This is a genomic window from Mycolicibacterium wolinskyi (assembly GCF_002101965.1).
Taxonomy (GTDB): Bacteria; Actinomycetota; Actinomycetes; order Mycobacteriales; family Mycobacteriaceae; genus Mycobacterium; species Mycobacterium wolinskyi.
The window spans coordinates 54,664-112,032 of record NZ_LQQA01000006.1 but is presented as its reverse complement, the minus strand read 5'-3'; the positions used below and the strand labels follow the sequence as shown (position 1 = coordinate 112,032).

The window sequence follows — 57,369 nt, the reverse complement described above, 5'->3', positions numbered from 1 at the left end:
CGATCAGGTCCTGCAGGGTTTCGACGTCGTTCGGATCGACGACCTTGGGATCGATGCGCACGGCGACCACCTCGCCGCTGCCTTTCACGGTGACCTGAACCAGCCCGCCGCCGGCCTGGCCCTGCACCTCGGAGTTGGCCAGCGCCTCCTGCGCCTCCATGAGCTGTTGCTGCACCTGCTGCGCCTGCGCGAGGAGTGCCGACATATCGGGCGTGCCTCCGGGTTGCATGACAGTCCCCTTCACGTATTCGTTGCGACCTGGTCTCGACTTGGTTGCTCTCGCCCGTCGGTGGCGGTTTGGCCTTTCAGCCTAGTCGGCGCGCGGGCTACGGTGGCGGCCGTGCGAGTCCCAGCCTGCCTGCGTGTCGGCGCCGCGGTGGTATCGAGTGTGCTCATCGCCGTGACTGCGCCCGCCCTCGTGAACAGTCCACTGGCGAATGCCGCCCCGAACGTCGCCGGGATGATCGTGTTCCTCGATCCCGGGCACAACGGCGCCAACGACGCCTCGATCAGCAGACAGGTCCCGACGGGCCGCGGCGGCACCAAGAACTGCCAGGAGAGCGGCACCTCGACCGCGGACGGCTATCCCGAGCACACCTTCACCTGGGACACCACGCTGCGCGTCCGGGCCGCGCTGACCGCGCTCGGCGTCCGGACCGCGATGTCGCGCGGTAACGACAACGCCCTCGGCCCCTGTGTCGACGAGCGCGCCGCGATGGCCAACTCCTTGCGGCCGAATGCCGTCGTGTCGATCCACGCCGACGGCGGTCCGGCCAACGGCCGCGGCTTCCACGTGCTCTACTCGTCGCCGCCGCTCAACCAGGTGCAGGCCGGACCGTCCGTGCAGTTCGCGAAGACCATGCGCGACCAACTGTCGGCCTCGGGCATACCCCCGGCGACCTACATCGGCTCGGGCGGGCTGGATGCCCGCTCGGACATCGCCGGGCTCAACCTGGCTCAGTTCCCGTCCATCCTGGTCGAGTGCGGCAACATGAAGAACCCGGTCGACTCCGCGTTGATGAAGTCGCCGGAGGGCCGCCAGAAGTACGCCGACGCGATCGCCCGGGGCATCGTCGGTTACCTCGGCTCGCAGACCGCCGCCGCCCCGGCGCGCTAAGCGCCCTCGAGCTCCTTCTTGAGATTCGCCAGCACCTCATCCTGGATCTTGCGCAGCCCCAGCGGTGCGAACGTCTTCTCGAAGAAGCCCTTGACGCCGCCGGCTCCGGTCCAGCTGGTCTTCAGGTTGACCGTCGACCCGGTGCCCGCGGGCGCGACCGTCCAGTTCGACACGAGTGTCGAATTGGCGTCCTTCTCGATGACTGTGTGCCCGGCCACGTCGACGGTCGCCTTGACGTCGCGTACGCGGGACTTGGTGGCCTGCAGCTTCCAGGTGACGACGGTGCCTGCGCCCTGCCCGCCCTCGAGCACCTGATAGCCGCTGTAGTGCGAGGAAAGGATCTTCGGGCGCACGGTCTGGTAGTCGGCGATCGCTGCGAGCACCGCGGCCGGATCGGCGTTGATCAATACGGTACTGACCGCGCTGACCTGTCCCATGGGTGAAAACTCCTTGTGCGAGAGAATGCTACGGGGTATCAACCCGGGCATATTTGGGTTACTGCGGTCGCATCGGGTGCAACCGCCGACTAGCGTATATGTGTGTCTGTTGCTTCGACTGACGCACAAGCTGTCCACGCTGCGGGGGTAGAGCGGCTTCTCGATAGCTATCGCGCCATACCGCCCACCGCGACAGTGCGGCTTGCCAAACCGACGTCCAATCTGTTCCGGAAGCGGGCCAAAAGCACCGCAAAAGGCCTCGACACCTCGGGTTTGACCGGCGTGATCGGTGTCGACGCGGTAGCTCAGACCGCGGACGTGGCCGGCATGTGCACCTACGAGGATCTGGTTGCGGCAACGCTCCCGTACGGGCTGGCTCCGCTGGTGGTGCCCCAACTCAAGACCATCACGCTGGGCGGCGCGGTCACCGGGCTCGGCATCGAGTCGACGTCTTTCCGTAACGGCCTGCCGCACGAAAGTGTCCTGGAGATGGACATTCTGACGGGCTCAGGTGAAATCGTCACCGCGTCGCCGCACCAGAACACCGACCTGTTCCGCGCATTCCCGAATTCCTACGGAACGCTTGGCTATTCGCCGAGACTGCGGATCGAGCTCGAACCGGTAACCCCGTTTGTCGCATTGCGGCACTTGCGTTTTCACACACTCACCGACCTGATCTCGACGATGGACCGCATCATCGAGACGGGCGGGTTGAACGGTGAGCGCGTCGACTACCTCGACGGCGTGGTCTTCAGCGCCGCTGAGAGTTACCTGTGCGTTGGCTTCAAGACCAAAACCGCAGGGCCCGTCAGCGATTACACGGGTCAACAGATCTACTACCGGTCCATTCAGCATCCTGGCGGCAACGGTGCCGAGAAGCACGACCGCCTCACGATCCACGACTACCTGTGGCGGTGGGATACCGACTGGTTCTGGTGCTCGCGCGCATTCGGCGCACAACATCCGCTGATCCGGCGGTTCTGGCCGCGGCGCTACCGGCGCAGCAGTTTCTACTGGAAGCTGATCGGCTACGACCAGCGGTTCAACATCGCCGACCGCATCGAGAAACGACATGGGCGCCCACCGCGGGAACGGGTGGTGCAGGACATCGAGGTGCCCATCGAACGGTGTGTCGAATTCCTCGACTGGTTCTTGGAAAACGTGCCGATCGAGCCACTCTGGTTGTGTCCACTGCGCTTGCGCGACGACAGCAACCAGGGTGCGGCATGGCCGCTGTACCCGCTGCGCGCCCACCACACCTACGTCAACGTCGGCTTCTGGTCGTCGGTGCCCGTCGGCCCAGAGGAGGGTTACACGAACCGCCGCATCGAACGGAAGGTCGACGAACTCGAGGGGCATAAATCGCTGTACTCCGATGCTTTTTATTCCCGGGAGCAGTTCGACGATCTGTACGGCGGTGAGGCCTACAAGACCGTGAAGAAGATGTACGACCCCGATTCACGTCTCCTGGACCTGTATTCGAAGGCGGTGCAACGGCAATGACGACATTCAAAGAAAACGCGGCCCATGCTTCTGACCGGAAGCTGAGCCTGGCCGAGATTCTGGAGATTTTCGCCGCGGGCCAGTTGCCGCTGAAATTCACCGCGTACGACGGTAGTTCGGCCGGTCCCGACGATGCGACGCTCGGGCTGGACCTCAAGAGCCCGCGCGGCACGACGTATCTGGCCACCGCGCCAGGCGATCTGGGGCTCGCCCGTGCCTACATCTCCGGCGACCTGGATACCCACGGTGTGCATCCGGGCGACCCGTATCCGCTGTTGTGCGCACTGGCCGACAAGATGAACTTCAAACGCCCGCCCGCCCGGGTGCTGGCCAACATCGTGCGGTCCATCGGGTTCGAACACCTCGTGCCGATCGCCCCGCCGCCGCAGGAAGCACTGCCACGGTGGCGTCGGGTGGTGGAGGGTTTGCGGCACAGCAAAACCCGCGACGCCGAGGCGATCCACCACCACTACGACGTGTCGAACACCTTCTACGAGTGGGTGCTGGGCCCGTCGATGACCTACACGTGCGCGTGCTACCCCACCGCCGACGCCACGCTCGAGGAGGCGCAGGACAACAAGTACCGGCTCGTGTTCGACAAGCTGCGCCTGCAGCCCGGCGACCGCCTGCTCGACGTGGGCTGCGGCTGGGGCGGCATGGTGCGCTACGCGGCGCGGCACGGTGTCAAGGCGCTGGGTGTCACGCTGTCGCGTGAGCAGGCGACCTGGGCCCAGAAAGCCATCGCCGAGGAGGGTCTCGGCGAATTGGCCGAGGTGCGCCACGGCGACTACCGCGACATCGTCGAAACCGGTTTCGACGCGGTGTCCTCGATCGGTCTGACCGAGCACATCGGCGTCCACAACTACCCGTCGTACTTTGGTTTCCTGAAGTCGAAGATGCGCACGGGAGCCCTGCTGCTCAACCACTGCATCACCCGCCACGACAACCGGACCGGCGCGGCGGCCGGTGGATTCATCGACCGCTACGTGTTCCCCGACGGTGAGCTCACGGGTTCGGGCCGCATCATCACCGAGGTGCAGGATGTCGGCCTCGAAGTGCTGCACGAGGAGAACCTGCGCCACCACTACGCGATGACGCTGCGCGACTGGTGCGCGAATCTCGTCGAGCACTGGGACGAGGCGGTCGCCGAGGTGGGCTTGCCCACCGCGAAGGTGTGGGGCCTGTACATGGCCGGCTCACGGCTGGGCTTCGAGACGAATGTGGTTCAGCTGCACCAGGTCCTGGCGGTCAAGCTCGACGAGCACGGCCACGACGGCGGGCTGCCGCTGCGCCCGTGGTGGGAGCCGTAGACCGGGTCAGATCACCCGGACCGCACCACGAATGGTGCGCAGCACCGCGTCCAGTTCGGCGAGCGGCGGGTTGGCGAGCGCGATGCGCAACGCGTTCGGTGGGTTGGGCGCGACCGCGAAGGCGTCCGCGGTGGAGACCAGGACGCCGCTGTCGGCCAGCCGATGGGCGACGATGTCGGCCCTGATGTCGTCGGGCAGTGTCAGCCAGCCCCAGTAGGCGCTGGGATGTGCGTGGTAGCCGAGGTCGGTCAGCTCCCGTGCGGCGATGAGCTGGCGGCGGCGCGCGTCGGCGCGACGCTGCGCCTGCAGGCGTTCCACGGTGCCATCGGCGAGCAATCGGGTCGCGAGTGCGGTGACGATGCCGGATGTCCCCCAATGCGATGCGCGCAGAACGCGTTTCACCGCATCCCGCTGCCGGGCGGGGGGCGCGACGTAGCCGAAGCGCAGCCCGGTGGCCAGGTTCTTCGACAGGCTGCCGACGTGGAAGGTCCGCTCCGGGGCGAGTGTGTGCAGTGGTGGCGGCGCACCCGGTTCCAGAAAGGCGTACGTCGAGTCCTCGATGAGCAGGCAGTCATGGCGCCGTGCGATGTCGACGATCCGGGTTCGGGCGGCTTCGTCGAGCACGAAGCCGAGCGGGTTGTGCAGCGTCGGCACGAGGTAGATGGCGGCGACGGCGCGTGCCCGGCACAACGCGTCTAGATCATCGACGTCGGTACCGGCCGCCGTCACGCCCACCGGCACGAGCTCGACGCGCCGGGTGTCGGCGATGAGCTTCAGCCCCGGATATGTGAGCGCGTCCACCGCGATCGCCCGCCCCGCCGGTACGACGCCGGCGATGACGGCGTCGAGAGCGTGTTGCGCGCCCGACGTGACGACCACGTCGTCCCGGCCCGTGTCGACTCCCACGGTCCGCAGATACTCGGCGACCGTTGCGCGGTCGGCGCCGCGACCGCCGGGCGGATGCTGCGTGAGCAACGACGTGAGATCGCCTTCGGCGGCGAGTTCGCGCAGCGCGTGCCGGAGCTGGTCGTCCTGTCCCGGGGCAAGCGGCTGGTTGAAGGACAGGTCGGCGATCCGCGCGCCGATCGGAAGCCGGCGCGAATCGAGTCCGCCGAAGCCGCTGAGGTCACGCACGAATGTGCCGCGGCCCCGCTCGCCGACCACGAGGCCCGTCGATGCGAGCTCGCGGTAGACCTTGGTCGCGGTGGCCAGCGCAACCCCGTACTTCGCGGCCAGCTCACGATGTGTCGGCAGCCGGGTGCCCGCGGGGATCGTCCCGTCGCGAATGGCCGTCGCGAAGTCCTGCGCGATCAGTCGATACCGCTCGGCCCGCACCGCCACCCCTGTATCTAGGACAATTTGTTGATTGCATCATTTTGCCGTCCCTACAGTCCACCCTGTGACGACGACTGATACGACGCTGCCCGTGCTGGAGTACTTGCAAAGGCTGATCGCCGGGACGCTACGGGCCGACGACCGCACACATATGCGCTACCCGACCGCCATCTCCGAGCTTCTCGCGTTCGCGGTCGCCGACATCGGCCCGGGAACCGCGGCCATCCGCGTCGAGACCGATCCCGCCCGGCACGGCAATCAGCAGGGTTTCTCGTCGAGTTGGCCGACGCCGCGATCGGCACCGCCCATTCCACGCTCGTGCAGCCCGGCGAATCGTTCACGAGCATCGACATCAGGGCGACATTCCTGCGGCCGGTGTGGGCCGATGTCCTCGTCGCCACCGCGCGGCCCGCGCACTCCGGCCGGACCATCACCCACTACACGTGTGACATCGTCCGCGGGGACGGCAAGACGGCCGCAACCGTCACCAGCACCGTGATGACACTGCGCGGCGCGCAGGCCGCCGGGCGCTAGCTCTCGATCTTTCGCGCACCCAGTTCGTTCTGCAGCAGCTCGAGCGCAACCTCTTCCGGGTCGCGACGCGGCCCGGCCTCACTCTGCCCGGCCTCGGCGAGCATCTCTTCCTCGTCATCCACGGGCGGTTCGGGGTCCGGCGCCGGTTCCGGCTCGGGGATGGAACGGCCCGGCCGGCTGGGGATGCGTGGCGGGGGCTTGCTGGCGCGCGGCGGCGGGGCCGCGACGGGCTCCGCGGTGCCGACCTCACACCGGATCTGCCAGTCGACGCCGAGCGCATCCTTGAGCGCGTCCCGGATCACGTCGGCATTGCGCGACTCGGTGAGCCGCTTCGCCAGGGGCGGTGATTCATGCGACAGCACAAGGGTTTTGCCCTCGACAGCACGCACGATCGCCCCCGACAACATGACCTCGGTGGTGCGGCTGCGTTCGCGCACCTTCTCGCGCACCGTCGGCCACATCGAACGCACGGCGGCGGCGTTGGGTTCGCCGCCGGGGGTGGCTGACGCCTGCACCGGCTCGGGAGCCGGTTCTGGCACCGGTTCCGGCGTCGGTTCCGGTGGTGGCGGCGGCGTCGGCTCCGGCTCCGGCACGGGGTCGGGTTCGGGTATGGGCGCCGACACGGGTTCCGGCGCAGGCGGTGGTGGCGGTGGCGGCTGCGGAGCGGGCGGTGGGGCCGGTGCGGGTTCGGGGGCCTGCGTCTGGCTGCGCCGCGTGTAGGTCTTGACCGGCTCGGTGGACGGGGCGACGGCTTGCGCTTCGCCGGCCGGGATCGACATGTCGAGGCGGGTCTCGATGCGTTCGATGCGCTGCAGCAAGGCTGATTCGGTGTCGCTGGCCGACGGCAGCAGCAGCCGCGCACACACCACTTCGAGCAGCAACCTCGGCGCGGTCGCCCCGCGCATCTCCCCCAGCCCGGCGTGGACGACCTCGGCGTAGCGGGTCAACGTCCCCGAACCCAGCCGCGCCGCTTGATCCCGCATACGGTCCAGCACGTCGGCTGGGGCGTCGACCACACCGCGCGCCGCGGCGTCGGGCACGGCCTGCAGCACGATCAGGTCGCGGAAGCGCTCGAGGAGGTCGGTCGCGAAGCGCCGCGGGTCGTGCCCGGCGTCGATGACCGCTTCGACGGCGCCGAACAGCGCGGCCGCGTCGCCCGCGGCCAGGGCCTCGACGGCGTCGTCGATGAGCGCCATGTCGGTGGCGCCCAGCAGCGCGAGCGCGCGTTGGTAGGTGATGTGGTTGCCGGTGGCACCCTGTTCGGAACCCGCCAGCAGCTGATCGAGCACCGACAGCGTGTCACGCGGTGACCCGCCGCCGGCCCGGATGACCAGCGGGTACACCGCGTCGTCGACGTTGACGTTCTCCTCGGCGCAGATGCGCTCAAGCAACGGCCGCATGGTGCGCGGGGCCAGCAGCCGGAACGGGTAGTGATGCGTGCGCGACCGGATGGTCGGCAGCACCTTTTCCGGTTCGGTGGTGGCGAACACGAAGATCAGGTGCTCGGGCGGCTCCTCGACGATCTTGAGCAGCGCGTTGAAGCCGGCCGTGGTGACCATGTGCGCTTCGTCGATGATGAAGATGCGGTAGCGCGACTGTGCGGGGGTGAAGAACGCACGATCGCGCAATTCTCTGGTGTCGTCCACACCGCCGTGGCTGGCCGCGTCGAGCTCGGTGACGTCAAGATTGCCGGGACCGTTCGGCGCGAGGGCGACACACGAATCGCACACCCCACACGGCGTCGGCGTTGGGCCCTGCTCGCAGTTGAGCGACCGCGCGAGGATGCGTGCAGAAGACGTCTTACCGCAGCCACGCGGCCCGGAGAACAGGTAGGCGTGGTTGATGCGGCCCGCCGTGAGAGCAACCGACAGCGGCTCGGTGACATGCTCCTGCCCAACCACTTCCGCGAAGGTTGCCGGGCGATACTTGCGGTAGAGAGCCACGGGAGAAGGCTACCGACCGATGCCGACTAGTCGGATCCCAGCAGGTGCTCGGTCGCCGCGAGCAGTGCACATGTCGCCAGGCCGTCGATCGCCTCGCGCACATCGGGCAGCGACGGGAACGTCGGCGCGATGCGGATGTTCTTGTCCTCCGGGTCTTTCCGGTAGGGGAACGCCGAGCCGGCCTCGGTCACCGCGATGCCGGCGTCCTTGGCCAGTGCGACCGTGCGCTTGGCCGTGCCCGGCCACACATCGAGGCTCACGAAGTAGCCGCCCTTGGGATCGGTCCACGACGCGATCTTGGACTCCCCCAGCCGGTCCTCGAGGATCTCGGCCACCAGGGCGAACTTCGGCGCGATCAACTCGCGGTGGCGCTGCATCTGCAGGCGCACACCGTCGGCGTCGCCGAAGAACCGGAGGTGGCGCAGCTGGTTGACCTTGTCCGGGCCGATCGACTTCTTGCCCGCATGCTGCAGGTACCAAGCGATGTTGCCCAGCGAGCCGCCCAGGAAGCTCACGCCGGCACCCGCGAAGGTGATCTTCGACGTCGACGCGAACACGAGCGGCCGGTTCGGGTTGCCGGCCGCCTCGGCCAGCCCCAGCACGTCGACCTGGCGGACGAAATCGTGCGTCAACGTGTGGACGGCGTACGCGTTGTCCCACATCAACCGGAAATCGTTTGCCGCAGTACGCATCTGGACCAGGCGGCGGACGGATTCCCAGGAGAACGTGACCCCGGTCGGGTTGGAGTACACCGGCACGCACCACATGCCCTTGATCGCCGGGTCGGCGGCGACGAGTTCCTCGATGAGGTCGACGTCGGGGCCGTCCTCGCGCATCGGCACGGGGATCATCTCGATCCCGAACGACTCGGTGATCGCGAAGTGCCGGTCGTAGCCGGGTGCGGGGCAGAGGAACTTGACTATGGGCTCCTGGCTCCACGGCCGCGCTGAATCCACCCCACCGTGCAGCAGTGAGTACACCACGACGTCGTGCATCATCTCGAGGCTCGAGTTGTTGCCTGCGATCAGGTTCTGCACCGGGATGCCGAGCAGCTCGCCGAAGATCTCGCGGAGCTCGGGCAGGCCGTGCAGCCCGCCGTAGTTGCGCGTGTCGGTGCCGTCACGGTCACGGAAGTCCTCCCCGGGCAGGCTGAGCAGCGCATTCGACAGATCGAGCTGCGCGGGCGCGGGCTTGCCTCGGGTCAGGTCCAGGCTGAGCTTCTTTGCCTGTAGCTCGGCATAGTTGCGTTGCTGGAGCTCGTGCTGCGCGAGCAGATCGTCGCGGCCGAGGGACTGGAACGACACCGCGCGCCTTTCACCTGTTCGGATCCCCGGAGATCACCGGGCAAAAATAGGGGACCCCGCGCACCCGCCAGAGCCCATTGACCCTTGCTGCCTTCCGGCCCTGGGGGAGTTCACAGGATGGACGCCGCGCGGGGTCCATGGGTGAGTGTAGTACCTGCCCTGCCCCCGACTGGACGGGAGCGGTCCCGGCTTCGGTTACCATTGCCGACGGAGGATTCGCCTAGTGGCCTATGGCGCTCGCCTGGAACGCGGGTTGGGTTAATAGCCCTCAGGGGTTCAAATCCCCTATCCTCCGCACTCGGGTCCGGGGTGCGACCTGCTGATCACCAGCCCGGTCGCACCCCGGCCCATAGATACCCGAGGAGGAGTATGGGCCGCACCGTCGCGGTGATCTGGCACGCGTCGTTCTCAATCGTCGCTGCAGGCCTCTACTTCTTCTTCGTCATCCCGCGCTGGCCCGAGTTGATGGGCCAGACCTCGCCGACCGTCGGGCTCGTGCTGCGCATCGTCACCGGTGTGCTGATCGGTCTGGCCGCGCTTCCCGTGGTGTTCACGCTGCAGCGGACCCAGCGTCCCGAGTTCGGCACCCCTCAGCTCGCGCTGCGGCTGCGGTCTTGGTCGATCGTGCTGCACGTGCTGGCCGGCCTGCTGATCGTCGGCACCGCGATCTCCGAGATCTGGCTGTCGCTCGACACCGCCGGACCGTGGTTGTTCGGCATCTACGGCGCAGCCGCGGCCATGGCCCTGCTCGGTGTGTTCGGCTTCTACCTGGCGTTCGTCGCCGAGTTGCCCCCGCCGCCGCCGAAACCGCTCAAGGTTCGTGAGACGGGCAAGCGCCGCGGTCGCGGCAATACCGACGAGAAGACCGAGACCGAAGAAGAGCCGGCAGACGAAGCCGACAAGGACGAGGCCGAGAAGTCCGAGGCCGATGAGGTCGAGGACACCACCGACGCGGACGAGAGCGAGGAAAAGCCTGCCGAGGTGACGGCCGAAGAGACCGACACCCCCGCAGAGAAGACCGCTGAGACCGCCGACGACACGGCTGAGGACGATGGGACTGATGAGTCCAGTGCGTCCGATGAGGACAAGAACTCGAACGGCAAACTGCGCAATCGCCGGCCGTCGAACAAGGGCGGTAACTCCAGGTTGCGGTGGCGTTCCCGCGGCGGCGTCGCGGTCGAGGACTGACCCTGCGCGTCGACAGCGGGCGAACTCACAGCCAAGATGGGTTCATGGGCAAACTGCGCTCGCGACCCGTCACGTCAGTACTTCTGGCAGCATTCGCCACCGCCGCGGCGCTGGTCATCCCGTCCGCACCGGCCGCCGCCGCACCGGCTGATCCGGTCGCAGCCGCGGCTCAGGTCGAGCCAGCGGTAGCGCGGATCGACACCGTCGTCGACTACCAGCAGGCGTACGGCATCGGCACGGGCATCGTGCTGTCGCCGGGTGGCGAGGTGCTCACCAACTACCACGTCGTCCAAGGCGCGAACTCGATCAACGCCACGGTCGCCGGTCAGTCTTTCGCGGCCGACCTGGTGGGGTACGACCGGCGCAACGACATCGCGGTGCTGCAGTTGCGCGGGGCAGGCGGGCTGCCCGTCGCACCGATCGGCGATTCCCGCGCCCTCGCCGAAGGGGAACCCGTCGTCGCGCTCGGCAATGCCCATGGCACCGGCGCCCCGCTCACCCGCGAGGTCGGCACCGTCACGGCCTTCGGCCGCACGGTCAACGCCGAGGACGAGCTGACCGGAAGCACCGACGAACTCAACGGACTGTTCGAATTCGCCGCGCCGGTTCGCGCCGGTGATTCCGGTGGCCCGGTGGTCAACAGCGCCGGGCAGGTGGTCGGCATGACGACGGCCGCGTCGGTGAACTTCCGGATGGGGCCGGGCGGCAAGGGGTTCGCGATCCCGATCAACGATGCGATGGCCGTCGCAGGCCAGATCCGCTCCCGCACCCCGTCCGATCTCGTGCACATCGGACCTCCGACCCTCCTCGGCGTCGGGGTCCGCACCGCACCGCGCCAGAACGCCGGCGTGATCATCCAGGACGTGCTGCGCGGCGGCCCGGCCGAGGCCGCCGGCCTGATGCCCGGCGACACCCTCACCGTGATCGACGGCACGCCGCTCGACTCGGCCCGCACCCTCACGCTCGTGCTGGACCGGCGCTACCCCGGTGACGTCATCGACCTCACCTGGCTGGACCGCTCCGGGCAGGAACGCACCGGCAAGGCCACGCTGGCCGCCGGGCCGTAGGAGCGCGCCCTACAGCTGCATCCGCAATTGCAGCGCGAGCACCTTCGAATACGTGCGGCACATCTGGAAGTTCCCCGCGGAGAACCACAGACCCGGTTGTGCGGTCGGGCGCCACATGTTTCGCAGCTCGCCCTCGTCGTCGTAACCCCACACCGGCCCGATCGCATCGGCGACGGCGTCGCCCATGAGCCGGCGTACGTTCTCCTGCTGGCCGTGGAATCCGGTGGCCAGGATGACCGCATCGGCTGCCAGCACCGAGCCGTCACGCATCGCCACCCCGCCCGCGACAAAGCGGTCGATGTCGGCGTTCTGGACCAAGCCGATCTCGCCGGAGATCAGGAGGTCCGAGCAACCCACGTTCAGGTAGTACCCGCCACCGCGGCGCATGAACTTCATCTGCTGACCGGTGTCATCGTGGCCGTAGTCCGTGCGGAATCCGATGCGCTCCAGGCCCGCGATGAGCTCCTTGTCGAACTCTCGGATCCGTTCCGTCATCTGCTGGCTGCCGGTGACCAGATCGGGATAGGGCACCGAAAGCCCGATCAGATCCGAATCTTCGAGCGTCGGCGCGGTCAGATACGACTCGTCGACGGCTGCCGCGCTCGGATCGATGCTGACCACGGTCGTCGAACTCCGCTGCACCATGGTCACCCGGGCACCGTTGGCGTGCAGATCCTGCGCGACATCGTGAGCGCTGTTGCCGGTTCCGATCACCACGACGTGTTTGCCGGTGTACCTGGCGGCGTCGGTGTAACTGCTGGAGTGCAGCACATCTCCGGTGAACTCATCGAGACCAGGGACCTCGGGCACGTATGGGATGCCGCTGACACCGGTCGCGAGGACGATATGGCGCGGATGGACGACGCGTGTCTCGCCGTCGCTGCGCTGGATTCGTGCCGTCCACACACCGGTGTGCTCATCGAACTCTGCGCCGGTGAAGCGCGACCCGCCCCAGAAGTTGATTTCCATTGCGTCGACGTATGTTTCGAACCAGCCGGCGAGCTTGTCCTTGGGCACGAACACCGGCCATGTCTGCGGGAACGGCAGATACGGCATGTCGTTGAGCCAGATCGCGTTGTGCAGCGTCAGCGCATGGTATCGATTGCGCCAGTTGTCGCCCGGGCGTTCATGGGTGTCGATCACGAGGGCATCGACGTCGAGCTGCCCGAGACGGGCGGCGAGCGCCAGCCCGGTCTGACCGCCGCCGACGATCAGCACTTGCGGATCGTGGTCGAGGTACGAGCGTGCCGCGATGCGGCGGTCCAGCCAGTTGGGTCCGCCGAATTTCGACGAATCAGCCTGGCCGGTAGGGCGATTGGCACCGATTCGTTCGGGGTGGTCGCTGAGGCCGTCGAGCATCGTGAACAGGTTCCGCGCCCGGTGGACACCGTCGGCGGTCGGGACGAGACGTACCACGCCGATGCCCGAGCCGATCGGCAGGTCGAACGCGACGATCGCTTCGATGCAGTCCTGACCGTTGCGCTCGACGACGCGTGGTTCCACGTGGCCGGGCGCGATGCGAAAGTTCGCGGCGGCGGTGGTTGCCTGCCGTTCCGTCAGCTCGGCGGCGATGCGTCCGGCCGAAAATGTGCGTAGGTCACCGGTGAAGGCGACGATGTCGCGCCACAGACAGCCGACATCGAAGAGGTCCTCGGATTCGATCGATCCGAGCGTCAGTGCGGCGTCGAACCGCGACAGCCAGTTGGCGGCGATCTCGTGGCAATCCAGCGCCTCGTCGACAGTGGTGGTCATATCTATCGTGCCTCCGTGTATCAGGGTATGAAGTTGAGCGCCCGCAGCGTGGCGAAGTTCTCGATGAAGCTCTGATGGGTGTCGAGGCAGCCGCCGAACCCGGCCTGCCGGATCTTGATGGTGCTCTGCACCATGTCGCCGTCGTTGCCGAACCAGTCGTCGACGAACGGCCAGGACACTGCGCGGTCGAGCGAAAGAGGCAGAAGGCCGTGCTGGGTGACGATCCGGTTCCAGACGGCGGCCTTGTCGGCCATCTGCTCTTGTAACGACATCGGTTGCGGCGGAGCGGTGTCCATGCCGAAGTCCGCGGCGATCTCCGCCCACAGGTGCTGCCACCGGAAATGGTCGCCGTTGGTGACGTTGAAGATCTCGTTCTCGGCGGACGACGCCTCGAGCGCCCACAGCGTGGCGTCGGCGACCACACGGGCGTCGGTTGCCTGGTGCAGTGCCGTCCAGGCCCCATTGGTGCCGGGGAACCGAAGCGGCACCCCAAGGTGTTTGCAGATGGTCGCGTACACCGCAACGCCGGTCAGCATGTTCATCGGAGATCCGAGACTCGGTCCGATGACGGCATCGGGGCGCAGCACCGTCCACGAATAGCCATGCCGTTCCGCGTGTTCGACGAGCAGATCCTCTTGGTCGTTGTAGAAGATCGGGCCGAGAAACCGAGGATCGGATTCCTTGGCCGGGGTCTTGTATCCACCCAGATGCTCTCCGTACGACTTGCCACCACCGATCAGCACAACCCGTCGCACCGGATGTGCGGCCAAACCGTCGAGCAGATTCGCGAGCATGGTCACGTTGGGTGCGATCGTCTCGGCCATCGTCGGCTTCTCGATGTAGGCGGCGAAAACGACGCTGTCGATATCCGCTCGGGTCGACAACGCGGTCACCGTGGAGTCGCGGTCGAGCAGGTCCACGGTGATGTGCTCGCCGAGCACGCCGCCGTTGTGTGACACCGGCCCGCGCCGGGCGACCGTGACGATATCGCGGCCCTGTTCGGCCGCTGCCCGTGCCACCGCGCCACCGATGACTCCATGTGCTCCGACGATCATTATCTTTCTCACGCAGCCTCCTTCGCGGCACCGCGTGTGCGTAGCCGGTCCAGCGCGACAGCGAGGACGATCACGACGCCTTGAATGATCTGCTGGTAGAACGACGAGACGTCCAGCAGCGTCATGCCGTTGATCAGGACGCCGATGATGGCCGCGCCGATCAGGGTGCCGACAAGGGAACCGCGTCCGCCCATCAGCGACGTGCCGCCCAGCACGACGGCGGCGATGGCCGACAGTTCATAGCCGGCGCCGAGGTCGGGGACCGCACTCTGCAGCCGGGCGGATGCGATCACACCGCCGATCGCGGCGCAGAGGCCCGAGATGATATACACACTCACCAGCACGCGCTTGACCGGGATTCCGGCCAACCGGGCGGCTTCGGCGTTCCCGCCGACCGCGGTCACCCAGCGACCGAACACCGTGCGGTTCAGCACGTACCAACCGCTCCCGAACACGGCGACCATGATGAGCACGGGAATCGGGATGCCGAGCAGCGAGCCGTGTCCCAACCGCGCATAGTTCAGGGTGGTGGAGAACATCGTCGTGCCATCGGTGCCGACATAGGTGATGCCGCGCAGGTACGTCAGCGCAGCCAAGGTGACGATGAACGACGCGAGCCCCACCCATGCGACCAGCAGACCGTTGACCGCACCGATCACGACACCTGTGAGCACCGCACCGAGGATCGCAAGCGCCGCCGGAAAGCCGTTGAGCGCCAGCGCCACCCCGACGAAAGCCGTCACACCGACAGCCGATCCCACCGAGAGGTCGATGCCTGCGGTGATGATCACGAACGTCAGCCCGGCGCCGAGGATCGCGGTGACCGAGATCTGCCGTGCGACGTCGAGCAGGTTGTCCGGTGTGGCGAAATTCGGTGCCACGACTGCGAACAGAAGCACCAGCGCGATCAGCGCCCCGGCCACTCCGAGACGGTCTGCGGCCGACAGCATTCCGCTGCGCAACCGGCCTACGGTATTCGCCGGACGGGCTGTGGTCGGCGGTGGCGCATAGTCGAGGGTCATGACTGTACCTCCATGGGCTTCGCAACGCTGCCCGTCGCGTGTCGTATCACGTTGTGTTCGTTGGCTTCTGTTCCGGACAGCGCAACCACGACGCGGCCCTGGCGCATGACCAGCACCCGGTCGGCCAGGCCGAGAAGCTCCGGCAATTCGGAGGACACCAGGACGATGGCCACGCCGGAGCGGGCCACCTGCTCGATCAGCGCGTAGATGTCGGCCTTGGCGCCGACATCCACCCCACGGGTCGGCTCGTCGAGGATCAGCACTTTCGGCTGCTTGGCCAGACAGCGGGCCAGCAGCACCTTCTGCTGATTGCCACCGGAGAGCTGCCCCACCGGCTGGTCGAGGTCGGTCGATTTCACCCGCATCGCATCGGTGAGCGGTTTGGCCCCGCGTCGTCGACTCGAACGCGTAGTGCGCCCGAAACGCTCACGGCCGCAAGCGGTGCCCAGGCACACATTGTCGGCGATCGACATGTCGAGGAAGAGCCCTTGCGTTTTGCGGCTTTCCGGCAACATCGCGATTCCGGCCGACGCGGCACCGGCGATCCCACGGAGTTCGACGGTTTCGCCGTCGACGGTCACCGAACCACCGGCCGCCCCGTCCACGCCGGCGATGAGCCGGCACAGTTCGCTGCGTCCGGCGCCCACTATCCCGGCGAGGCCGAGAACCTCGCCGCGGTGCACGTCGAAGTCGGCGGCGCCGATCGACGCGGAGCACAGTCCGCGCACCTGGAGCCGGACGTTGTCGGGGTCAGCGGCGGTCGCTTGGCTGAACAGATTCTGGACCGGCCTGCCGACCATCGAGGTGACGATCCGATCCTCGGTCATCTCGTCGGCCAGCATGTGGTCGGTCACGGTGCCGTCGCGCAGAACTGTGACTTCGTCTGCGATCCGGGCGATCTCCTCCATCCGGTGGCTGATGTAGAGAATGGCCAGGCCACTATCGCGAAGCTCGGCCACGATCTGTAGCAGCCGGTCGGCCTCGCGTTGCGAGAGCGCCGCGGTCGGTTCGTCGAGGATCAGCAGCCGGGGTTGTTCGGCCAGGGCGCGTCCGATCTCGACGAGCTGCTGTTCACCGGAGGTCAGCGTCGCAACCCGCGCGCCCGAGTCGATGTTCGCGCCGATGAGGGCGAGCGCCGCGGTGGCATCCCCGGTCGCTCGTCGCCGGTCCAGGCGTGCCCCGCGCCGCCGCGGCTCGCGACCGAGCACGATGTTGTCGGCGACCGTCAGCTCGGGGACGAGGCTGAGTTCCTGGTGGACGACGGCAACCCCGCGCGCCCGGGCGTCGCGGGGCCCGGCGAGCTCGACGGGCTGCCCGTCGATGAGAACACGACCGCTGTCACTGCGCTGCGCGCCCGACAGAATTTTGATCAATGTGGATTTGCCTGCACCGTTCTCCCCCGCCAGCACATGCACCCGGCCGGGTAGCAGCTTCAGCGACACGTCGCGCAACACCGTGTTGGCGTTGTAGGACTTGGCGATGCCGTCGAGCTCGGCGATTGGTTGAGCCACGTTGGTCAACCCCACTTCTGATAGTCGCCGATGGTCTCCGCGGTGACCAAGAAGGTGGGAATGCGTTGCGGCTCCGAACTGACCTGCTCGCCGTTGGCGAGCTTGACCGCGAGGTCCAGGCCGGTCTGCCCGAGCTTGGCGGGATCCTGCCCCGAAGTGCCTATGATGTGCCCCTGCCCGATCAGATCGGTGAGCTGTTGCGCGCCGTCCACGCCGACCACCTTGACCGCGCTGCCCTTTTGTTGTGCGGCCAGCGAGATGCCAACGGCGGTGGGATCATTCACCCCGAAGAAGCCCTGGATGTCGGGATGAGCGGTGAGGATGTTGCTGGCGACGTTCATCGACTTGTCGCGGGTCAGATCGGCCCGCTGGGTGGCAACGATCTCGATCCCGGGTGTCTTCTCGATGGCCTGCCGGCATCCGTCCATCCGGTCGCTGATCGCCGAGACCGCTGAACCATCGACGATCGCGACCTTGCCTTTGCCGCCGAGCTGGTCGAATAGATAGGCACAGGAATCGCGGCCGGCCTGCACGTTGTCACTGGTCACCGTCGCCGCGGCACCCGGGGCGGCCACATCGATCGCCACCACCGGAATGTTCGCCTGCGTTGCCCGGAGCACTGCCGGACCGACGCCGTCGGAGTCGACGGCGTCGACGATGATCGAGTCGACTTTCTTCCGGATGAACGTGTCGATCTGATCGCTCTGCACGGCGACATCGGCGTTGGCGTATTGCACGGAGACCTCCACGCCGGCTTCGGCCGCCGCCTCCTCGATGGCCTTGCCCTCGGCGAGGAAGAACGGATTGGACGCGGCGTTGAGTGTGACGCCGATGGTGGGCTTGCCCGAATCGGCTTCGGTGGCGCATCCGGCGAGCACCGCGACTGCCGTCACGCTCACACCGAGTAAGGCTGTAATGCGTTGAATCTTCATGGGGTTCCTTGTTTGGGCGAGGGTGGATTCAGATGACGGGCGTGACGCCGCCGTCGACGCTGAAGTTCGAACCGGAGATGAATGCGGCGTCGTCGGTGGCGAGGTAGGTGACCATCGAGGCGACTTCGTCGACCGTGCCGAGCCGGCCGACCGGGATGCGGTTGAGTTCGACGTATTTCTGCAGCGCCGTCTCCTTGTCGACCCCGAATTCCTCGGCAAGCGAGTCGGCCAAGCCACCCGGCCGGTCGTAGATCGGTGACCGGATGAACGCCGGCGACACGACATTTGACCGGATTCCTTGCGAAGTGAACTCGGCGGCAAGCACTTTCGAGAGCATCAGCACGCCCGACTTCGAGACGCTGTAGTCCGGCAACCGTGGGTTCGGCATGCGGGCGGCCTCACTGGCCACATGGATCAGCACGCCGCCGCCCGTGCGCTCCAGCGCCGGGATCGCCGCACGGGCGGCACGGATGTAGCCGAGCAGGTTGAGCTCGAGCGTGCGCTGCCAGTCCTCGTCGGTGGTCGCGAGAAAGCCTTGGCGCACCGGCGCGATCGACGCGTTGTTTACCAGGATGTCGAGCCTGCCGAACGCGTCGAGCGCGGCCTGAACCATCGCGTCGGCATCCTCCGGGTGCCGCAGATCCACGCGCGCTTCGCGGACCCTCTCGCCTCCGATGCCTGCCAGGCCGCCGGTATCGATGTCGGCGCCCAACACGCATGCGCCCGCGGCGTGAAACGCGCGCACGCACGCCAGTCCGATGCCGCCGCCTGCACCCGTGACGACGGCGACCTTGCCGTCGAGCCCACCACTCACCATCCACCTCCACTGCTTGTGACTGCAGACACAGTCTCACACAGCAGACATGTTGTCTAGTGAGTGATAAAAACTCAACCGAAGTTGGCGAGACCCTCGCTTGCGAGTTCAGCGCCGAGTGCCTCGGAGATCTCCCTGCCACCGCGGATGAGCTCCTCGCGCCATGCCGTCGAGGAGCCACCCAGGATCGATTCCCGAATGCCACTGATCGACAAGGCACCGCGGATCTGGCCGCGATAGTCGGTGATCGGCACGCCGATCGCGGCGACGCCCACTGTCACGTCCTGGTCGCTGACGGCGAGTCCATCGTCGCGAGTGCGCGTCAGTACCGCCCGCAGCTCAGCCGGCTCAACCGGCGTGGAATCGGTGAACCGCTGCAACGGTGCATTGCGCTCGATGTAGGCGTCCCATTGAGCTTCGGGGAGATGGGCGAGGATCGCGCGCGGCGCGGCGCCGGCGTGCAGCGGCAGCGCACCGCCCAGCTGCAGGGCCAGTGATCGCACGCGCATGCCCTCGATCCGCTCGATGCAGACCGCGTCGTCTTTGCGTGGCACGCACAGGAACACGGTTTCTCCCGTGAGGTCATGCAGCCGTTCCATGACAGGCAGCGCGAACTTGCGCTCATCGAAACGCGACACCGCGGCTGTGGCGAGCGACAGCAGCTTGAACCCCAGCCGGTACTGACCGCGGCGGCTGCCCGCTTCGACGAATCCCTCGGTCTGCAGGCTGGAGAGCAGGCGATAGATGGAACTACGGGGTTCGTTGATGGCATCGGCAATGTCGGCGGCCGAGGACTCCCCGCGGGACAGGTAGTCCAGGAGGTCGGAGACCTTCCGCACCAGCATCAACGAGTTCTCAGCGGGTTTATCCGTCGGCATGACCCAAATTTATCGCTCAGTGGACAACGCGACCAATAGCTGCTTATTTCCACTCACTGGACAGTAAGTCCATTGACTGATAATTTTCTGCAGCATGTTGCCTGAAACACTCACACCGCCTGACGCCGAGCTGGTCGAACGCATCCGGAATCGGGCGCGCTTCGCCCGGTTGGAGACCGTTCGGCTCATCTCGATCGCCAAAACCGGCCATTACGCATCCGGCTTCTCGTGCGCCGAGATCCTCGCGACGCTCTACTACGGCGTCATGCGGCTACGCCGTGGCGAACCGGATTGGCCACAGCGTGACCGGTTCCTGTTCGGCAAGGGTCACGCCGCAGCCACGCTGTACCCGCTGCTGGCCGATTGGGATTTCTTCCCGGCGGCAGAGCTCGACGAGTACACCCGCCTCGGCAATGCGTTCGGCGACCATCCGGATATGACCCGGATACCCGGCATCGACTTCAGCAGCGGCTCGCTCGGGCACGCACTGTCGACCGGCACCGGCATCGCGCTCGGCACCCGGATGCAGAAGCTGCCGTCGAACGTCTACGTTTTGCTCGGCGACGGAGAACTGCACGAGGGCCAGATCTGGGAAGCGGCACTGGCCGCCGCCCACCACAAGGTCTCGAATCTGATCGCGATCGTCGACCGCAACGAGCATTCCCTCGACGGGCACATCGACGGCGTCACCGGCATCGAACCGCTGGCGGACAAATGGCGCGCTTTCGGCTGGGAGGTGCACGACGTCGACGGACACGATGTACCCGAGCTGCTGAACCTGCTGCGCACCGTCAGCAACGACCCGGTCCGTACTCAGCCCGTCGTGGTCATCGCCCACACCGTCAAGGGCAAGGGCATCTCCTATATGGAAAGCGAGTTCGGCTGGCATCTCGGCTGGCTGGCCGAACAGGACGAACTCAACGCCATCCAAGAGCTATCGGAAGATTCGAGGAACAACCTGTGAGCGTCGCACCCGGGCTGCAGCCCGAATCCTGGCATCTACTCTCACTTCTGGAGCGCGCGCCGGGTCTGCACGCGCTGGCCGACACGCTGTCGGACCTCGCCGACGAAGGGCACCCGATAGTCGTCGGCACCGCCGACCTCAAATACTCCAACGGGCTGGTGCGATTCCAGGAGCGCCACCCCGACAAGTACGTGCAATTCGGCATCTCCGAACAGCACATGGTCTCCACCGCGGCGGGGTTGGCGACCACGGGCCTGCAACCGTACGTCGCCACGTTCGCGTCGTTCATGGCATTGCTTGCCTGCGAACAGATCCGCACCGACGTGGCCTACACCAAGCAGCGGGTACGGCTCATCGGTCACCACGCCGGCATCACCCTCGGCTTCTACGGCACGTCACACCACGCGACGGAAGATCTCGCGATCACGCGCAGTATCGCGGGCCTGACCGTCATCGCCCCCGCCGACGCGACCCAGCTGAGTTGGGCGTTGCGAGCCGCGGCGACGTATCCCGGCCCGATCTATTTCCGCATCGGTCGCGGCCAGGACCCCGACGTCTACCGCCGCGGCGACGCGAGCTACGAGATCGGTCGGGCCATCGAACACTCCACTGGCACGGACCTCACCATCATCGCGACCGGTTCCATGCTCCACCCGAGCCTGCAGGCCGCAGAAGAGCTTCGCGGACAGGGCATTTCGGTCGGCGTGCTCGACATGCACACCGTCAAGCCGCTGGACGAGGTCGCAGTCCTGGCTGCCGCGAATCGGTCGGCCGTCATCCTCACTGTCGAGGAACACAACGTGCTCGGCGGTCTCGGTGGGGCGGTCGCGGAAGTCGTCGCGGCCGCCGGATTGCCGACGCGGGTCGTGCGCCACGGCATCGACGACGAGTACGCCCTGATCGGGCCGCCCACGCATCTGTACCGGCACTACGGCCTCGACACCGATGGAGTGGTTAGAGCAGCACAGGCGGCTGTGAAGGTTTGACCTGTTCCAATCAATCGCCCCGGTGACCGGCTCGCTACGCGCCGTTCGCCGGGGCCATCGCGGTTGAGGACGCATACAGATTGGTCAGCGCGTGGACCAACGGGGCCAGTTCGGGGACCTCGGTCGCGCGGGCCAGCGATGCCTCCAGGGTGACATCGTGCGTCCGACGGGCGGAGTCAAGTAATTCACGGCCGGCGACCGTGAGCTCGGTGTAGATCCCACGCCGGTCGTCAGCGCAGATAATCCTCGTCAGTAAGCCACGTTCTTCGAGCCGATTGACCAGGCGGGTAGTGGCGCTACTGCTGAGAGCTGCGGCGCGGCTGAGTTGAGACATCCGCATGTGCCAACCGTCCTGCCTACTCAAGGCATCGAGAACGGTGTACTCCACCACCGAGAGTTCATGCCCGCGCTGCAGTGCGCGCTCCAAGTCGGCATCAAGGGCGCCGTGCAATGCCGCAAGCGTCCGCCAGCCTTGAGCTCGAACCTCTACGGCGTCATCGGCAATCCCCACGCCACAACTCCCCTTGCATCGAATACGTCACACGTTACCAGCTTGCGCGGATAACAGGCGCATGCAACATTATTTACCAGGCGTGTGCAACTAGTGCAGACGCCTGCAATCAGCTCACGCTGTAATTTGTCGAAGGGAAACGTCTGCCATGCCATTGGGTCTGCTCGCCCTCGCACTTGGCGGGTTCGGGATCGGTCTCACCGAATTCGTCATCATGGGACTACTGCCGGAGGTGGCCGCCGATTTCGCGGTCAGCGAGGCGACCGCCGGCCGCCTCATCTCCGGCTATGCGCTCGCGGTGGCAATCGGAGCCGTCGTGGTGACCGCGGCCGTCACCCGCTTCGACCGCAAACGCGTCCTACTTGGATTGATGGTGCTCTTCATCGCCGGAAATCTGATGTCGGCGCTTGCCGGGACCTACGAGGTAATGCTCGGCGGACGCATCGTCGCAGCCCTATGTCACGGCGCCTTCTTCGGGATCGGTTCGGTTGTCGCGGCAGACCTGGTTCCCGAAAACAAGCGCGCAAGTGCGATCGCGATGATGTTCGCAGGCCTGACGATCGCCAATGTGCTCGGCGTGCCATTGGGGACGTTCCTGGGTCAGCAGCTGGGCTGGCGCTCGACGTTCTGGGCAATCACCATCATCGGCGCCATCACGATGGTCGGCATTGCGGTACTCGTACCAGACATCAAGCGTGACAACTACGGCGGTCTGCGCGGTGAATTCGGCGCCTTCCGACACCCACAAGTGTGGCTGTCGGCGGCCATCACGATCCTGGGCTTCGGCGGCATGTTCGGCGCCTTCACCTATATCGCCTACACGCTCACCGAGGTCAGTGGCTTCGCGACATCGAGCGTTCCCTGGCTGCTGACCTTGTTCGGGCTGGGCTTGCTCGTCGGAAACACGTTCGGCGCCAAGGCAGCCGACCGTGCGCTCACCGCGACGCTGATCTGGGTCCTGGTGCTGTTGACCGTCATTCTTGTCGGATTCGCCGCCACCGCTCAGTACAAGGGCGCGACCGTCTTCGCAGTGTTTCTGATGGGCGTCTTCGGATTCGCCTCGGTCCCCGGCCTACAGATGCGCATCATGAACTACGCGCCCGACGCACCCACGCTGGCTTCAGGCGCGAACATCGCGGGGTTCAACTTGGGCAACGCCCTCGGTGCCTGGCTCGGCGGTCTGACCATCACTGCGGGATTCGGCTATACCTCCCCTATTTGGATGGGCGCTATTGTCACCGTCGTAGGTTTGGTCGTGCTGCTGGGCGCCACCGCACTCGATCGCACCGGGGCGACGCATGCCGAAGGGACGTGCCCGGCCGCCATGGGATCGACGGCTGCCTGACTACGCTCGATCCGTGGTCACACTGGACCGGCTGATCAACGTGCTGGGTGGCTATGGCGTCCACCTGCAGTACTGCTCGACGTCGCGGTCGACGGAGTTGCGCAGCGTCGTGATGCACGAACCGGGCCAGGTGATCGGTGACGTCCTGCTCGCAGTCGGTGCCGCCTCCGCGGCCGAGGCGATCGAATGGGCGGCGGCGGCTCGGGCCGTGGTCGTGCTGGTTCGCAGCGATGCCGAACCCGACGACGGGACCGTACCCGGTGAACCGGATCGCATCGCCGTCATGGCGGTGGATCCGGAAGTGTCGTGGAGTGACCTCGCGGCCGTGGTCTACGGCCTCGTGCTCGAAGGCCGGGAAACCGAATCCGGCCGGGGCCCAACGGATTTGTTCGCACTGGCCGACAGTCTCGCCGAGGCGGTCGGTGGCGCGGTGACCATCGAGGACCGGCATTCGGCCGTGTTGGCGTACTCGCGGCTGCAGCAGCACGCCGACCCGGCGCGGGCCGAGACGATCCTCAGCCGCCAGGCACCCGAGCGGCTGCGGGCGGTCTTCGCCGAGCGCGGCGTGTTCCGGCACCTCGCCGAATCGGACGATCCCATGTTCGTCGACGGCGATGCCGACCATGGCCTGACCGGGCGGATGGTGGTGGCCGCCCGCGCCGGCCGGGAACTGCTGGGGTCGGTGTGGGTGGCATCGGCCGAACCGCTGCGCGACGGACGCCGCGACGCACTCGCCGACGGTGCCCGCATGGTCGCCATGCATCTGCTGCGCTCGCGAGCAAGCGCCGATTTGGAGCGACAAGTCGAATCCGAACTGGTGATCCGGCTGCTCGAGGGCGCCGCCGATGCGACGACGGTGGCGAGCAGGTTGGCGTTGCCGCAGACGCCGCTGCGGGTGATCGCGCTGCGGGCCCACACCACCGATGAACGGCACGCCGCACTGCTGCTGGCCTTCGAGCGGGCCACGGCCGGGTTCGGGTGGTCGCGCCCCGGCCGTAGCGCGCTCGCGGGCAACACCGTCTACACCGTCCTGCCCGGCGCCGAGCCCGCGGCGGCCAGAGCCTGGGCGGCTGGATTGCGCGCCGCACTGCCCGAACCGGTCACGGTCCTCGCCGGGGTCAGCGGCCCGGCGACGGTAGCCGAACTGGTGCTGGCCCGTCGCGAGGCCGACGAATGCCTGGCGCTGCACGAGGTGCGACGCGGTGGCGCCGTCCCGGTCTACGACGAGGCCTGGGACGACATCCTCCTGCAGCGGCTCCGCATCGCCGCGCAGTCGGGCCGCGCACCCAAGCGCGGCCCGGTGGCCGAACTGCGCGAACACGACCGGGCCAACGGCACCCACTATGCGCACACGCTGCGGGCCTGGTTGGAGGCGCAAGGCGACCTCGCCGAAGCGGGCCGGGAGTTGGGCGTGCACGAGAACACCGTGCGTTACCGGCTCCGCAAGATGGCCGAAGTGACGACCCTCGATCTGGACGATGCCCGCAAACGGCTCGCGATGATGATCGAACTGGCCGCCAGCGAGGATTTGTCGTAAACCGACAAGTCACCTCGCTCTGATTGTCGACCGGGCGCAAACGGTCCGGCGACGATCGCCCGCACCATGGAAGTTCAGACAACTTCGGGTGTGGAGGTGGCGTCATGGTCGGCGTCGATCGGATTGACGGCGGACCGCGTTCGGCGATCGTCGTGGGTGCGGGCATCGTCGGCTTGTCGACTGCGTGGTTCCTGCAGGAGCGCGGGGTCGAGGTGACCGTGGTCGATCGCACCGGCGTGGCCGCGGGTGCGTCGTGGGGCAACGCGGGCTGGGTGTCGCCGACGCTCACGATCCCGCTCAACGATCCCGGTGTGCTGCGGTACGGCCTGCGTTCACTGCTCAGCCCGACGGCTCCGCTGCACATCCCGGTCACGGCCGATGTCGGGCTGTGGTCCTTCCTGACGCGGTTCGCCTTGAACTGCCGGCTCTCCTCGTGGAACCGCGCGGCCAAGGCCAACCTTCCGCTCAACGAGGAATGCCTCGAGGCTTACGACGTCCTGACCGCCAACGGCGTGGCGGTGCCCACCACCGACGGGCCGATCACGGCACTGTTCGAGAACGCTCAGCGGGCCGAACATCTGATGACCGAACTGCGCCGGATGGCCGCCATCGGCCAGACGGTGACGGTGACCGGCCTCTCCGGAGATGCGCTGCGCGAACAGGTTCCGCTCGCCTCCCACGCCATCACCGCGGGGATCAACATCGAAGGCCAGCGCTACGTCGATCCCGGCCGGTTCGTCCATGGGCTCGCGGATTCCGTTGCCGCGCGGGGCGCGACGATCCGCACGGGCGAGGTCACCGACGTCGAGCCGTCCGGTGCCGGTGTCCGGGTGCACCTGCGAGGTGAGTCGCTGCATGCGGACGCCGTCGTCGTCGCCACCGGGGCGTGGCTGTCGCGCCTCGTGGGCCGGTGGGTGCGCACCCCGGTGCGGGCCGGACGTGGCTATTCGTTCACCGTGCCCGTCGACCGTCCCGTGCCGGCACCGATGTATCTGCCCGACGTGCGGGTCGCCTGCACGCCGTATCAGGGTCAGCTCCGGATCGCAGGCACGATGGAGTTCCGCGCACCGGATGAGCCGCTGCAGCTTGCCCGCGTCGGTGCGATCGTCGCATCGACCGCCCCGCTGCTCGACGGTGTGCGCTGGGATGAGCGCACCGACGTCTGGGTGGGGCCGCGGCCGGTCACGCCCGACGGGCGGCCGTTGATCGGCGAGGTGGCCCGTGGCGTCTATGTCGCAGGCGGACACGGGATGTGGGGCCTGGCGCATGGCCCGGTCACGGGACGACTGTTGGCCGAATACCTCACCACCGGCAAACAACCCGAAATGTTGCGCGAATTCAACCCGCTCCGTTAGGGATTCACACGCCACGCCCGCAACGGGCACACCCGTCGTCGGGGGCGGTGCACAGTCCCGCCCCTGACGACAACCATCCTGCACCATAGGAGGACCAGAAATGACTACGAGCCAACGCATTTGGATGTCACCGCAAGCAAATGAGCGGCTCCAGGAGGAGTTGAGCACCCTGCGCGACCTCATCGCGACGGAGGCCGCCCAGGACTCCGATGAGAACCAGGTGGCGATCCAGCGCGCCCGCCAGGCCCGCATCCAGCACATCCATGACCTGCTGCTCAACGCCGTCGTGGGTGAGGACCCGCCCGACGACGGAATCGCCGAACCCGGCATGGTCTTGACCGTGCGCTACGACGAGACCGGCGAGACCGAGACCTTCCTGCTCGGTGTTCGCGGCGCCGAATACGCCGACATGGAGGTCTATTCGGTGCAATCCCCGTTGGGCAGCGCCATCGTCGGCGCCCGCCCCGGCGAACAGCGCACGTACGAGGCGCCCAGCGGTGCTCTGATCGCCGTGACCCTGCTGGCGGCAATGCCTTACGGGCTGCACCAGCCCGCCGATCTCACCGCGTAGCCAGGCCTTCTTCGCCTGGCTGTCCCGGTTCCGGGCGCGACGCGGCCCACGCGCCTTAATCTGATCGGATGGCAGGTGACCGCCGCGGCGCGCCCGGCAGCTTGACCGCCGACGACTGGCTGCAGGCAGGCTACGAACTGCTGGCCACCGACGGCTTGCGGGCGCTCAAGATCGAACGGCTGTGTGAGCAGATCGGGGCGACCCGTGGCAGCTTCTACTGGCACTTCACCGACATGAAGGGTTACCGCTCGGCCCTGGTGGCGTCGTGGAACTCATTCTTGGAGAACGACCGTCGCTCACTGGCAGAGATCGAGCATCTACCGCCGCGCGAGCGGTTGTCGAAGATGATGGAGGCGCTGGTCAGCCCCCAACACTGGACCCTGGAACGCGCGATGCGGGAGTGGGCGCGCTCCGACGATGTGGCCGCGGCCAACATCCGCGCTGCTGACCACCGCGTGCTCGTCGCGGTGAGCAAGGCCTACCTCGACTACGGCTTCAGCCCCGAGGAAGCACGACTGCGCGCCGAGTCGACCTTCGCGGCAGGAATCGGGATGCTGCACTTGATCGACTCCACGGCCCAGCTCGCGACGTCCGACCGCCACGAGCGTTTCCTGGATTTGATGTTGGGGACCACCGGGCGGACCGGTTCTCAGCCCTCGGGCGCGTAGCGGGATAGATCAGCACGGCTCCGCTCCCGCAGTGACGACGTCGCCGCGTCCGACAGACCCAACACCCGCATGCACGCGTCCGCGACGTGGTGCGGCAGTTCGGACCGCTGTGGGCCGGGCGGCATGGACCACATGTTGACCAACGACTCCACCAAGCGGAACGGCAGGTCGGCTGCGGCCTCGTGCACACCCGTATCGGCGGCGATGACCTGGCTGAGCGCGAGGTAGTGCCGCCGCAGGCGCTCACGATCGGTCCAGAAGGTCGAAAGCCGCGCTTCGCGCAGTTCGGGTTGCAAGTACAGCGCGCCCAGGTTCCAACGGCCACTCAGGAGTTGACGACCGTCGAACACCGCGAGCGCATGCAGATGCTCGGCGTCGGACAACATCGGTTCGGCCGACCGTAGAGCCGGGATGAACGCCAACGTCGGTTGCACCGTCTGGCTCAGCAATGCGCACAGGATGTCGTCTTTTGTCTTGAAGTAGTGGTAGAGCGAGGCCTGACGAATACCCACCGCCTCCGCGATCGTCCGCGTCGAGGTTCGGGTATAGCCCAACGTTGTGAACAGTTCCCCTGCGGCGTCGAGTATTTCGTCGCGGGCCGTGGAGCCGGGCCGACGTTGGGTGATCAGCCGCGGACGCCCCGGACGAGTGATCGCCATTGCCCCATCGTGCCTACGGTGCCCGTGAAACTCCAAGGCCGACGGTATCTGTCACGCGACAGAAACATGCGACATCGACCGGTTACGCGCCGAATTGCATTGGTTACGCCTGCGACACCAACGAGGACGGCGAGCGTTGAAAACTGTCACTCGACAGGCGGTCCTGAGCAGGAGATCGGATGACTGGCACAATCACCGAGGTCAACGCACCACGCGCCAATGACGCAGCAGATTCCGGACCGGTCGCGTCGGTCCACGACCTGCACGTCACGTTCCGCAGGGCCGGCCGCGATGTGAAAGCGCTTCGGGGAGTCTCGGTTGACATCTCGCCCGGCGAAATCCTGGGATTGGTAGGCGAATCCGGCTCGGGTAAGAGCGTTCTCGGCTTCAGCATGCTGGGGCTGCTGCCGTCTGAGGCCGCGACGAGCGGCTCGGTCCGAGTGTGTGAAACCGACATGCTGACCGCTGATTCGACGGCGTTGCGCCGGGTACGCCGGCTGGACCTCGGCGCGATATTCCAGGATCCGATGACGTCGCTGAACCCGACCATGCGCATCGGCAAACAGGTCGCCGAAGCCGCCGGAAGCGTCGAAGCGGCACTCAAACTTCTTGCCTCGGTGGGTATTCCTGATCCTCAACGGCGACTCCGGGCATATCCGCACGAGCTGTCCGGCGGGTTGCGCCAGCGAGTGATGGTAGCCATCGCGGTCGCGGGCAATCCCGATCTGATCATCGCCGACGAACCGACCACCGCGCTCGACGTGACCGTGCAGGCACAAGTGCTGCGGCTGCTGCGGCGCCTGCGCGACGACATCGGCTGCAGCATCGTGCTGATCACCCACGACCTCGGAGTTGCCGCACAGATATCCGACCGGATCGCGGTGCTATACGCTGGTCGGATCGCCGAGATCGGTTATACCGCAGATCTTCTCGACAACCCCGCTCATCCGTACACCCACGGCCTGTTGCGCTCTCGACTGACACTGCAGACACCGCGGCATCGCCCGCTGGTGACTCTGCCCGGCGCGGTGCCGAGTCCGGTCAGCCCGCTGCCAGGCTGCGCATTCGCACCGCGCTGCGACCTGGCCACGCCGACCTGTGAGATCGCTCCTCCTGAGCCGGTCATCGTGGCACCCGACCGGGTCAGCGCGTGCGTGCTGACCCGCGACACCGTGGCAGCGGAATTGGGTGGCCAGTCGGCGAGTTCCGACGCAGCCACTGTCGACGAGAATGAGGCGGCGTTCGGCAAATCCGCCGTCACCGTCCACGACATCACCAAAACCTTCGTCGTCAAACATCGCAGGCGCGATCGCAAGGCCGGCGAGCACGGGAAACTGCAAGCGCTGCGCGGGGTTTCATTGACGGTCGGCATCGGCGAATCGGTTGCCCTCGTCGGTGAGAGCGGGTCGGGCAAGTCGACCTTGCTGCGCGTGATCGCTGGATTGGAGAAGCCGACCACAGGATCGGTCAAGCTGGCGGACACCCGACGTCCGCAGATGGTGTTTCAGGACGCCGGTGCGTCGTTGACCCCGTGGCTATCGGTCGGTGAGCTGATCGCCGAGCGGTTGCGCGAAAGGTCCACATCGCGCAGCGCACGGCAGACCGCGGTTGCCGAGGTGCTGGAGCGCGTGGGGTTACCCGCAGACATCGCGAAATCCCGGGCCGGCCAGTTGTCTGGAGGACAGCGACAACGGGTGTCGCTGGCCCGTGCCACGGTCGTGCCGCCCTCGGTCCTGTTGTGCGATGAGCCGACCAGCGCACTCGACGTGTCGCTGGCCGCGTCGGTGCTGAACCTGATCGGCGAGCTGCGCCAAACACTCGAAATGTCAGTTGTTTTCGTGACCCATGACCTCTCGGTCGCCCGCGTGGTCGCCGACCGCATCGCCGTCATGTACCTGGGCCGAATCGTCGAGATCGGTCCGGCCGACGATGTGGTCAACCGGCCCGCCCATCCGTACACCCGAGCGCTCGTGGATTCCATCCCCGACCTCGGCCGTGACTCACCGGTCCTGGCCGGTGAACCGGCCAGCCCGCTGACACCGCCGGTTGGCTGTGCGTTTCATCCGCGCTGCCCGATCGCGGTGACCACCTGTGCAGACCATCACCTCGACGTCCGGCTGGAGGGATCGCCCGGCCAGCCGCACCAGGTGGCATGCATCGAACGGAAGGCGAGCTGATGGCCATCGCGTTGCCTGCCGGCACCTTGCTCCGCACCGGACGCCGAAGGTGGGCTATGCCGAGCAGTCCTGCCGGACTGAAGGATTGGGTGGCGCTGTCGGCGGTCGGGGTGGTGACCGTGATGGCGCTCGCCGTACCTCTGATCGCACCCCACGATCCCCTGCTCCCGGTAGGAATGCCGCTGCAGGCGCCCGGCACGCACGGTTTCGTGCTGGGCAGCGACAGCGTCGGCCGCGACATCCTGTCGCGGGTGCTGTACGGCGCACGGGCCAGTTGGTTCGCGGCCCTGGTGGTGGTCGCGGTCGGATTGGTCATCGGCGGGCTGGTTGGCCTGATCGCCGGCTCGGTGGGCGGTTGGGTCGACGGGCTGCTCATGCGGATCACAGACGCGTTCCTGTCGCTGCCCGCACCGGTACTCGCCATCGCCGTGGTCGCCGCACTCGGACCTGGTTTCGTCCACACGCTGATCGCGGTGTCGATCGTGTGGTGGCCGTTCTACGCGCGGCTCGTCCGCGGCGAAGTGGCCCGGCTTGCTGCCCGGCCGCACGTGGAGGCAGCGAAGCTGGCCGGAGTCAAGCCTTTTCGGTTGGCACGCCGCCACCTGCTGCCCGGCGCGGTTCCGAATGCGCTCGTGGCCGCGAGCCTCGACATCGGCACCCTCATCCTCACCCTGGCCTCCCTGTCGTTTCTCGGGCTCGGACAAGCAGCGCCGGCACCCGAGCTCGGCGCCGACACCGGGCGCAATCTGACGTATTTCCTGCAGCAGTGGTGGGTTCCGGTCATGCCGGGCGTCGGTGTGCTGGTGCTGGCGCTGATCGCCAATCTGGCCGGCGACGGCCTCCGTAACCTGATGAAGACCAGTTAGGGGCGCGCAATGAGAAACTTCATTTTGTCCCGGCTGGCCGCGATGGTGGCGATACTGGTCGCGCTGACCGCGGTGATGTTCGTATTGCAGCACATTTCGCCGCTCGACCCGGTCAAGGCTCAGCTCGGCGCCAACTCCTCGGCGGAAGCCGTCGCAGCCAGGCGCCAGGCACTCGGCCTCGACCAGCCGCTGATCAATCAGTTCTGGCACTACCTCACCGGAGCCGTGCAAGGCGATCTCGGCACTTCCTACCGGACCAGGCACTCCGTCAGCAGCGACCTCGGTTCCTTCTTCCCGGCGACCCTCGAACTCGCGCTGTCGGGTATCGCATTGGCGCTCATTCTTGCCGCGTTGCTCGCGTTCGGGACCACACTGAAATGGCCTGGCTCAGGCGTACTGCGAGCGGTGTTGTTCACCGGGGCGTCGGCGCCGATGTTCCTGCTCGGGATCGTCGGTCTGATCGTCTTCTATCAGCAGCTGGGCTGGGTGCCCGCCAACGGGCGGATCGGTGTGGCGAACCCACCCGCCGGGCCGACCGGAATGCTGACCGTGGACGGTCTGCTCGCCGGGCGATTCGACGTCGTCATCGATGCGGCACACCATTTGATCCTGCCCGCGGCCGTGCTCGCGGTCGGCCCCGCAGTGGCGATCGGCCGAGTGCTTCGATCGAGCCTGCTGAGCGACGCCAACAGTGACTATGCCCGGACCGCAAGGGCCAAAGGGCTTTCCGAGACCAGGGTCATGGTCGGACATGTGCTGCGGAACTGTGTGGGCGCGGCGTTGTCGATGACGGGACTGCAGGTGGGCTTGATGTTCGCCGGTGTGCTCGTCATCGAGCAGGTGTTCGGTTGGCCGGGTATCGGCCAGTACATCGCGCAGAGCATTCCGGTCGCGGATTTCCCCGCCATCGCTGGGGTGACGCTCATGCTCGGTGTCCTCTACGTCGTCATCAACACCGCTGTCGACCTGTTACAGGCCGCAGCGGACCCGCGTATCGCAATAACAGGAGGTTAGGTGCCAACACAGCCCTTGATCGTCGGCAACCCGGTGTTCGTCGTCGTAGACATGCAGGAGTCAGGTGACATGCCGGTCGAGGCCGTCGGCATTCCGCACATGCCCGGGTACAGCGAGCGGATCGACCGGACGGGGCAATTGCTCACGGCCGCGCGCGCAGCAGGCATTCCGATCGTGTTCTTCCAAGAAGTGCACCGCCCCAGCGGTATCGATTTCGGGCGCGAACTCGACGGCACGGAGGGCGTCCACTGCGTAGAGGGCAGGCCGGGCACCGCACTGCATCCGGCGCTATTGCCCGAGCCCGGTGAGTTTCACATCGTCAAGCGACGCTACTCGGGGTTCATCGGCACCGATTTCGAGATCGTGCTCAGTGGCCTGCGCGCCTCGACACTCATCCTCGTCGGTGGGCTCACCGACGTGTGTGTGCACTACACGTTCGCCGACGCGCACCAGCGCGACTACTACGTGCGGGTGGTATCGGACTGCGTGGGCGGCTCTTCGCAGTACCGGCACGACGCGGCGTTGGACGCCATGGAGTACCTGCAGACCGGAGCCGTCCGCACCAGCGACGAGATTCTCGCCGCCTTCCGAGCACTGGCTGACACCACGACAACCGATCCTGTACTCGAGGGAGCAGCACGATGAGAAGACGACTGGCAGCGCGTCTCAAGACCGTGGCCGCGACAGGTGCCGTCGCGATGCTGACCCTTACAGCGTGTGGCGGTTCGGATTCCAGTGGCGGCGTGCCAAATGCCGCCCCCACCGACAAAGTGTTGCACTTGTCGTTCTTGCAGGATCCTGGGCAGCCGCCAGATCCCGACGTGTACTACGCAGGCCAGGGCCTACTGCTGACGACGAACATCTACGAGGGCCTGTTGCAGTACAAGGGTGGCACCGACAAGCCGGAGCTTGAGCCGCTGCTGGCGACCGAATGGACCGCGTCACCCGACAACAGGGTGTTCACGTTCAAGCTGCGCGAAGGGGTCAAGTTCCACGACGGGACCCCATTCAAATCCGACGCAGTCAAGGCCTCGTTCGATCGCAGGCTGGCAGTCAACGGCGGTCCCGCCTACATGGTCAAAGACATCCAATCCGTCACCACCCAGGGCGATTACGGCGTCACGATCACGCTGAAGGCGCCCAACTCCGAGTTTCTGCCCTATCTTGCGTCGGCCTACGGTCCGCGCATCATGAGCCCAACCGGCCTGCAGAAGAACGCGGGTTCGGACTTCGCGCAGAGCTATCTGACCACGCACGACCTCGGCACTGGCCCCTACACCCTGACCGATGCCCAGGTCGGATCCCATTATTCGATGGCGTCCTTCGGTGAATACTGGGGTCCCAAACCGTATTTCGAGAAGGTCGAGATGCCCGTCATCACCGACACCTCGGCACAGCAGCTGCAGTTCAACAACGGTCAGCTCGCCGCGATCCTGCATGACCTTCCGTCCTCGGCGGTCGAGCAATACCTGAACAACGACAAGTTCTCCCACTACTCGTTGCCGACGATGATGGCGTCGTTCCTCTACGTCAACCCGAACAAGGGAATCATGACCGACCAGTCCACCCGCACTGCCGTGCTCGACGCCATCGATGTCGAGCAGCTGGTCAAGCAGACGTTCTTCGGCCGGGGCAAGGTCGGTGCGCAGATGTATCCGCCCTACGTGCTCGCGTCGGACTTGGGCAAACAGACTCTGACGCATGACCCCTCGGCACTTTCCGAGATTGCCGCGGGGCTGCCTGCCGATCAGAAGACCGTGACCATCGGCTACGACACGAGCAACCCCGACATGCAGCTGATCGGAAATCTGGTGCAGACGCAGCTCGCGGCGGCGGGTCTCACCGCGAAGGTGCAGGGATACCCGACGTCGGAGATCTACGGGTGGATCGGCACGGACATGCAGGCCGCTCCGGAGATCATGGCCAATACGGTGTGGCCGGACGCTCCCTCGCCCTACACATGGGGTCACATCTCCTGGGACAAGGACGGTGGCATCAACTATCTGGGCTGCTCGTCGCCGCGCGTCAGCTCCGCGCTCGCGCAGGGGCTGCCGACGGGTGCCACGCAACCGTACTCCGAGGCGGGCGCGGCGGCCGAGGAGACCGGATGCTGGCTGAACATCGCCGACATCGATGATTTCGTCGTGGCCCAGCCGTGGTTGAAGGGAGTTGAGCAGGCTCATGCGCTGTCCAACCCGAATTCGCTTCGTATCGCCGCACTTTCGGTCGGCTGAGGATGGGTGTCACCGACGGGAAGGTCAGGCGAATCGTCCTGCTGACGCTCGGCTGGGAAGAGCTGCCGAAGTCGGTATCGGTGTACGGATCGGCCCCAGAGCTTCGGATGCGCGAGCCGGTGCCGGGGGTTCTGTTGCAGACCGACGGAGGTTGGGTGCTGCTTGACACCGGATTCAACACGGCGCTCATCCGCGATCCCGCGCTGTATCGGAGGTTCTTCCCGACCGTCGAGTACATCCCGGTGCTTCCGGGTCCTGGGGAACCTGTCGAGCAGTCGTTACTCGACATCGGCGTCGACATCGACGACATCCACACGGTCGCCCTGAGCCATCTGCACCACGACCATGCCGGCGGACTGAAGCTGTTCGCCGGCAAGGTCCCGGTGCACGCTCAGAGACGTGAGTTGGAATACGGGCTGTCCAACCACCCTGAACCCGAACACAATGCGATCAACCGCATCGACTTCGACGATCCGCGCATCGACTGGCAACTCGCTGACGGAGAGGCCGAAATCGCGCCGGGCATCACCGCGATACCGACCTACGGCCACACCCCAGGGCACCAGAGTTTCATGGTGGAACTCGACAAGGCGGTAGGCGGCGACGGATTCGTATTCGCATTCGACGCCGCCGACCTCACCGAGAACATCGAGCACGAACTGGCGATCGGCGGTTACATCGGGGTGCAACCCGAGGAGACGGTGGAACCGATTCGCCGCCTCAAGAAGCTAGCGAAAGAGAAGGGTTACCAACTGATCCCCGGTCATGATCCGCATGTCTGGCCAAAGCTGACGAGCCACTTCCACGAGCGCTTCGGTCCGGTGTCGTGACCCGCGCGCGGATGGCAGACTGCGCCGGGCTATGGCGCCGCACGCTCCTGGTAGACACCGATGGATCAACCGATACCACGTCCCGTGTGCGCTGGCTGCAAGGCATCACCGGCTACGTGGACAGCCGAGGCTTCGCCGGTGTCCTCGAACAGCGCGGGGACGTGTTCGAGTGGCAGCGACTGGTGGCGACCGAACCGTCCGGTTCACCGGACGCAGGCCGGATGAGTTGGGAGGGCAACACTTTGGTCGAGGTCGGCTTACACGCCGACTATATCGAGCATTGGGTACGTGACGAATCGCACGCATCGCCGTGCTGGTCTCTGGTTCTGCAGGCCGATGACGGTCAGACCGCCGTGCTGGTGCGCGTCGGCAACGAATTCGGCTGGGCCGATGGACACCACGCCGTGATCGGCACGACAGGCGGGCAGCAATGGGCCGCACTGGCTCCGCGCCGTTCGGGAGACGAACTGACCATCGACGGCGTGCGGTGGCACGTGAAGATGACTGAAGGAGAAGTAGAACTGTGAGCGGGGCAACGTCTTTCACCGAGGTGCCGATCGTGGACATCAGCGGGCTGCTGTCGGCGGACCGCAGCGAGCAGGGCCGGGTGGCGGCCGAGATCGGTAAGGCCGCACGCGAAGTGGGTTTTTTCTACATATCCGGGACCGGAATGCCAGAGGCACTCTTCGACACCATGCTGTCGGCCGTCAAGGAGTTCTTCGCGCTGCCGATCGAGGAGAAGATGCGCTCCTACATCGGCTTGTCCCGCTGTCACCGCGGGTACGTCCCGGTCGGAGAAGAGGGCCTGGAGACCGGCACGCCGGACTTGAAAGAGGCGTTCGACACCGCACTCGACCTCCCCGCGGACGATCCGGATTACCTGGCAGACAACCCGATGCTGGGACCCAACACATGGCCCGACGTGCCCGGATTCGCCGAGGCCGTCACGGCCTACTACCACGCGGTCCTTGCGGTCGGGCACCGGCTGTTGTGGGCTTTCGCGGTCGCCCTGGGCGAGGACCCTGACACGTTCGCACAGCATGCCACCAAGACACCAAGCCAGCTGCGGCTGATCCACTATCCGTACAACCCCGACGCCGAAGATTCCCAGGGCATCGGCGCGCACACGGACTACGAATGTTTCACCCTGCTCAAACCCACCGCCCCAGGACTGGAGGTCATGAACGGGGCAGGCCAATGGATCGACGTGCCACCGATTCCCGGCACATTCGTGGTCAATATCGGTGACATGCTGGAGTTGTGGACCAACGGAACGTTCGTCGCGACGAGCCATCGGGTCCGGCGAGTCAAGGAGGAGCGATACTCGTTCCCGCTCTTCTTCAACGTCGACTACTTCACAGAAGTGAAACCGTTGCCGCAGTTCGTCACTGAGGGTATGACAACCACCCGGCCCGCACTGCGCGCCGGGGAGCATCTCTTCGCCCAGACCGCACAGACGTTCGCATACCTGCGTGCTCGGATACAGCGCGGTGAGCTCGCGCTGCCCGAGGGTTCGGTGGGTCTCGGCACGTTCGGTCAGCAGGCGCTGCACGCGGGCAGCTGAACGGTTCACTGTCGGCCCTACGACCCGTGCCCGCGACTGCCGCTACTGTCGAGACAGGGCGGTGTTTGGAGGATTCGGCTATGTGGACGCTGACCAGGTCAGTTGAGCTCGAAGACGGGGCCGTGCGCTGGGACTCCTTCGGCGAAGGGGCCCCGATCGTGCTCGTCCATGGCACGCCGTACTCGTCATTTCTGTGGCGCGACGTCGCCGGCGCGCTCGTCCGCCACGGACGGCAGGTCTACGTCTTCGATCATCTCGGTTACGGTCAGTCCGACAAACGAGACGGTCAGGACCTCACCATCGCAGGCCAAGCGCGCAATTTCACAGAGCTGCTTGGTCATTGGAATCTCCATCGCCCCAGCGTCGTTGCCTGCGACATCGGCGGGGCGATCGTGCTTCGGGCGTTGTTGCTCGAAGACGCGACGTACTCAGACCTGACGCTCTTCGATGCCGTCACCGGCGGAAGTTGGGAGCACGGCCTGTTCGCTCTCATCCGTCAACACCATGGTGTCTTCGAACAGCTTCCCGCCTACGCGCATGAGGCTTTGGTGACCGCGCACCTGCGCAACGGCACTCATCAGGGCTATCGCCCGGGAATCCTCGAGGCGTATCTGACGCCGTGGCTGGGTCCCGACGGACAAGCCGCGTTCTACCGGCAGTACCGACAGCTGAACCAAGACGACACCGCCTCGTACGAGCACCTACTGGGCACGATCGATATCCCGGTGTGTTTGTTGTGGGGACGCGACGATCAGATCTTGCCCGCACACCACGGGGAGTGGATCGAACAACGGGTCACCCATCAGGGATTCACCTGGATCGACGAGGCAGGCCATCTGCTGCCAGAGGACGCGCCTGCCCAATTGGTCGAGCGACTGGTCGAGTTCTCGAAATCCCAGTAGTCATCCCACACTGCGCAGCGTCAACAGCGTGATCTCGCTAGGCGCGAACACCCGGAACGGTGGACCCCAGAACCCGGTGCCGCGACTCGTGTAGAGCTGGGTGCGGTCGCCGTGTCGGCTCAACCCCTGTACGACGGGCTGCTCGAGCCTGACCAGAAAATTGAACGGCCAGATCTGCCCGCCGTGCGTGTGCCCGGAGAGCTGGAGATCAACTCCCGCGGCCACGGCCGTGACGACTTGCTTGGGCTGATGCGCGAGCAGCATCACCGGAAGCGCCGGATCGCTACCGGCAAGCGCCGCTTCGAGATTCGCCCCGTGCCCGGCAACGCCGGACGCCCGGGCGGTCGCATCGTCGACGCCCGCGATGATCAGTTTGTCCCCGTTGCGTTCGACGACGATGTGGCGGTTGTGCAGCGCGTCCCACCCGATGCCGTCGATGTAGTCGAGCCAGCCTTGCGCCTCACTGAAGTACTCGTGGTTGCCGGTCACGTACACACGGGCGAGCCGCGCCCGCGCCGCGGCAAGCGGTCTGGCCTGTGCCTCACGGACGTCCACGGTTCCGTCGGCGATGTCGCCGACGTGGCACACGACATCGGCGTCAAGTTCATTGACGCGATCCACCACCGATGCCGACCAGCGGCTGCGGTCGATCGGTCCGTAGTGGGTGTCGGTGATCACCGCGACGCGCAGGCCGTCCAGTCCGCTGCCCAGCCTCGGGATGTCGACATCGACGCGTCTTATGCGCGGCACTCGCATCGCTTCGGCATAACCCCACGCCAACATGGCGACGGCGACGATCACGACCGCGCCCGCCACGATCCGTGACCGATCGGGGTCGGGCACGCCGACCACGAACAGCACCAGCCTCAGTAGTTGGGCCAGCACCGACCACACGAACAGCACCCACATCACGCCGAGCAGCGCATCACCGGTGGCGGCCGCCGAGTCCCGGTGCCGACGGCCGTGGCCGAGGGTCATCATCAGCGGCAGCCCGATGAACGCGCACGCGAAAACGACTGTCCCGGCATTGATCACGGCCGGAGGCCACTGGGTGCCCGACGACAACAGCGTCCACCACGGCACCCCGAGCAGCAGCAACATGATGGCCGCCACGACAAGCAGGCGGCGCCATCGGCGACGGGGGCGCGTACGGGCGACTGTTTCGACCTCGGCGGCCGGGGTGTCTTGCATCAGATCGACGGTACCGACCGGCGCCGCAACGTGACGACCGTGACGTCATCGTCGGCGTCGGCGGATTCCATCGCCTCGGAAATCCACGAGGCTGTCACATCGCCTGCGCCGGCGAGTACCGCGGCCAATCGGTCGAGTCTGTCGTCGATCGCCTGTCCACGACGTTCCACCAGACCGTCGGAGAACATGACCAGCCCGGTCCCCTGCTCGACGGTGAACGTGCTGGGCGCGTAGTCAACGCCCCGGACGCCGATCGGTGGGGACAGCCGCAGTGGCGCCGGAACTGCCGCCGACCCCGAATCCACCAGGTACGGCATGAGGTGCCCGGCACACGCGGCGTCGACGTGCCCGGTGCTCAGATCGACGCGGGCCGCCAGCACCGTCGCGAACGCCCTCGACACCATGTTGAGACTGAAATCGTTGAGGTGGTTCAACGCCTCCGCGGGCGTGGAACCGGCGAACAAATACGCGCGCAAGGCATTTCGCAACTGGGCCATCGTGCCGGCCGCGGTGATGCCGTGGCCGGCGACGTCGCCGATCAGGACGATCAACCGGCCGTCGCGAAGTTCGAACGCGTCGTACCAATCTCCGCCGACGCGACCACCGGCGGCCGGTTCGTAATGCGCCGACAGTTGCCAGTTGTCGGGCGTCGGAATCGACTGCGGCAACAGGCTGCGCTGCAGAGTTTCGGCCATACGCAACTCACCGCGTGTGCGGCTGTAGAGCGATTCGACCAGATGGCGCCGCAGCGCTTCGGCGGCCTCGCTCTCGATCGCGGTCCAGGGTTGGCTGCGTCGACGGACTATCTCGCGCCACCGATCGAACGACTTGCGCGGGCTGAGCCGGACCTCTCTGCCGTCGAGGCCCTCGCTGATGGCGATCGCCTTGTTGTGCGGGTCGCCTCCCCAGTCCACCGAGCGCAGGACCTCACGCCGGAACCAGACGGCATGTTGCCCGTCGGGCAGGTCGAGTACGAGTGCGCCGGCGGCAACCTGCGGATCGAGTTCGATGTCGGGCAGCGAATCCGACAGGCATTCGCTGCTGGCGACCTCGTCGCCTGCACCGCGCGCCCAGTCGATCACGGCCGACACGACTGCCGGCGGCGGAACCGTCCCGAGCACCTGTCGCTCGCCTTGGATGTTGACGACGACGCCGTCGGCGGGCACCAGGTCGAGCAGATCGGGCCCGCCGAGCAACGCGGCCGCGATCGGGGCGCGGTCATCGATCGTGGCGGCCATGAGTTTCGCGAGCACCGCCTGCGTGTCCAGCCGCTTGTTCAGCTGGTCTTCTTCGAATTGGTCGACGAGCCGCAGTGACAGGGTCGAGCCGAGAAACTCGGCTGCCGCTCGAGCACCGAATGGCGGGAGGTGCGGCCCGGAGTAGTGATGGCACGCGATGAGCCCCCACAATCGGCCGTGCCGCAACAAGGAGATGGACATCGAGGCGTGGACACCCATGTTCTGCAGGTACTCGATGTGGATGGGCGAGACGCTGCGGAGCGTCGAATACGTCAGGTCGGTCGGTGCGCCGATCACCGGGTCGACGGCCGGCACGAGCTTGGCGGGCGTGTAGTTGACGTCGGAAATGAGCCGAAGCCAGTTCTTTTCGTAAAGCGCCCGCGCCTGCGCAGGGATGTCGGTGGACGGATAGTGCAGGCCGAGGAACGGATTGAGGTCGTCGCGCTTGGACTCGGCAACGACCTCGCCGTTGTAGCTGTCGTCGTAGCGGTACACCATCACGCGGTCGAAGCCGGTGAGGTCACGGACGGCGCGCGCGCTCGCGTCGTAGAGCTCGAAGAGCGTGTCAGCCCGGTTCAGTTCCTCCACCGAGCTGCGCACGGCCTGGTACGTGTTCGGATACGAGTACGGACGCTCGCCGTACGCGATCTCCAATTCGACCAGCAGCATCCCGTTCGGCTCACGGTGCAGGATGACATCGAACTCGCGCGATTCACCGCCGACGTCAATGACGCACTCGACCGGATTGCGCTGGCGCAGATCGCGGAATGCCGACACGACACCTTCGACGCGGGCGGCTTGGTCGGCGCCCATGAGCGCTGAGAGGTGCCGTCCGAGGACGGCATCGACGGGCCGCGCGAGCAGGTCATCGACGTTCGCGCTGACCTGGCGTACCTCGAAGTCGGACTCGCGCACGACCGCGAGCACACCGCGCGGCTGAATGCTGCCGGGAATGTGAATGGGCTCGCGGGCGCAGTTGTCGAGGTCGATCGTCGTTCCGGGTGGAACCAGGTCTTCCGGGTTGGTCAAGCAACACGCTCCATCGGTTCATAAACAGGCAGCAGTCGATACTGCGGACCGTTCGAGGTGGTCTCGCCACTGCTTGACCGTCCCAACCTCTGGCTGTCGGCATGGCCGCCGACGTTCGCATCATCACACGATAGTGAGCGCTGGGCCAACCGCTGTTGCAGCCGCGGCCACACCGCGCCGACTCTTACTGCTAGCCCTACCGACGGACTCCCGCCAGCCCGGTAGTTGCGTCCCCCGGGCCACCCGAGACTTCCCTCATGACCGAGACCACGCCACACGAGGCGCACACGACGGCCGTCACGCCCCGCCGCCCAGCACCGCCGCGCAACAGTCCCATCGTCACCGCCCTGTCGGGATGGAGACTGATGTGGGCTCTCGTTTTCGCGATCGCGATCTTCGCCACTATCGCCGCGACCGCGGTCGGCGGTGCCGGCGGGGCCAATCTCGGGATCCGAATCACCGCCCGCACCTCAGCAGTCCTCTTCCTGCTCGCGTTCACCGCGTCATCGCTCTACCAGTTGTGGCCGACCGCGACCACGAAATGGATTCGGCGCAACCGTCGTTATCTCGGCGTCGCCTTCGCCGGATCGCACGCTATCCACGCCGTGTTCATCGTCGCCACGATCATCTTGAACGCGCAGCGCTTCCAGACGGGCGTCGACCACACGCCGCACGCGATCTATGTCGTCGACTTCATCGCCTACGGGTTCATCATCGCCATGACGATCACCTCATTCGACGGCGTCGCGCACCGGATGCAGTACCGGCATTGGAAAGCACTGCATCTCACGGGAAGCTACGTCATCTGGTTCGCGTTCTTCATCGCCTACTGGCGCCGCGGCGTCACCTACACGGAGTTCTACGGGCCGTTCCTACTGATCGTCCTGGCAGCGTTGATCATCCGGTTCATCGCGAAAGCTCAGCGGCTCAGAACTTGTCGGACCCCTCTGCGATGATGGTGATATGTCCACTACCGCAGCGTCTTTGGCCGCTGAGGGGTCACCCTGCGAGCGGCTTGAGGTGTTGTTCGGCGAGGTCGCGCAGTTGTGCGGTCAGCGCAATGCCATCGATGGGCGCCTGGTCGAGATTGTCGCCGAGATCGAGCGTGACGAGCTGTGGGGCGCCACCGGGGCCCGGTCGATGTCGGCGCTGGTGGCCTGGAAAACCGGTGTGACACCCCGCAACGCCGACACGATGATGGCGGTCGCGCGTCGCCTCGACGAGTTCCCGCGCTGCGCCGAAGCAATGCGCGACGGCAGGCTGTCCCTGGATCAGGTCGGGGTCATCGCCGAACGTGCCGCCGACGGATCCGATGCGCACTACGCGCAACTGGCCGCCGTCGCCACCGTCAACCAACTGCGCACCGCCGTCAAACTCGAACCCCGCCCCGACCCGACACCCCGGCCCGAACCCAAACGCGAAATCACCAAAGACGTCCACGACGACTACACCACCTACCGCATCACCCTGCCGCGGGTCGAAGCCGCGAAACTCGACACCGCCATGCAGTCCCATCACGACGCCCAGATCGCCGACTGGAAACGCGACCACGAGAATTGCGAGCAGGCCCCGCCGTTCCCGAACACCGTCGATGCCTTCATGAGCCTGATCGAGGCGGGCTGGGACAGCGACGTCGCCGCCCGGCCCCACGGCCAACACACCACCGTCGTCGTGCACCTCGACATCGACAAACGCATCGCCGCACTACATCTGGGCCCACTACTCACCGACGCCGAACGCCAATATCTGACCTGCGATGCCACCTGCGAGACCTGGTTCGAACAACACGGCCAGGTCATCGGCGCAGGACGAACCACCCGCACCGTCAACCGCCGGCTACGCCGCGCCCTGGAACATCGCGACCGCTGCTGCGTGGTGCCCGGCTGCGGCGCCACCCGCGGCCTGCACGCCCACCACATCATCCACTGGGAAGACGGCGGACTCACCGAACTGGCCAACCTCGTCCTCGTCTGCCCCCACCACCACCGATCACACCACCGCGGCGAAATCACCATCACCGGACCCGCCGACCGGCTCATCGTCACCGACCACGCCGGGCGGCCCCTGCGCGGCGGCTCACTCGCCCAACCACCGACCACACCCCCACCCGCAGTACCACCCTGCCCCGGACCCACCGGCGAACGCGCCGACTGGTGGTGGTATGAACCCTTCCAACCACAACCACCACCGACAAACGGCGATGGTTAGTCCTGGCGCCGGTTGCCCTGCTCGTCCCAGTGCTCGGCGACCTTCTTGCTGGGCTGCACGCGCGGCGGTTCGCCGGGCATCTTGGGATAGCTTGGCGGATAAGGCAAATCGCCGAGGCCGTGTTCTTCATCGGCGGCGACCATGTCGAGCAGTGGCTTGAGCGATTGCTTCTTGGAATCGATGTCAGCCCACGGATCCTCGCGTCCGGCAAGGAAATCCGGCACGGTCGCGATCGTGTAGTCGTCCGGGTCGGCGTCGCGTAGTTCGTCCCAGCTCAACGGTGTCGACACCGTGGCAATCGGGGTCTTGCGGGCCGAGTACGCCGAGGCGAAGGTGCGGTCACGCGCGTTCTGGTTGTAGTCGATGAACAACCGCTCGCCGCGTTCCTCCTTCCACCAGGATGTGGTCACCGCGTCGGGGGCCCGACGCTCGACCTCGCGGGCGAGTGCGATCCCGGCCCGGCGCACTTCGATGAAGTCCCAGTCCGGCTTGATGCGCAGGAACACATGCACACCGCGGCCACCCGAGGTCTTCGGGTAACCGATCAAGCCGAGTTCGTCGAGCAGCGGTTTGAGCACGTCGCACGCGATCGTGCGGGCCTCCTTGAAACCTGTCCCGGGTTGAGGGTCGAGGTCGATGCGCAACTCGTCGGGATGCTCGGTGTCGGGGCAACGCACCTGCCATGGGTGCAGCGTGACCGTGCCCATCTGGGCGGCCCAGATGATCGACGCCGGATGCGTGACCTTCAGTGCGTCGGCGGTGCGGCCGGACGGGAAGGTGACGACGCAGGTCTCCAGATAGTCGGGATGCTTTTGCGGCACCCGCTTCTGGTAGATCTCCTCTCCCTCGATACCGTCGGGGAACCGCTGCAGGTGCGTGGGCCGGTCTTTCAGCAGCGCGAGCATCGGGCCGGAGGCGACGCTGAGGTAGTACTCGACCAGCTTGCCCTTCGTGCCGGCCTTGCCCAGCTTCGGGAAGTACACCTTGTCCGGATTGGTCAGCCTGACCTTAACCCCGTCGACGTCGAGTTCCATTGCGGGCGTTGGCATTACTGTTTCTCCAGAACGTCGTAGAGGTCGTAGTTCAGCGGGGTGTCCAGCTGGTCGAACGTGCAGCTCGACGGCTCGCGGTCCGGCCGCCACCGGAGGAACTTCACCGCGTGCCGGAACCGTTGCCCGTGTTCGGTGTTGCCCTCCATCTGGTCGTAAGCGACCTCGCACACCCTTTCCGGCCGCACCGGGATCCAGCGCTTGTCGGCCGCCGAGTTCCACCGGCTCGGATCACCCTCGCGCACCTCGTCGCCTTCGCGCAGCGGTTCGAGATCGGCCAGCAGCTTGAGCCGGTCCTTGGCGGTGAACGACGCTGCGCCGCCGACCATTTGGAGTTCACCGTCGGCACGGTAAAGGCCGAGCAGGATCGACCCGATGCCTTCACCGCTCTTGTGGATGCGGTATCCGATCGCCACGCAGTCCGCGTCGCGGTGATGTTTGACCTTGACCATCTCGCGCTTGCCGGGCAGATACGGTCCGTCAAGCCTTTTGGCGATGACGCCGTCGAGCCCGGCGCCCTCAAAGGTCTTGAGCCACTGCGTGCCCAGTTCCGGGTCCTCGGTGGTGCGCGTGACGTGGCACCACTGCTTGTTCTTGACGGCCTCGGCCAGCGCCGCACGCCGTACCCGGAACGGCTCGCCCACCAGTGAGCGGTCTCCCGTCGCCAGCGCGTCGAATCCGATGAAGTGCGCGGGCGTCTGCTCGGACAGCATCTTGATCCGGCTCGCGGCAGGGTGGACGCGTTGCGACAGAGATTCCCAGTCGAGCCGGATGCGACCGCCGATCTCGCGCGGCACCACGATCTCGCCGTCGAGCACACAGCGGTCGACGAGTTCGTCGCGCAGCGCGTCGAGAAGCTCAGGAAAGTACCGGCCGAGTTCTTTTCCGTTGCGGGATTGCAGCACCACGTCGTCGCCGTCGCGGAACACCAGCGCGCGAAAGCCGTCCCACTTCGGCTCGTACGACCACACCCCTGCCTCATCGGGCACCTTCACTTGCGCCTTCGCAAGCATAGGTTCGATCGGCGGCTGCACTGGTAAGTCCACGGGTTCCATCCTGCATCTATCGGTTGACACGTATCTAGACCGCCGCGCCGTCGGTAAGTCATCGGCCAGCCGAAGAAGCCGAGAGAGGCGCCGCTAGTCGTCGGCGCGCTCCGCCGCGACGTCGCCGTAATGGTCGTGAAGGCGCCACCATTCGTATGCGGCGCCTTGGGGCCGCCCGGGCGGCACGTCCTGCCACTCTTCCTGTCGGCCGAGTGGCGTGATGTCGAGAAACGACCACACCGGGCCGATCTCCTCGATGCCGCGTCCGTTGAGGAAATAGGTGCGGTACACGTCATCGCCATCGCGAATGAAGACGTTGAGCCCGAACAGCTCGTCGACGCCGAAGTCGCGAGAAAACGCTTCGCCGACGAGGGTGAAGAACGGGAGGTGCGCCCAGCCCAACCGCGCTTTGAGGCGTGTGATGCGCTCCTGCGGGGCAGCCGACACGAATACCAGGCTCGTGTCACGCGCCGCCAGGTGCGCCGGGTGCACCACCGTGTCAGCGAACAACGAGCACCCAGAGCATGCCCCGTCCGGCCAGTTCTCGACATCGGGGGCATAGAAGAAGCGGTAGACGATCAGCTGACGCCGCCCGGCGAACAAGCCCAAAAGGTCTACCTCGCCGTCGGGACCGATGAAGGGGTAGTCACGGCGCACGGGTGTCATCGGCAACCGCCGGCGTTTCGCGGCGATCCTGTCCCGGGCCTTCATCAGCGCCTTTTCCTCGCCCAACAGGTCGTCGCGCGCGGCCTGCCATTCCTCATGCGACACGACCCTCGGCAGTGCGACATCCCGCCGGCCCATCGATGGTGGGGGAACACCGGGCCCTTCCTGCTCAGCCATGGGTAAGGACTACCCACTATCCGGCCACAATGGCTCCATGCACCTGCCCGTCATGCCGCCGGTCTCACCGATGCTGTCGAAACCGGTGAAGAACATTCCCGAGGGCATGTCGTATGAGCCGAAGTGGGACGGGTTCCGCACGATCTGTTTCCGTGACGGCGACGACGTCGAGTTCGGCAGCCGCAACGAACGGCCGATGACGCGGTACTTCCCGGAACTCGTCGCGGCGGCCAAGGCCGAGCTGCCGAACCGGTGTGTGATCGACGGGGAAATCGTCATCGCGACGGGCGAGGGTTTGGATTTCGAGGCGCTGCAGCTGCGCCTGCACCCCGCCGCCAGCCGGGTCACCATGCTCGCCCAGCAGACGCCCTCGGCGTTCATCGCGTTCGACCTTCTCGCGTTGGGCGACGAGGACTACACGTCGCGCCCGTTCGCCGAGCGCCGGGCCGCGCTCGTCGAAGCGCTCACGCAGGCGGGCCCGCAAATCCACGTCACCCCCGCGACGACCGATCCCCAGACCGCGCAGCGTTGGTTCGACGAGTTCGAAGGCGCGGGCCTGGACGGTGTGATCGCCAAGCCGCTCGACCTCGTCTATCAGCCGGACAAGCGGGTCATGTTCAAGATCAAGCACGAACGGACCGCCGATTGCGTGGTCGCCGGGTATCGCGTGCACAAATCGGCCGACGACGCGATCGGCTCGCTGTTGCTGGGCCTCTACACCACCGACGGCGAGTTGGCTTCCGTCGGCGTCATCGGCGCGTTCCCGATGGCCAAACGCCGGCAATTGTTCAGCGAACTACAGCCACTCGTCACGAGCTTCGACGAGCACCCGTGGAACTGGGCGGCACAGGTGGCGGCCGACCCGGACCTTGCGCGCAGGTACGGCGGCGGATCGCGCTGGAACGCAGGCAAGGATCTGTCGTTCGTACCGCTGCGGCCAGAGCGGGTGGTCGAGGTGCGTTACGACCATATGGAGGGCCGTCGCTTCCGCCACACCGCCCAATTCAACCGGTGGCGCCCCGACCGGGATCCGCGGTCATGCACCTACGAACAACTCGAGCAGCCCGTCACCTTCAGCCTCGACGACATCGTGCCCGGCCTCAGCCGGTCGGCGGCGGGAGAAGGGAATCGGCCAGGGCCTGCGTGACCCAGCGCTCGTAGCTCCGCGGCGGCCATTCCCGGTCGACGACCATCAGCCGGTACACCTCGGGTGACATGAGGGTGTAGACGATGTCGATCGCGTCGCGCTCGGCCAGGCCGGCTCGCAGAGCGCCGGACCGGGCCAGTGCCCGCACGATCTGCCCTTGGCCTTGGCGCCGTTGGCTGTTCAGGTCGTCGAGGAGCGCGGCCGCGTCGGCATCGGAGCTCGCCGCACCGACGAGGATGCGGTAGACGGGCGCGGTCCTGGAGTTCACGTCCGAGGCGACGGCAACCAGGCCTGCCAGCTGGTTCTTCGGGTCCGGGTCCGCGATGAGCGCCTGGATCTTCGGCCGTTCCGGCAGCGACACCGGCTCGTCGTCACCGGCGATCGACACGTCGAGGATCGCCTTGAGGATTCCGCGTTTGGACGAGAACAGCCGGTACACGGTGGCCGGCGGCACGTCCGATTCCGTACTGATGGCCTCGATCGTCGTGGCGCCGTAACCGCGTTCGAGGAAAAGGGCGCGGGCGGCCCCGATGACGGCGGCCCGGGCCAGACGGGTCCTGGCCTGACCGGGTCTCCTGGCGGTCGTCACTCGTTGAGACTACTACTCTCAATTTGAGAGTGTTACTCTCAAAGTCGACGGGGTCGTTCCAACGATGAAAGGAAGCCGGTCATGAGCCGCATCGAGCACGTCACGATCGAAACGCCCGACCCCGCCGCGACGGACGCCTTCCACAAAGCCGCGTTCGGCCGCGACCTTCCGGTCCGTACGCGCCAGTCCGACGCGCCGACAAGCGGTTTCTGCGGGTTCACGCTGTCGCTCGTGGTGCCCCAACCGTCGACGGTCGACGCGTTCGTCGGCGCGGCCCTCGAGGCAGGTGCGACGGAGTTGAAGCCGCCCAAGAAATCCTTCTGGGGTTACGGCGGTGTCATCGCGAGCCCCGATGGCACGATCTGGACGGTCGCCGCGTCGTCGAAGAAGAACCGCGGGCCGGAGACGCGCCAGATCGACGAGTTCGTCCTGCAACTCGGCGTCGCCGACGTGGGCGCGAGCAAGCAGTTCTACGTCGAGCGCGGGCTCGAAGTCGCGAAGAGTTACGGCAGCAAGTACGTGCAATTCGCCGGCCCGCCGATCACCTTGGCGCTCTTCGGCCGTCGCAATCTGGCCAAGACCGCGGGCGTGTCACCGGACGGATCCGGCTCGCACCGTATCGTCGTCGCCGGGAGGGCCGGACCATTCACCGACCCCGACGGCTTCGCCTGGGAGACACCATGACTGAGCCGAAGCTGCTTTCCGGCGGCAATCCACAGATTCCCAAGGGCGAGGGCAACGGCCCCGTGCGCGACTACATTTCGGCGATGCCCGACTGGAAACACCAGGTCGGCAAGCGCCTCGACAAACTGATCGTGCGCACGGTTCCCGGCGTGCACAAGGCCGTCAAATGGAACCAGCCGTTCTACGGCCACAAGGACGAGGGCTGGTTCCTGTCGTTCCGGTGCTACACGAACTACGTGCAGGTGCAGTTCCTCAAGGGCGCCTCGCTGGATCCCATGCCACCGAAGTCCTCCAAGCATCCCGAGGTGCGCTACCTCGACATCCGCGAGGACGACGAGCTCGACGAGGAGCAGCTTCGGTCGTGGATCGAGCAGGCCAGCAAGCTGCCCGGCGAAAAGGTGTGAGGCCGCGGATCACCCGAATCGCAGCGACCCAGCGGGTAACGACTCCACGCCCTGGCGCGCGAATTGCGCCCAGCACGTGCGCATTTCCACTGCGAGCCGCTCGTCGATGATCCGGTTCGGCCCGAGCATCGAGGCATCCGACCAAGCCTGTGTCGATCCGAACAGGAACGGCAGCTCCATGCAATGGCAGGAGCCGAGTGGCGCTTGCTCGGGGGTCCAGTCGAAACGGTATGTCGCCGCCCGGCCGCCGTGCGCGGACCAGGCCTCGACGAACCGCCGCGTCGGATCGGCGAACGCGAACTTCGTCAGCGCCTCGGCGGTGGCCTCGGGAGCAATCACGACGAACGGGGCACCGTCGTCCTTCGTCCATCCGGCCAGCAGCTCAATCCGGCTGGCGGCGTGGGCGATCCGCTCGGCCACCTCGTCCGCGGGAGGTAGGGGTGCGCGGCCCAACCGCGGCGCGAACGCCAGACCGGCGAGGAAACCGAACGGTTGCGCCGCCTGCACGGCGGCGGCCTCCGCCGACAGCAGCTGGTCGACCGACGCCTGCACCGGGTCGATGCCGGCCAGCTCCTGCGCGAGCGCGGACTGCATCGCCTGTGCCATCTCGTCGCGCCCCTCGTCCATCTCCAGCGGGGCGCTCTGCACGATCGCCCGATGGAACAGATCCGGCTCGCAGAGCATCAACGACATGACGGAGTGACCACCGGCGGACTGCCCGAACGCCGTCACGTTGCCGGGGTCGCCACCGAACTCGGTGATGTTGTCGCGCACCCAGCGCAGCGCCAAGATCTGGTCCCGCAGTCCCAGGTTGTCATCGCCGACCGGGCCGAGGTAGCCGAAGATGCCCACCCGGTAGGTCACGTTGACGACGACCACATTGCCTTCGCGGACGAGCAGCGTCGGATCGTACTTCTGTGACTCGCCACTGCCCGATACGTAGGCGCCGCCGTGAAACCACACCATGACCGGCAGATCGCGGGCTTCGGCAGGCGCGGTGACGCTGAGCACCAGGCAGTCCTCGCTCGTCGTCAAACCGTCCAGCACCGCCCCCGTCACCCACGCGAGCCGGGAAGGCCGTTGCGGGCAGGCCGGTCCTGGTCGGGTCGCGTCGCGGACGCCTGACCAGACGGCCGGCTCACCGACTGCGAACCGCGCGGCAGTGCCGTAGGGAATGCCGCGCGCACGCACGAGCCCGTCTCGTTCCTCGACTCGGATGGTGCCGCCGGTGATTCGCCGTTCTGTCACTTCACGAACGTTAGCCGGTTGAGGAGGAGGGGTGCCGCACCCCTGGATTGACCACACCGTCAATTGGGTATTGATACTCAATGGGTCCAGCTTCGCCCTTAGCGCAGAACGCCTTGGACGTCGACGCACGTCTGACGGAGATCGAGCGCGAACTCAACCTTCTACTCAACGTCACTCCCGTCAACGGCGCCGAAGCGTGGCGGGATTTCGAACGGTCCGGTTTCGAGTCGGTGCCGACGCTGCAGTCGAGGGCACTCGAGTTCGACGCGGATCTGCTCATGCGCGGCCTCTACGACATCGAGATCGAGCGGGTCGAGAGCCAGCCGCTCAACTCACTGTTCCGGGACAAACGCGACGAGATCGCCCGGCAGATCACCATGCTCGAAGATCGCGGCACGACCCGGTTCAGATACGGTGCGCTGCAACTCTACGGCGAACCCGGTGAATCGCTGTGCGCGACAGCCCGTTCACTGCTCGATGCGATCGATCCGCAACCGATCACCTCACCCAGCGTCACCGCGACAGCCTTCGCCGAGGCCGCCCGAACCGAACTCGAGTCCTATCGATCGGGCTATCCGGGTTTTCCCGTCGTAGTCGAGATCCGCGATGACGCAGCCGATTTGATGGTGTCGTTCGGCCGGCTCTACATTCCGGCCACCGCCGCGTTCCGCAAAGACCGGGTGGAGCCCCTCATCCAGCACGAGGTCGGAACCCATGTGCTGACCTATCGCAACGGCGAAGCGCAACCGTTGCAGCTCTTGGCCGTTGGACTACCGGCTTACGAGGAGACGCAGGAGGGCCTGGCGCTGCTGGCCGAGTACGTCGTCGGCGGGTTGGACCCGCGCCGCATGCGTGTTCTCGCCGCGAGGGTCCTCGCCGCGTCGATGATGTTGGCCCATACGGATTTCGTCACAATCTTCAAGCACCTCACCGACCATCACGGCTTCGCGCCTCGCACCGCGTGGTCGGTGACGAGCCGCGCTACATACGGCGGTGGTTCCACCAAAGACATCATCTATCTGCGGGGCATCGAGCGAGTACTCCGATACTTCGCCGAGGGACGCAGCATCGACCCGCTGCTGGCAGGCAAGCTGTCGCTCGACCATGCGCCGCTCGTGGACGAACTGATTCAGCAGGGCGTGCTCAAACCTCCGTGGGCGCGTCCACACTGGCTGTGCGCCCCGGGCTCCGAGGAGCGGTTCGAACGCGTGCGCGCCGGAATGACCGCCGCCGACCTGATAGAGACGGACGTGATCGCATGAGGTTGGCGTTCCTGGTCAACCGGGTGGAGACCGAGGTCGACGAGTACACGACCACCCGGCTCGCGAAAGGCGCAGCACTGATGGGCCATGAGGTCTGGTACGTCGGCCTGGACGACGTACGGATCGGTGAACCCGACGGCGAGATACGGGCACACGCACGCCGTGGCGTCGCCCGCGACGGTGACACGCTCACGGCATTCGTCGACCGAGTCAAAGACAGCTCGCCCGACTGCATCCGACTGGACGAACTCGACGCGGCGTTCCTGCGCAACGATTCGATCGAGGATTTGCAGGAGCGACCGTGGGCCAGCAGCTTGGGATCGGTGTTCGGGCAGCTCCTGATGGCGCGGGGCGTGACAGTCGTCAACGACCCCACGGTGCTCATGCGGGCGGCCGCCAAGCTCTACCTCGATGAGTTCCCGGCCAAGGTGCGGCCCCGGTCCCTGCTGACCCGAAACAGCGACGACGTCCGGAAGTTCGTCGCCGCGGAGGGACGATGCGTCATCAAACCGCTGTACGGTGCGAAGGGCCGCAATGTGTTCCTGGTCGAAGACGCCGACGAGCCCAACCTCAACCAGATGATGGAGTCGGTACGGGAAGACGGCTACATCTACGCACAGGGATACATCGACGGCGCCGAGGACGGCGACATGCGGATCTTCCTGCTCGACGGCGAGCTCGTCGAGGCCGACGGCCATGTGTCGGCGTTCCGGCGTGTCCCGAAAGGCAATGACCCCAGGGCCAACATCTGTAAGGGCGGGCGGACGCGCTCCGAAGACGTCACCGGCAAGCAGCGGGCCGTTGTGGAGATGATGCGCGACAAGCTCGTACACGACGGAATGTTCTTCGTGGGCATCGATCTGATCGGCGACAAGGTCGTCGAGATCAACGCCGAGAGCCCCGGCGGCCTGCAGGCCATCGAGCGCCTCTACGACGTCGACATCTGTCCGGTGGTGATCGACGCGCTGGAGCGCCGGAGTGGTGCGTGACGGCTCTAGGCAGGTTTATCGGCCGAATGGTTCGGGCACGCCAACCACATGTCCGTAACCGCATTTCAGGACCTGCCGCTCGCTGATCGCGACCGTGAGTGGGACGGCGACGCCGCCGACAAGCGTGTCCGGAAGTGGGCCGATGCGCAGGACGAACCCAACGAGAAGTACCGCGACGCACACGTCTGGTACGACAGAGACCGCAAGGACAACTTCACCGCATACAAGCTCCTCATCGCCGATGTGGTGAACGGCAAGTTGGAGGCTGTGCCCCGCGGCGTGATGGCCGCCGGCGGCATCATGGACGGCGCCCGCGGTGGCATCGACCTGCCGAAAGACGACATCGAGCGCGTCAAGAGCCACCTCGCCAAGTACTACAAGAAAATGGGCGAGGCGGCGCCCTGGGAACGCGATTAGCTAGATTGCGGGCGTGGACCTCTCCCCCGCCGGACGGTTCGCGCCGAGTCCATCGGCCGATCTGCACATCGGTAACCTGCGCACCGCGGTGCTGGCGTGGCTGTTCGCCCGCTCGACCGGGCGCCGGTTCCTGCTGCGCGTCGAGGACCTCGACGACCGCACGTTCACCGATGTCGGCGCGCGGCAGGTCGAGGATCTGGCTGCTATCGGCGTGACGTGGGACGAACCCGTGGAATGGCAGACCACCCATCGGGCCCGCTACGACGCGGTCATCGACCGATTGACCGCCGACGGACTGCTGTACGAATGTTATTGCAGCAGAAGGGACATCGCACAGGCCCCGCGGGCACCACATGCGCCGCAGGGTGCCTATCCCGGCACGTGCCGTGAACTGTCCGAGCCCGAACGCGCTCAACGCCGCGACGAAACCGGGCGGCCACCGGCGTTGCGCCTGCGCACCGACACGTTCGTGTACACGGTCACCGATCTCATCCACGGTTCGTACATGGGGATCGTCGACGACTTCGTGGTGCGCCGCGGCGACGGCGTCCCGGCCTACAACCTCGCCGTCGTGGTGGACGACGCGGCCAGCGGGATCGACCAGGTGGTGCGGGGCGACGACCTGTTGAGTTCGTCACCGCGCCAGGCCTATCTGGCCCGGCTGCTGGGCTATCCGGAGCCGACGTACGCGCACGTGCCGTTGGTCCTCAACGAGGACGGCGCGCGCCTGGCCAAACGGGACGGCGCGGTGACCTTGGCCGAGATCGGAGTCGAGCGGGCCTTCGCCCAGATCACCGCATCGCTGGGCTGGCCGGCCACGACCATGGACGAACTGTTGGCACAGTTCGATCCGGAGCGGCTGCCGCGCCAGCCCTGGATCTACCGGCCGGACTGAGCAGAACCCTTCACCAACGGGCGTGAGCTTGTTAGCGTCCGGCGATGCGCTTCCTACGAAGATGCCTGCCCGCGGTCCTGCTGCTCACCATGTTCGTGTTGTCGGCATGCGGCAGCCAGGCAGCCACCACCGAGGACCCGTTGAAGTCGGCGGGCGTGCTGCGAGTGGGCACCGAGGGCGTGTACGCACCGTTCAGCTATCACGACGCCGCGACCGGCCAACTGACGGGATATGACGTCGACGTGGCCCGTGCCGTCGCCGACAAGATCGGTGTCCGCGTCGAATTCGTTGAGACACCGTGGGATTCGATATTCGCCGCGCTTGAGGCCAACCGGTTCGACGTGGTTGCCAATCAAGTCACGATCACGCCCGAGCGGCAGGCCAAATACGACCTGTCGCAGCCGTACACGGTGGGCGAAGGCGTCATCGTCACGCGCGCCGACGACAACTCCATCAGCTCGCTCGACGATCTCAAGGGCAAGGTCGCCGCCGAGAACGCCACCAGCAACTGGTCGGAGATCGCGCGTAATGCCGGCGCCCGGGTCGAGGCGGTCGAAGGGTTCACCCAAGCCATCACGCTGCTCAACCAGGGCCGCGTCGACGTCGTGGTCAACGACAGCATCGCGGTGTATGCATATCTCGCCGAGACCAACGACCAGTCGGTGAAGATCGCAGGCAAGGTCGGCGAGAAGAGCGAGCAGGGATTCGCCGCGCGCAAAGACAGCGGCCTGCTGCCCGAACTCAACCGGGCACTCGACGAACTGCGTGCCGATGGCACGCTGGCCGACATCTCGCAGCGCTACCTCAAGGCGGACGCGTCGGGCTCGCCCGCACCGGCGGCCGAAGATGCCGCGGCGCCACGTTCGACGTGGCAGTTGATCGCCGACAACCTCTGGCCGCTCGCGAAAGCTGCGATCACGATGACGATTCCCCTGACGATCATCAGCTTCGCCATCGGCCTGGTGATCGCGCTCGGCGTGGCGTTGGCCCGGCTGTCGTCAAATGTGGTGCTGAGCAACGTGGCCCGGCTGTACATCTCGATCATCCGGGGAACGCCGCTGCTGGTGCAGCTGTTCATCGTGTTCTTCGCGCTTCCCGAGTTCGGCGTGAAGATCGACCCGTTCCCGGCGGCCGTGATCGCGTTCAGCCTGAATGTCGGCGGCTATGCGGCCGAGATCATCCGCTCGGCGATCCTGAGCATCCCGAAGGGGCAGTGGGAGGCCGCCGAGACGATCGGGCTGAGTTATGTCGGCACCTTGCGGCGCATCATCCTGCCGCAGGCCACTCGGGTGGCGGTGCCGCCGTTGTCGAACACGTTGATCTCATTGGTCAAAGACACGTCGCTCGCCTCGACCATTCTGGTCACCGAGCTTCTCCGGCAGGCCCAGATCATCGCCGCACCCACGTTCGAGTTCTTCGCGCTGTACGGCACCGCGGCCGTGTACTACTGGGTGATCTGCCTGGTGCTGTCGTTCGGCCAGAGCCGCATCGAACGCCGACTGGAAAGGTACGTGGCCCGATGACCGAGAATCGGATCGACGCTCGAGACGTCCGAAAGGCGTTCGGCGACAATGAAGTACTCAAGGGCGTCTCATTCACCGTGCCGCGTGGAAGCGCGACGACGATCATCGGCCCGTCCGGCTCCGGGAAGACGACACTGCTGCGAGCACTCAACGCCCTGGACCCGCCTGACACGGGCGTGATCCGGGTCGGCGATGTCGAGCTGGACTTCTCCGCGCCCGTGCCGCGTGACCAGCTGCGGCGCTACCGGGCGCAGAGCGGGTTCGTCTTCCAGGCCCACAACCTGTTCCCGCACAAGACCGTGCTTCAGAATGTCACCGAAGGCCCGCTGGTCGCTCAGAAGCGCCCACGCGACGAAGTCGAGGCCGAGGCCGTCGAGCTCCTGAACCAGGTGGGTCTGGCCGACAAGCGCGATCAGTACCCGTATCAACTGTCGGGCGGTCAGCAGCAGCGCGTCGGCATCGCCCGGGCCCTGGCACTGCGCCCCAAGGTGGTGCTGTTCGACGAGCCCACCTCGGCACTCGATCCCGAGCTCGTCGGTGAAGTGCTCGGGGTGATCAGGGATCTCGCGGTCGAAGGCTGGACGCTCGTGATCGTGACGCACGAAATCCAGTTCGCCAAGCAGGTCTCCGATCAGGTGCTGTTCACCGACCAAGGAGTGATCCTCGAGCAGGGGCCGCCCGCAGCGGTGATCGGCGACCCGAAAGAGGAACGCACCCGGCAGTTCCTACAGCGGATCCTCAACCCGCTGTAGCGCGGAGGCACTGCATCGTCCGAATTCCGCCAGCACCCGCGGGGTTCGCGCCCATAGCGTCGCGAGCATGAAAACCGCTTCCGACCCAGCTCTACGTAACACCACCGTGTGGTTCATGGCGTTCGCCGCCGCGCTCGGCACGGCCACGATCTATCCGCTGCAACCTGCGATCGCGGACGTCGGTGCGTCACTCGACATTTCGCTGTCCGAGGTCGGTTTGGCACTGGCGTTCGGGCCGCTCGGCTATCTCGTGGGACTGGCCGTGCTGGTGCCGCTGGTCGATCGATTCCCGCCGAGGTACGTGCTTGCCGCACAGTTCGGCATGCTCGCCTGCGCGTTGGTGGCCAATGCCGCCGCGGGCACGACTTGGCTGCTGGGTCTGACCGTCGGGCTGGTCGGCGCGGGTTCGGCGGTCGGCGCGCAGTTGAGTTCGGTGGCAGGCCGATTCGCGGCCACATCGCGGCGAGCCACTGTCCTGGGAATCGTCACCGCAGGCATATCGGCGGGGATCATCGGCGGTCGGATCGTGGGCGGCTGGCTTACCGAGGTATTCGGTTGGCGGGGAACACTTTTGGTGTTCGCCCTGCTCTGCGTCGCGTTCTCGTTGTTCGCACTCAGTGTGCTGCCGGGCGCGCCAGGCAACATCACGACCGGCTACCTTGCGGTGCTGCGCGGGATGCCCGGGCTGTATCTGCGATTCCCGGCGCTGCGGCTCGCAGCGGGCCGCGGTGCACTGTGGTTCTTCGCGTTCTGCGCGGTGTGGTCGGGGATCGCCGTTGCCCTGGCGCAACCGCCGTTCTCCTACTCGGCCGAGCAGATCGGCCTGTTCGCGTTCGCCGGACTGCTCGGCATGGTCGCCACCCGCGTCGCGGGCTCATGGACCGACCGTGTGGGGGCACGGGTCGTGATACTGGTCGGACTCGTCATCGCGGGCCTGTCGGCGGCCATGCTCGGGTGGTGCCTGTCGAAT

General features: G+C 66.3%; 54 protein-coding genes, 1 tRNA gene, 1 other RNA gene and 1 pseudogene (2 of these 57 cut by a window edge). 35 read left to right on the top strand and 22 right to left on the bottom strand.

What is annotated here, in order from left to right:
* Positions 1-229 carry the 5' portion of a YbaB/EbfC family nucleoid-associated protein gene (locus tag AWC31_RS04255; protein WP_067851689.1) on the bottom strand. 104 nt of this gene lie to the left of the window's left edge, so 229 of the gene's 333 nt are visible here — the first part of the coding sequence; the start codon lies at positions 227-229; the stop codon falls past the left edge of the window.
* Positions 230-331: 102 nt separating this feature from the next.
* Between AWC31_RS04255 and AWC31_RS04250 the strand changes: the two genes are divergently transcribed.
* On the top strand, positions 332-1,117 hold the full coding sequence (locus AWC31_RS04250; protein ID WP_067851687.1) for an Rv3717 family N-acetylmuramoyl-L-alanine amidase: 786 nt from the start codon (positions 332-334) through the stop codon (positions 1,115-1,117).
* Here AWC31_RS04250 and AWC31_RS04245 read toward each other — a convergent pair.
* A complete protein-coding gene (locus tag AWC31_RS04245) occupies positions 1,114-1,554 on the bottom strand; it encodes an SRPBCC family protein (RefSeq protein ID WP_085143011.1) in 441 nt (146 codons plus the stop codon). The two genes, AWC31_RS04250 and AWC31_RS04245, sit on opposite strands and share 4 nt — an antisense overlap.
* A gap of 102 nt (positions 1,555-1,656) precedes the next feature.
* On the opposite strand from AWC31_RS04245, the gene AWC31_RS04240 reads away from it, so the two are divergent.
* Together AWC31_RS04240 and AWC31_RS04235 are read left to right on the top strand one after the other, a co-directional pair.
* Positions 1,657-3,057 (top strand): FAD-binding oxidoreductase, encoded by a 1,401-nt coding sequence (locus tag AWC31_RS04240; RefSeq protein WP_085143009.1) that lies wholly within the window; start codon positions 1,657-1,659, stop codon positions 3,055-3,057.
* On the top strand, positions 3,054-4,367 hold the full coding sequence (locus AWC31_RS04235) for a class I SAM-dependent methyltransferase (protein ID WP_085143007.1): 1,314 nt from the start codon (positions 3,054-3,056) through the stop codon (positions 4,365-4,367). Before AWC31_RS04240 ends, AWC31_RS04235 begins: the two co-directional genes overlap by 4 nt.
* Positions 4,368-4,373: 6 nt before the next feature.
* Here AWC31_RS04235 and AWC31_RS04230 read toward each other — a convergent pair whose 3' ends face one another.
* Positions 4,374-5,702, bottom strand: a complete 1,329-nt coding sequence (locus AWC31_RS04230) for an aminotransferase-like domain-containing protein (protein ID WP_085143421.1) — start codon at positions 5,700-5,702, stop codon at positions 4,374-4,376.
* Positions 5,703-5,853: 151 nt separating this feature from the next.
* Between AWC31_RS04230 and AWC31_RS04225 the strand changes: the two are divergent.
* A pseudogene (locus AWC31_RS04225) lies at positions 5,854-6,236 on the top strand (PaaI family thioesterase).
* Here the strand turns inward: AWC31_RS04225 and AWC31_RS04220 are convergent.
* The 3 genes from AWC31_RS04220 to ffs all read right to left on the bottom strand — a co-directional run bounded on the left by AWC31_RS04220 (position 6,233) and on the right by ffs (position 9,623).
* Complete coding sequence (locus AWC31_RS04220; protein WP_085143005.1) at positions 6,233-8,179, bottom strand: DNA polymerase III subunits gamma/tau; 1,947 nt, start codon at positions 8,177-8,179, stop codon at positions 6,233-6,235. The pseudogene AWC31_RS04225 and the gene AWC31_RS04220 sit on opposite strands and share 4 nt — an antisense overlap.
* A 26-nt stretch (positions 8,180-8,205) precedes the next feature.
* On the bottom strand, positions 8,206-9,483 hold the full coding sequence (locus AWC31_RS04215; protein ID WP_085143003.1) for an aspartate aminotransferase type Ic: 1,278 nt from the start codon (positions 9,481-9,483) through the stop codon (positions 8,206-8,208).
* 45 nt (positions 9,484-9,528) lie between these two features.
* Positions 9,529-9,623: signal recognition particle sRNA small type (gene ffs, locus AWC31_RS04210), an RNA gene on the bottom strand.
* Between the two features lie 69 nt (positions 9,624-9,692).
* Between ffs and AWC31_RS04205 the strand changes: the two genes are divergently transcribed.
* From AWC31_RS04205 to AWC31_RS04195, 3 genes are all read left to right on the top strand, one after another.
* A tRNA-Ser gene (locus AWC31_RS04205) sits at positions 9,693-9,778 on the top strand.
* A 74-nt stretch (positions 9,779-9,852) separates the two neighbouring features.
* Complete coding sequence (gene lucA, locus AWC31_RS04200; RefSeq protein WP_085143002.1) at positions 9,853-10,671, top strand: lipid uptake coordinator LucA; 819 nt, start codon at positions 9,853-9,855, stop codon at positions 10,669-10,671.
* A 44-nt stretch (positions 10,672-10,715) separates the two neighbouring features.
* Complete coding sequence (locus tag AWC31_RS04195) at positions 10,716-11,738, top strand: S1C family serine protease (protein ID WP_067851673.1); 1,023 nt, start codon at positions 10,716-10,718, stop codon at positions 11,736-11,738.
* A gap of 9 nt (positions 11,739-11,747) precedes the next feature.
* On the opposite strand, the gene AWC31_RS04190 is transcribed toward AWC31_RS04195, so the two are convergent.
* From AWC31_RS04190 to AWC31_RS04160, 7 genes are all read right to left on the bottom strand, one after another.
* Complete coding sequence (locus AWC31_RS04190; protein WP_085143000.1) at positions 11,748-13,490, bottom strand: flavin-containing monooxygenase; 1,743 nt, start codon at positions 13,488-13,490, stop codon at positions 11,748-11,750.
* Between the two features lie 20 nt (positions 13,491-13,510).
* Positions 13,511-14,557, bottom strand: a complete 1,047-nt coding sequence (locus AWC31_RS04185) for an SDR family oxidoreductase (RefSeq protein WP_234816726.1) — start codon at positions 14,555-14,557, stop codon at positions 13,511-13,513.
* Positions 14,554-15,567, bottom strand: a complete 1,014-nt coding sequence (locus AWC31_RS04180; RefSeq protein WP_085142997.1) for an ABC transporter permease subunit — start codon at positions 15,565-15,567, stop codon at positions 14,554-14,556. The genes AWC31_RS04185 and AWC31_RS04180 overlap by 4 nt, the downstream gene beginning before the upstream one ends.
* Positions 15,564-17,078 (bottom strand): sugar ABC transporter ATP-binding protein, encoded by a 1,515-nt coding sequence (locus AWC31_RS04175; RefSeq protein ID WP_234816725.1) that lies wholly within the window; start codon positions 17,076-17,078, stop codon positions 15,564-15,566. Before AWC31_RS04175 ends, AWC31_RS04180 begins: the two co-directional genes overlap by 4 nt.
* A gap of 5 nt (positions 17,079-17,083) precedes the next feature.
* The gene (locus AWC31_RS04170; protein ID WP_234816724.1) at positions 17,084-17,977 is read right to left on the bottom strand and encodes a substrate-binding domain-containing protein; all 894 of its coding nucleotides are present in this window, start codon (positions 17,975-17,977) and stop codon (positions 17,084-17,086) included.
* A 61-nt stretch (positions 17,978-18,038) separates the two neighbouring features.
* On the bottom strand, positions 18,039-18,827 hold the full coding sequence (locus AWC31_RS04165; protein WP_234816723.1) for an SDR family NAD(P)-dependent oxidoreductase: 789 nt from the start codon (positions 18,825-18,827) through the stop codon (positions 18,039-18,041).
* Positions 18,828-18,898: 71 nt separating this feature from the next.
* Complete coding sequence (locus AWC31_RS04160; protein ID WP_234816722.1) at positions 18,899-19,702, bottom strand: IclR family transcriptional regulator; 804 nt, start codon at positions 19,700-19,702, stop codon at positions 18,899-18,901.
* A 94-nt stretch (positions 19,703-19,796) separates the two neighbouring features.
* Here AWC31_RS04160 and AWC31_RS04155 point away from each other — a divergent pair, with 94 nt between their 5' ends.
* Together AWC31_RS04155 and AWC31_RS04150 are read left to right on the top strand one after the other, a co-directional pair.
* Complete coding sequence (locus tag AWC31_RS04155) at positions 19,797-20,666, top strand: transketolase (protein ID WP_085142991.1); 870 nt, start codon at positions 19,797-19,799, stop codon at positions 20,664-20,666.
* The gene (locus AWC31_RS04150; RefSeq protein WP_085142989.1) at positions 20,663-21,652 is read left to right on the top strand and encodes a transketolase family protein; all 990 of its coding nucleotides are present in this window, start codon (positions 20,663-20,665) and stop codon (positions 21,650-21,652) included. Before AWC31_RS04155 ends, AWC31_RS04150 begins: the two co-directional genes overlap by 4 nt.
* 34 nt (positions 21,653-21,686) lie before the next feature.
* Here the strand turns inward: AWC31_RS04150 and AWC31_RS04145 are convergent, their stop codons facing one another.
* Entirely contained in the window at positions 21,687-22,163 is a 477-nt protein-coding gene (locus AWC31_RS04145) for a MarR family winged helix-turn-helix transcriptional regulator (RefSeq protein WP_085142987.1), read from the bottom strand.
* A gap of 148 nt (positions 22,164-22,311) precedes the next feature.
* On the opposite strand from AWC31_RS04145, the gene AWC31_RS04140 reads away from it, so the two are divergent.
* From AWC31_RS04140 to AWC31_RS04120, 5 genes are all read left to right on the top strand, one after another.
* Positions 22,312-23,508, top strand: coding sequence for an MFS transporter (locus tag AWC31_RS04140; RefSeq protein WP_085142985.1), 1,197 nt, complete (start codon positions 22,312-22,314; stop codon positions 23,506-23,508).
* A 13-nt stretch (positions 23,509-23,521) separates the two neighbouring features.
* Entirely contained in the window at positions 23,522-25,045 is a 1,524-nt protein-coding gene (locus AWC31_RS04135) for a PucR family transcriptional regulator (protein ID WP_085142983.1), read from the top strand.
* Between the two features lie 104 nt (positions 25,046-25,149).
* A complete protein-coding gene (locus AWC31_RS04130; RefSeq protein WP_085142981.1) occupies positions 25,150-26,400 on the top strand; it encodes an NAD(P)/FAD-dependent oxidoreductase in 1,251 nt (416 codons plus the stop codon).
* Positions 26,401-26,500: 100 nt separating this feature from the next.
* A complete protein-coding gene (locus tag AWC31_RS04125; RefSeq protein WP_085142979.1) occupies positions 26,501-26,971 on the top strand; it encodes a GreA/GreB family elongation factor in 471 nt (156 codons plus the stop codon).
* Between the two features lie 68 nt (positions 26,972-27,039).
* Positions 27,040-27,639: a TetR/AcrR family transcriptional regulator gene (locus tag AWC31_RS04120; protein ID WP_085142977.1), complete on the top strand. Its 600-nt coding sequence runs from the start codon at positions 27,040-27,042 to the stop codon at positions 27,637-27,639.
* On the opposite strand, the gene AWC31_RS04115 is transcribed toward AWC31_RS04120, so the two are convergent.
* The gene (locus AWC31_RS04115) at positions 27,621-28,298 is read right to left on the bottom strand and encodes a TetR/AcrR family transcriptional regulator (protein WP_085142975.1); all 678 of its coding nucleotides are present in this window, start codon (positions 28,296-28,298) and stop codon (positions 27,621-27,623) included. The genes AWC31_RS04120 and AWC31_RS04115 overlap by 19 nt on opposite strands.
* A gap of 179 nt (positions 28,299-28,477) precedes the next feature.
* Between AWC31_RS04115 and AWC31_RS04110 the strand changes: the two genes are divergently transcribed.
* The 9 genes from AWC31_RS04110 to AWC31_RS04070 all read left to right on the top strand — a co-directional run bounded on the left by AWC31_RS04110 (position 28,478) and on the right by AWC31_RS04070 (position 37,885).
* On the top strand, positions 28,478-30,475 hold the full coding sequence (locus tag AWC31_RS04110) for a dipeptide ABC transporter ATP-binding protein (RefSeq protein WP_085142973.1): 1,998 nt from the start codon (positions 28,478-28,480) through the stop codon (positions 30,473-30,475).
* Entirely contained in the window at positions 30,475-31,341 is an 867-nt protein-coding gene (locus AWC31_RS04105) for an ABC transporter permease (RefSeq protein WP_085142971.1), read from the top strand. The genes AWC31_RS04110 and AWC31_RS04105 overlap by 1 nt, the downstream gene beginning before the upstream one ends.
* A 9-nt stretch (positions 31,342-31,350) precedes the next feature.
* Positions 31,351-32,355, top strand: a complete 1,005-nt coding sequence (locus AWC31_RS04100; protein WP_085142969.1) for an ABC transporter permease — start codon at positions 31,351-31,353, stop codon at positions 32,353-32,355.
* Positions 32,356-33,000, top strand: a complete 645-nt coding sequence (locus tag AWC31_RS04095) for a cysteine hydrolase family protein (protein WP_085142967.1) — start codon at positions 32,356-32,358, stop codon at positions 32,998-33,000.
* Positions 32,997-34,589, top strand: coding sequence for an ABC transporter substrate-binding protein (locus AWC31_RS04090; protein WP_085142965.1), 1,593 nt, complete (start codon positions 32,997-32,999; stop codon positions 34,587-34,589). Before AWC31_RS04095 ends, AWC31_RS04090 begins: the two co-directional genes overlap by 4 nt.
* A gap of 2 nt (positions 34,590-34,591) precedes the next feature.
* Positions 34,592-35,419, top strand: coding sequence for an N-acyl homoserine lactonase family protein (locus tag AWC31_RS04085; RefSeq protein WP_085142964.1), 828 nt, complete (start codon positions 34,592-34,594; stop codon positions 35,417-35,419).
* Positions 35,420-35,505: 86 nt separating this feature from the next.
* Positions 35,506-35,946, top strand: coding sequence for a hypothetical protein (locus AWC31_RS04080; RefSeq protein WP_234816720.1), 441 nt, complete (start codon positions 35,506-35,508; stop codon positions 35,944-35,946).
* Positions 35,943-36,983, top strand: a complete 1,041-nt coding sequence (locus AWC31_RS04075; RefSeq protein WP_085142960.1) for an isopenicillin N synthase family dioxygenase — start codon at positions 35,943-35,945, stop codon at positions 36,981-36,983. The genes AWC31_RS04080 and AWC31_RS04075 overlap by 4 nt, the downstream gene beginning before the upstream one ends.
* An 80-nt stretch (positions 36,984-37,063) precedes the next feature.
* Entirely contained in the window at positions 37,064-37,885 is an 822-nt protein-coding gene (locus tag AWC31_RS04070; RefSeq protein ID WP_085142958.1) for an alpha/beta fold hydrolase, read from the top strand.
* Here AWC31_RS04070 and AWC31_RS04065 read toward each other — a convergent pair whose 3' ends face one another.
* Positions 37,886-39,076 carry a metallophosphoesterase gene (locus AWC31_RS04065; protein ID WP_085142956.1) on the bottom strand — a complete coding sequence of 397 codons (1,191 nt, stop codon included), beginning with the start codon at positions 39,074-39,076 and terminating at the stop codon, positions 37,886-37,888.
* Positions 39,076-41,343, bottom strand: coding sequence for a SpoIIE family protein phosphatase (locus tag AWC31_RS04060; protein ID WP_085142954.1), 2,268 nt, complete (start codon positions 41,341-41,343; stop codon positions 39,076-39,078). Before AWC31_RS04060 ends, AWC31_RS04065 begins: the two co-directional genes overlap by 1 nt.
* A gap of 257 nt (positions 41,344-41,600) precedes the next feature.
* Here AWC31_RS04060 and AWC31_RS04055 point away from each other — a divergent pair, with 257 nt between their 5' ends.
* Together AWC31_RS04055 and AWC31_RS04050 are read left to right on the top strand one after the other, a co-directional pair.
* Positions 41,601-42,299 carry a hypothetical protein gene (locus AWC31_RS04055; protein WP_085142952.1) on the top strand — a complete coding sequence of 233 codons (699 nt, stop codon included), beginning with the start codon at positions 41,601-41,603 and terminating at the stop codon, positions 42,297-42,299.
* 7 nt (positions 42,300-42,306) lie between these two features.
* Positions 42,307-43,551: an HNH endonuclease signature motif containing protein gene (locus tag AWC31_RS04050; RefSeq protein ID WP_085142951.1), complete on the top strand. Its 1,245-nt coding sequence runs from the start codon at positions 42,307-42,309 to the stop codon at positions 43,549-43,551.
* On the opposite strand, the gene ligD is transcribed toward AWC31_RS04050, so the two are convergent.
* The 3 genes from ligD to AWC31_RS04035 form a co-directional block, all read right to left on the bottom strand.
* Positions 43,548-44,600, bottom strand: a complete 1,053-nt coding sequence (gene ligD, locus AWC31_RS04045; RefSeq protein WP_085142948.1) for a non-homologous end-joining DNA ligase — start codon at positions 44,598-44,600, stop codon at positions 43,548-43,550. The two genes, AWC31_RS04050 and ligD, sit on opposite strands and share 4 nt — an antisense overlap.
* Positions 44,600-45,655, bottom strand: a complete 1,056-nt coding sequence (locus AWC31_RS04040; RefSeq protein WP_085142946.1) for an ATP-dependent DNA ligase — start codon at positions 45,653-45,655, stop codon at positions 44,600-44,602. The genes ligD and AWC31_RS04040 overlap by 1 nt, the downstream gene beginning before the upstream one ends.
* Before the next feature lie 84 nt (positions 45,656-45,739).
* Positions 45,740-46,489, bottom strand: coding sequence for a DUF899 domain-containing protein (locus tag AWC31_RS04035; RefSeq protein WP_234816719.1), 750 nt, complete (start codon positions 46,487-46,489; stop codon positions 45,740-45,742).
* Between the two features lie 37 nt (positions 46,490-46,526).
* Here AWC31_RS04035 and AWC31_RS04030 point away from each other — a divergent pair, with 37 nt between their 5' ends.
* The gene (locus AWC31_RS04030; protein WP_085143417.1) at positions 46,527-47,636 is read left to right on the top strand and encodes an ATP-dependent DNA ligase; all 1,110 of its coding nucleotides are present in this window, start codon (positions 46,527-46,529) and stop codon (positions 47,634-47,636) included.
* On the opposite strand, the gene AWC31_RS04025 is transcribed toward AWC31_RS04030, so the two are convergent.
* On the bottom strand, positions 47,590-48,225 hold the full coding sequence (locus AWC31_RS04025) for a TetR/AcrR family transcriptional regulator (RefSeq protein WP_207626287.1): 636 nt from the start codon (positions 48,223-48,225) through the stop codon (positions 47,590-47,592). The genes AWC31_RS04030 and AWC31_RS04025 overlap by 47 nt on opposite strands.
* A gap of 81 nt (positions 48,226-48,306) precedes the next feature.
* Here AWC31_RS04025 and AWC31_RS04020 point away from each other — a divergent pair, with 81 nt between their 5' ends.
* A complete protein-coding gene (locus tag AWC31_RS04020) occupies positions 48,307-48,909 on the top strand; it encodes a VOC family protein (RefSeq protein ID WP_085142942.1) in 603 nt (200 codons plus the stop codon).
* The gene (locus tag AWC31_RS04015) at positions 48,906-49,313 is read left to right on the top strand and encodes a DUF1801 domain-containing protein (protein WP_085142940.1); all 408 of its coding nucleotides are present in this window, start codon (positions 48,906-48,908) and stop codon (positions 49,311-49,313) included. Before AWC31_RS04020 ends, AWC31_RS04015 begins: the two co-directional genes overlap by 4 nt.
* A 9-nt stretch (positions 49,314-49,322) precedes the next feature.
* On the opposite strand, the gene AWC31_RS04010 is transcribed toward AWC31_RS04015, so the two are convergent.
* Entirely contained in the window at positions 49,323-50,561 is a 1,239-nt protein-coding gene (locus AWC31_RS04010) for a carboxylesterase family protein (protein WP_085142938.1), read from the bottom strand.
* Positions 50,562-50,641: 80 nt separating this feature from the next.
* Here AWC31_RS04010 and AWC31_RS04005 point away from each other — a divergent pair, with 80 nt between their 5' ends.
* The 7 genes from AWC31_RS04005 to AWC31_RS03975 form a co-directional block, all read left to right on the top strand.
* Positions 50,642-51,823, top strand: a complete 1,182-nt coding sequence (locus AWC31_RS04005) for a peptidase MATCAP family protein (RefSeq protein WP_085142936.1) — start codon at positions 50,642-50,644, stop codon at positions 51,821-51,823.
* The gene (locus AWC31_RS04000) at positions 51,820-52,812 is read left to right on the top strand and encodes an ATP-grasp domain-containing protein (RefSeq protein WP_085142934.1); all 993 of its coding nucleotides are present in this window, start codon (positions 51,820-51,822) and stop codon (positions 52,810-52,812) included. The genes AWC31_RS04005 and AWC31_RS04000 overlap by 4 nt, the downstream gene beginning before the upstream one ends.
* A 48-nt stretch (positions 52,813-52,860) precedes the next feature.
* Positions 52,861-53,229, top strand: a complete 369-nt coding sequence (locus AWC31_RS03995) for a hypothetical protein (protein ID WP_085142932.1) — start codon at positions 52,861-52,863, stop codon at positions 53,227-53,229.
* A 13-nt stretch (positions 53,230-53,242) separates the two neighbouring features.
* Positions 53,243-54,124 carry a tRNA glutamyl-Q(34) synthetase GluQRS gene (gene gluQRS, locus AWC31_RS03990; RefSeq protein WP_085142930.1) on the top strand — a complete coding sequence of 294 codons (882 nt, stop codon included), beginning with the start codon at positions 53,243-53,245 and terminating at the stop codon, positions 54,122-54,124.
* A 44-nt stretch (positions 54,125-54,168) separates the two neighbouring features.
* Positions 54,169-55,647 (top strand): ABC transporter permease subunit, encoded by a 1,479-nt coding sequence (locus tag AWC31_RS03985; protein WP_085142928.1) that lies wholly within the window; start codon positions 54,169-54,171, stop codon positions 55,645-55,647.
* Positions 55,644-56,399, top strand: a complete 756-nt coding sequence (locus AWC31_RS03980; RefSeq protein ID WP_067851597.1) for an amino acid ABC transporter ATP-binding protein — start codon at positions 55,644-55,646, stop codon at positions 56,397-56,399. Before AWC31_RS03985 ends, AWC31_RS03980 begins: the two co-directional genes overlap by 4 nt.
* A gap of 67 nt (positions 56,400-56,466) precedes the next feature.
* Positions 56,467-57,369, top strand: the 5' portion of a protein-coding gene (locus AWC31_RS03975) for an MFS transporter (protein ID WP_234816718.1). 321 nt of this gene lie beyond the right edge of the window; only the first 903 of its 1,224 coding nucleotides appear in the window; it begins with the start codon at positions 56,467-56,469; the stop codon falls past the right edge of the window.

Bases quoted from the DNA above. Each gene is read 5' to 3' on its own strand.
- AWC31_RS04245 (WP_085143011.1), bottom strand. From the start codon at position 1,554: ATGGGACAGGTCAGCGCGGTCAGTACCGTATTGATCAACGCCGATCCG.
- AWC31_RS04235 (WP_085143007.1), top strand. From the start codon at position 3,054: ATGACGACATTCAAAGAAAACGCGGCCCATGCTTCTGACCGGAAGCTG.
- lucA (WP_085143002.1), top strand. From the start codon at position 9,853: ATGGGCCGCACCGTCGCGGTGATCTGGCACGCGTCGTTCTCAATCGTC.
- AWC31_RS04195 (WP_067851673.1), top strand. From the start codon at position 10,716: ATGGGCAAACTGCGCTCGCGACCCGTCACGTCAGTACTTCTGGCAGCA.
- AWC31_RS04190 (WP_085143000.1), bottom strand. From the start codon at position 13,490: ATGACCACCACTGTCGACGAGGCGCTGGATTGCCACGAGATCGCCGCC.
- AWC31_RS04180 (WP_085142997.1), bottom strand. From the start codon at position 15,567: ATGACCCTCGACTATGCGCCACCGCCGACCACAGCCCGTCCGGCGAAT.
- AWC31_RS04165 (WP_234816723.1), bottom strand. From the start codon at position 18,827: ATGGTGAGTGGTGGGCTCGACGGCAAGGTCGCCGTCGTCACGGGTGCA.
- AWC31_RS04160 (WP_234816722.1), bottom strand. From the start codon at position 19,702: ATGCCGACGGATAAACCCGCTGAGAACTCGTTGATGCTGGTGCGGAAG.
- AWC31_RS04155 (WP_085142991.1), top strand. From the start codon at position 19,797: ATGTTGCCTGAAACACTCACACCGCCTGACGCCGAGCTGGTCGAACGC.
- AWC31_RS04140 (WP_085142985.1), top strand. From the start codon at position 22,312: ATGCCATTGGGTCTGCTCGCCCTCGCACTTGGCGGGTTCGGGATCGGT.
- AWC31_RS04130 (WP_085142981.1), top strand. From the start codon at position 25,150: ATGGTCGGCGTCGATCGGATTGACGGCGGACCGCGTTCGGCGATCGTC.
- AWC31_RS04125 (WP_085142979.1), top strand. From the start codon at position 26,501: ATGACTACGAGCCAACGCATTTGGATGTCACCGCAAGCAAATGAGCGG.
- AWC31_RS04120 (WP_085142977.1), top strand. From the start codon at position 27,040: ATGGCAGGTGACCGCCGCGGCGCGCCCGGCAGCTTGACCGCCGACGAC.
- AWC31_RS04115 (WP_085142975.1), bottom strand. From the start codon at position 28,298: ATGGCGATCACTCGTCCGGGGCGTCCGCGGCTGATCACCCAACGTCGG.
- AWC31_RS04110 (WP_085142973.1), top strand. From the start codon at position 28,478: ATGACTGGCACAATCACCGAGGTCAACGCACCACGCGCCAATGACGCA.
- AWC31_RS04105 (WP_085142971.1), top strand. From the start codon at position 30,475: ATGGCCATCGCGTTGCCTGCCGGCACCTTGCTCCGCACCGGACGCCGA.
- AWC31_RS04100 (WP_085142969.1), top strand. From the start codon at position 31,351: ATGAGAAACTTCATTTTGTCCCGGCTGGCCGCGATGGTGGCGATACTG.
- AWC31_RS04090 (WP_085142965.1), top strand. From the start codon at position 32,997: ATGAGAAGACGACTGGCAGCGCGTCTCAAGACCGTGGCCGCGACAGGT.
- AWC31_RS04085 (WP_085142964.1), top strand. From the start codon at position 34,592: ATGGGTGTCACCGACGGGAAGGTCAGGCGAATCGTCCTGCTGACGCTC.
- AWC31_RS04070 (WP_085142958.1), top strand. From the start codon at position 37,064: ATGTGGACGCTGACCAGGTCAGTTGAGCTCGAAGACGGGGCCGTGCGC.
- AWC31_RS04065 (WP_085142956.1), bottom strand. From the start codon at position 39,076: ATGCAAGACACCCCGGCCGCCGAGGTCGAAACAGTCGCCCGTACGCGC.
- AWC31_RS04055 (WP_085142952.1), top strand. From the start codon at position 41,601: ATGACCGAGACCACGCCACACGAGGCGCACACGACGGCCGTCACGCCC.
- AWC31_RS04050 (WP_085142951.1), top strand. From the start codon at position 42,307: ATGTCCACTACCGCAGCGTCTTTGGCCGCTGAGGGGTCACCCTGCGAG.
- ligD (WP_085142948.1), bottom strand. From the start codon at position 44,600: ATGCCAACGCCCGCAATGGAACTCGACGTCGACGGGGTTAAGGTCAGG.
- AWC31_RS04040 (WP_085142946.1), bottom strand. From the start codon at position 45,655: ATGGAACCCGTGGACTTACCAGTGCAGCCGCCGATCGAACCTATGCTT.
- AWC31_RS04035 (WP_234816719.1), bottom strand. From the start codon at position 46,489: ATGGCTGAGCAGGAAGGGCCCGGTGTTCCCCCACCATCGATGGGCCGG.
- AWC31_RS04030 (WP_085143417.1), top strand. From the start codon at position 46,527: ATGCACCTGCCCGTCATGCCGCCGGTCTCACCGATGCTGTCGAAACCG.
- AWC31_RS04020 (WP_085142942.1), top strand. From the start codon at position 48,307: ATGAGCCGCATCGAGCACGTCACGATCGAAACGCCCGACCCCGCCGCG.
- AWC31_RS04015 (WP_085142940.1), top strand. From the start codon at position 48,906: ATGACTGAGCCGAAGCTGCTTTCCGGCGGCAATCCACAGATTCCCAAG.
- AWC31_RS04005 (WP_085142936.1), top strand. From the start codon at position 50,642: ATGGGTCCAGCTTCGCCCTTAGCGCAGAACGCCTTGGACGTCGACGCA.
- AWC31_RS04000 (WP_085142934.1), top strand. From the start codon at position 51,820: ATGAGGTTGGCGTTCCTGGTCAACCGGGTGGAGACCGAGGTCGACGAG.
- AWC31_RS03995 (WP_085142932.1), top strand. From the start codon at position 52,861: ATGTCCGTAACCGCATTTCAGGACCTGCCGCTCGCTGATCGCGACCGT.
- AWC31_RS03985 (WP_085142928.1), top strand. From the start codon at position 54,169: ATGCGCTTCCTACGAAGATGCCTGCCCGCGGTCCTGCTGCTCACCATG.
- AWC31_RS03980 (WP_067851597.1), top strand. From the start codon at position 55,644: ATGACCGAGAATCGGATCGACGCTCGAGACGTCCGAAAGGCGTTCGGC.